At 69.4% G+C, this 56,574-nt stretch carries 53 protein-coding genes and 5 pseudogenes (2 of these 58 cut by a window edge); 27 read left to right on the forward strand and 31 right to left on the reverse strand.

Annotated elements, in window-relative coordinates:
- Positions 1-362, forward strand: partial view of an alpha/beta hydrolase gene (locus tag H1D24_RS19530; RefSeq protein WP_181658897.1) — the 3' portion only. Its footprint begins 592 nt before the window's first position; 362 of the gene's 954 nt are visible here — the last part of the coding sequence; the start codon falls outside the window, past its left edge; its stop codon occupies positions 360-362.
- 238 nt (positions 363-600) lie between these two features.
- On the opposite strand, the gene helR is transcribed toward H1D24_RS19530, so the two are convergent.
- The 8 genes and pseudogenes from helR to H1D24_RS19570 form a co-directional block, all read right to left on the reverse strand.
- Positions 601-2,763 carry an RNA polymerase recycling motor ATPase HelR gene (gene helR, locus H1D24_RS19535; RefSeq protein ID WP_181658898.1) on the reverse strand — a complete coding sequence of 721 codons (2,163 nt, stop codon included), beginning with the start codon at positions 2,761-2,763 and terminating at the stop codon, positions 601-603.
- 727 nt (positions 2,764-3,490) lie between these two features.
- Positions 3,491-3,879: pseudogene (locus H1D24_RS19540) on the reverse strand (ASCH domain-containing protein).
- Between the two features lie 230 nt (positions 3,880-4,109).
- Positions 4,110-4,379 (reverse strand): type II toxin-antitoxin system antitoxin, encoded by a 270-nt coding sequence (locus tag H1D24_RS19545; RefSeq protein ID WP_181658899.1) that lies wholly within the window; start codon positions 4,377-4,379, stop codon positions 4,110-4,112.
- Positions 4,376-5,323, reverse strand: a complete 948-nt coding sequence (locus H1D24_RS19550; protein WP_181658900.1) for an SPFH domain-containing protein — start codon at positions 5,321-5,323, stop codon at positions 4,376-4,378. The genes H1D24_RS19545 and H1D24_RS19550 overlap by 4 nt, the downstream gene beginning before the upstream one ends.
- A gap of 237 nt (positions 5,324-5,560) precedes the next feature.
- Positions 5,561-5,917, reverse strand: a complete 357-nt coding sequence (locus tag H1D24_RS19560; protein ID WP_181658902.1) for a transposase — start codon at positions 5,915-5,917, stop codon at positions 5,561-5,563.
- Positions 5,884-6,183: a transposase gene (locus tag H1D24_RS44090; RefSeq protein WP_374064263.1), complete on the reverse strand. Its 300-nt coding sequence runs from the start codon at positions 6,181-6,183 to the stop codon at positions 5,884-5,886. The genes H1D24_RS19560 and H1D24_RS44090 overlap by 34 nt, the downstream gene beginning before the upstream one ends.
- A gap of 103 nt (positions 6,184-6,286) precedes the next feature.
- A pseudogene (locus tag H1D24_RS42500) lies at positions 6,287-6,575 on the reverse strand (YciI family protein); the annotation flags it as partial.
- Between the two features lie 8 nt (positions 6,576-6,583).
- Entirely contained in the window at positions 6,584-6,946 is a 363-nt protein-coding gene (locus tag H1D24_RS19570) for a DUF4180 domain-containing protein (protein ID WP_181658904.1), read from the reverse strand.
- 98 nt (positions 6,947-7,044) lie between these two features.
- Between H1D24_RS19570 and H1D24_RS19575 the strand changes: the two genes are divergently transcribed.
- Positions 7,045-7,476, forward strand: a complete 432-nt coding sequence (locus H1D24_RS19575) for a helix-turn-helix domain-containing protein (protein WP_181658905.1) — start codon at positions 7,045-7,047, stop codon at positions 7,474-7,476.
- A 105-nt stretch (positions 7,477-7,581) separates the two neighbouring features.
- Here the strand turns inward: H1D24_RS19575 and H1D24_RS19580 are convergent, their stop codons facing one another.
- The 3 genes from H1D24_RS19580 to H1D24_RS19590 all read right to left on the reverse strand — a co-directional run bounded on the left by H1D24_RS19580 (position 7,582) and on the right by H1D24_RS19590 (position 10,155).
- Positions 7,582-8,142, reverse strand: a complete 561-nt coding sequence (locus H1D24_RS19580; protein ID WP_181658906.1) for a DM13 domain-containing protein — start codon at positions 8,140-8,142, stop codon at positions 7,582-7,584.
- A gap of 136 nt (positions 8,143-8,278) precedes the next feature.
- Positions 8,279-9,391: a sensor histidine kinase gene (locus H1D24_RS19585; RefSeq protein WP_181658907.1), complete on the reverse strand. Its 1,113-nt coding sequence runs from the start codon at positions 9,389-9,391 to the stop codon at positions 8,279-8,281.
- Between the two features lie 2 nt (positions 9,392-9,393).
- On the reverse strand, positions 9,394-10,155 hold the full coding sequence (locus H1D24_RS19590; protein WP_258564176.1) for a response regulator transcription factor: 762 nt from the start codon (positions 10,153-10,155) through the stop codon (positions 9,394-9,396).
- Between the two features lie 461 nt (positions 10,156-10,616).
- Between H1D24_RS19590 and H1D24_RS19595 the strand changes: the two are divergent.
- A pseudogene (locus H1D24_RS19595) lies at positions 10,617-10,980 on the forward strand (transposase); the annotation flags it as partial.
- On the opposite strand, the gene H1D24_RS19600 reads toward H1D24_RS19595, so the two are convergent.
- Complete coding sequence (locus H1D24_RS19600; RefSeq protein WP_181658908.1) at positions 10,939-11,313, reverse strand: GrpB family protein; 375 nt, start codon at positions 11,311-11,313, stop codon at positions 10,939-10,941. The pseudogene H1D24_RS19595 and the gene H1D24_RS19600 sit on opposite strands and share 42 nt — an antisense overlap.
- Before the next feature lie 956 nt (positions 11,314-12,269).
- Here H1D24_RS19600 and H1D24_RS19605 point away from each other — a divergent pair.
- From H1D24_RS19605 to H1D24_RS19615, 3 genes are all read left to right on the forward strand, one after another.
- Positions 12,270-12,764, forward strand: coding sequence for a MarR family winged helix-turn-helix transcriptional regulator (locus H1D24_RS19605; protein ID WP_181658909.1), 495 nt, complete (start codon positions 12,270-12,272; stop codon positions 12,762-12,764).
- A complete protein-coding gene (locus H1D24_RS19610) occupies positions 12,761-13,219 on the forward strand; it encodes a winged helix DNA-binding protein (protein WP_181658910.1) in 459 nt (152 codons plus the stop codon). The genes H1D24_RS19605 and H1D24_RS19610 overlap by 4 nt, the downstream gene beginning before the upstream one ends.
- Before the next feature lie 502 nt (positions 13,220-13,721).
- On the forward strand, positions 13,722-14,075 hold the full coding sequence (locus tag H1D24_RS19615; protein WP_181658911.1) for a hypothetical protein: 354 nt from the start codon (positions 13,722-13,724) through the stop codon (positions 14,073-14,075).
- Between the two features lie 271 nt (positions 14,076-14,346).
- Here H1D24_RS19615 and H1D24_RS19620 read toward each other — a convergent pair whose 3' ends face one another.
- The gene (locus H1D24_RS19620) at positions 14,347-15,327 is read right to left on the reverse strand and encodes a phosphotransferase family protein (RefSeq protein ID WP_181658989.1); all 981 of its coding nucleotides are present in this window, start codon (positions 15,325-15,327) and stop codon (positions 14,347-14,349) included.
- A 527-nt stretch (positions 15,328-15,854) separates the two neighbouring features.
- Entirely contained in the window at positions 15,855-17,096 is a 1,242-nt protein-coding gene (locus tag H1D24_RS19625; RefSeq protein WP_181658912.1) for a PP2C family protein-serine/threonine phosphatase, read from the reverse strand.
- A gap of 182 nt (positions 17,097-17,278) precedes the next feature.
- Here H1D24_RS19625 and H1D24_RS19630 point away from each other — a divergent pair, with 182 nt between their 5' ends.
- The 5 genes from H1D24_RS19630 (at position 17,279) to H1D24_RS19650 (ending at position 20,194) form a co-directional block, all read left to right on the forward strand.
- A complete protein-coding gene (locus tag H1D24_RS19630) occupies positions 17,279-17,458 on the forward strand; it encodes a hypothetical protein (RefSeq protein WP_258564177.1) in 180 nt (59 codons plus the stop codon).
- Positions 17,459-17,611: 153 nt separating this feature from the next.
- Positions 17,612-18,013, forward strand: coding sequence for a DUF6153 family protein (locus tag H1D24_RS19635; RefSeq protein WP_181658913.1), 402 nt, complete (start codon positions 17,612-17,614; stop codon positions 18,011-18,013).
- A 122-nt stretch (positions 18,014-18,135) separates the two neighbouring features.
- On the forward strand, positions 18,136-18,762 hold the full coding sequence (locus H1D24_RS19640) for a DUF305 domain-containing protein (RefSeq protein WP_181658914.1): 627 nt from the start codon (positions 18,136-18,138) through the stop codon (positions 18,760-18,762).
- Positions 18,763-19,288: 526 nt separating this feature from the next.
- Positions 19,289-19,822: a DUF4396 domain-containing protein gene (locus H1D24_RS19645; protein WP_181658915.1), complete on the forward strand. Its 534-nt coding sequence runs from the start codon at positions 19,289-19,291 to the stop codon at positions 19,820-19,822.
- Between the two features lie 213 nt (positions 19,823-20,035).
- A complete protein-coding gene (locus H1D24_RS19650) occupies positions 20,036-20,194 on the forward strand; it encodes a hypothetical protein (RefSeq protein ID WP_181658916.1) in 159 nt (52 codons plus the stop codon).
- A 252-nt stretch (positions 20,195-20,446) separates the two neighbouring features.
- Here H1D24_RS19650 and H1D24_RS19655 read toward each other — a convergent pair whose 3' ends face one another.
- The 3 genes from H1D24_RS19655 to H1D24_RS19665 all read right to left on the reverse strand — a co-directional run bounded on the left by H1D24_RS19655 (position 20,447) and on the right by H1D24_RS19665 (position 22,748).
- Entirely contained in the window at positions 20,447-21,925 is a 1,479-nt protein-coding gene (locus tag H1D24_RS19655; protein WP_181658917.1) for a CAP domain-containing protein, read from the reverse strand.
- Between the two features lie 40 nt (positions 21,926-21,965).
- Positions 21,966-22,256, reverse strand: a complete 291-nt coding sequence (locus tag H1D24_RS19660) for a DUF1232 domain-containing protein (protein WP_181658918.1) — start codon at positions 22,254-22,256, stop codon at positions 21,966-21,968.
- A 123-nt stretch (positions 22,257-22,379) separates the two neighbouring features.
- Positions 22,380-22,748 (reverse strand): TetR/AcrR family transcriptional regulator, encoded by a 369-nt coding sequence (locus H1D24_RS19665; protein WP_181658919.1) that lies wholly within the window; start codon positions 22,746-22,748, stop codon positions 22,380-22,382.
- Between the two features lie 100 nt (positions 22,749-22,848).
- Between H1D24_RS19665 and H1D24_RS19670 the strand changes: the two genes are divergently transcribed.
- From H1D24_RS19670 to H1D24_RS19695, 6 genes and pseudogenes are all read left to right on the forward strand, one after another.
- Positions 22,849-23,787, forward strand: coding sequence for an NADP-dependent oxidoreductase (locus H1D24_RS19670; protein WP_181658920.1), 939 nt, complete (start codon positions 22,849-22,851; stop codon positions 23,785-23,787).
- A gap of 49 nt (positions 23,788-23,836) precedes the next feature.
- Complete coding sequence (locus tag H1D24_RS19675) at positions 23,837-24,517, forward strand: SDR family NAD(P)-dependent oxidoreductase (RefSeq protein ID WP_181658921.1); 681 nt, start codon at positions 23,837-23,839, stop codon at positions 24,515-24,517.
- Positions 24,518-24,591: 74 nt separating this feature from the next.
- A pseudogene (locus H1D24_RS19680) lies at positions 24,592-24,947 on the forward strand (DUF899 family protein); the annotation flags it as partial.
- A 438-nt stretch (positions 24,948-25,385) separates the two neighbouring features.
- Positions 25,386-25,808 carry a hypothetical protein gene (locus H1D24_RS19685; RefSeq protein WP_181658922.1) on the forward strand — a complete coding sequence of 141 codons (423 nt, stop codon included), beginning with the start codon at positions 25,386-25,388 and terminating at the stop codon, positions 25,806-25,808.
- A gap of 733 nt (positions 25,809-26,541) precedes the next feature.
- Positions 26,542-27,897 carry an FAD-dependent oxidoreductase gene (locus H1D24_RS19690; RefSeq protein WP_181658990.1) on the forward strand — a complete coding sequence of 452 codons (1,356 nt, stop codon included), beginning with the start codon at positions 26,542-26,544 and terminating at the stop codon, positions 27,895-27,897.
- Positions 27,898-28,062: 165 nt separating this feature from the next.
- Positions 28,063-28,578, forward strand: a complete 516-nt coding sequence (locus H1D24_RS19695; RefSeq protein ID WP_258564178.1) for a DUF6174 domain-containing protein — start codon at positions 28,063-28,065, stop codon at positions 28,576-28,578.
- Between the two features lie 54 nt (positions 28,579-28,632).
- On the opposite strand, the gene H1D24_RS19700 is transcribed toward H1D24_RS19695, so the two are convergent.
- The 3 genes from H1D24_RS19700 to H1D24_RS19710 form a co-directional block, all read right to left on the reverse strand.
- Positions 28,633-29,820: a fumarylacetoacetate hydrolase family protein gene (locus H1D24_RS19700; RefSeq protein ID WP_309484392.1), complete on the reverse strand. Its 1,188-nt coding sequence runs from the start codon at positions 29,818-29,820 to the stop codon at positions 28,633-28,635.
- Between the two features lie 38 nt (positions 29,821-29,858).
- Entirely contained in the window at positions 29,859-31,595 is a 1,737-nt protein-coding gene (locus H1D24_RS19705) for an IlvD/Edd family dehydratase (RefSeq protein WP_181658923.1), read from the reverse strand.
- A 76-nt stretch (positions 31,596-31,671) separates the two neighbouring features.
- Complete coding sequence (locus H1D24_RS19710) at positions 31,672-33,132, reverse strand: Nramp family divalent metal transporter (RefSeq protein WP_181658924.1); 1,461 nt, start codon at positions 33,130-33,132, stop codon at positions 31,672-31,674.
- 74 nt (positions 33,133-33,206) lie between these two features.
- Between H1D24_RS19710 and H1D24_RS19715 the strand changes: the two are divergent.
- A pseudogene (locus H1D24_RS19715) lies at positions 33,207-33,945 on the forward strand (FadR/GntR family transcriptional regulator).
- Positions 33,946-34,146: 201 nt separating this feature from the next.
- Here H1D24_RS19715 and H1D24_RS19720 read toward each other — a convergent pair.
- Both H1D24_RS19720 and H1D24_RS19725 read right to left on the reverse strand, forming a co-directional pair.
- Positions 34,147-34,551 (reverse strand): RidA family protein, encoded by a 405-nt coding sequence (locus H1D24_RS19720; RefSeq protein WP_181658926.1) that lies wholly within the window; start codon positions 34,549-34,551, stop codon positions 34,147-34,149.
- A 43-nt stretch (positions 34,552-34,594) separates the two neighbouring features.
- Positions 34,595-35,269 carry a helix-turn-helix domain-containing protein gene (locus H1D24_RS19725; protein WP_181658927.1) on the reverse strand — a complete coding sequence of 225 codons (675 nt, stop codon included), beginning with the start codon at positions 35,267-35,269 and terminating at the stop codon, positions 34,595-34,597.
- A 157-nt stretch (positions 35,270-35,426) separates the two neighbouring features.
- Here H1D24_RS19725 and H1D24_RS19730 point away from each other — a divergent pair, with 157 nt between their 5' ends.
- From H1D24_RS19730 to H1D24_RS19760, 7 genes are all read left to right on the forward strand, one after another.
- The gene (locus tag H1D24_RS19730) at positions 35,427-35,939 is read left to right on the forward strand and encodes a flavin reductase family protein (RefSeq protein ID WP_181658928.1); all 513 of its coding nucleotides are present in this window, start codon (positions 35,427-35,429) and stop codon (positions 35,937-35,939) included.
- A 100-nt stretch (positions 35,940-36,039) separates the two neighbouring features.
- Positions 36,040-37,278, forward strand: a complete 1,239-nt coding sequence (locus H1D24_RS19735; protein WP_220136930.1) for an amidohydrolase family protein — start codon at positions 36,040-36,042, stop codon at positions 37,276-37,278.
- Positions 37,279-37,355: 77 nt separating this feature from the next.
- Positions 37,356-38,102: an ABC transporter ATP-binding protein gene (locus H1D24_RS19740; protein WP_181658929.1), complete on the forward strand. Its 747-nt coding sequence runs from the start codon at positions 37,356-37,358 to the stop codon at positions 38,100-38,102.
- A complete protein-coding gene (locus H1D24_RS19745) occupies positions 38,099-38,995 on the forward strand; it encodes an ABC transporter permease (RefSeq protein ID WP_181658930.1) in 897 nt (298 codons plus the stop codon). Before H1D24_RS19740 ends, H1D24_RS19745 begins: the two co-directional genes overlap by 4 nt.
- A 34-nt stretch (positions 38,996-39,029) precedes the next feature.
- The gene (locus H1D24_RS19750) at positions 39,030-40,196 is read left to right on the forward strand and encodes a substrate-binding domain-containing protein (protein WP_181658931.1); all 1,167 of its coding nucleotides are present in this window, start codon (positions 39,030-39,032) and stop codon (positions 40,194-40,196) included.
- A complete protein-coding gene (locus H1D24_RS19755) occupies positions 40,196-41,593 on the forward strand; it encodes an FAD-binding oxidoreductase (protein ID WP_181658932.1) in 1,398 nt (465 codons plus the stop codon). Before H1D24_RS19750 ends, H1D24_RS19755 begins: the two co-directional genes overlap by 1 nt.
- Positions 41,594-41,614: 21 nt before the next feature.
- On the forward strand, positions 41,615-42,415 hold the full coding sequence (locus H1D24_RS19760; protein WP_181658933.1) for a creatininase family protein: 801 nt from the start codon (positions 41,615-41,617) through the stop codon (positions 42,413-42,415).
- A gap of 56 nt (positions 42,416-42,471) precedes the next feature.
- On the opposite strand, the gene H1D24_RS19765 is transcribed toward H1D24_RS19760, so the two are convergent.
- The 9 genes from H1D24_RS19765 to H1D24_RS19805 form a co-directional block, all read right to left on the reverse strand.
- The gene (locus H1D24_RS19765) at positions 42,472-43,224 is read right to left on the reverse strand and encodes a potassium channel family protein (RefSeq protein WP_220136931.1); all 753 of its coding nucleotides are present in this window, start codon (positions 43,222-43,224) and stop codon (positions 42,472-42,474) included.
- Positions 43,217-44,302 carry a potassium transporter TrkG gene (locus tag H1D24_RS19770; RefSeq protein ID WP_181658934.1) on the reverse strand — a complete coding sequence of 362 codons (1,086 nt, stop codon included), beginning with the start codon at positions 44,300-44,302 and terminating at the stop codon, positions 43,217-43,219. The genes H1D24_RS19765 and H1D24_RS19770 overlap by 8 nt, the downstream gene beginning before the upstream one ends.
- A 249-nt stretch (positions 44,303-44,551) precedes the next feature.
- Positions 44,552-46,594: an alpha-glucuronidase gene (locus H1D24_RS19775; RefSeq protein ID WP_374064261.1), complete on the reverse strand. Its 2,043-nt coding sequence runs from the start codon at positions 46,592-46,594 to the stop codon at positions 44,552-44,554.
- 75 nt (positions 46,595-46,669) lie between these two features.
- Positions 46,670-48,706 (reverse strand): beta-galactosidase, encoded by a 2,037-nt coding sequence (locus H1D24_RS19780; protein WP_181658935.1) that lies wholly within the window; start codon positions 48,704-48,706, stop codon positions 46,670-46,672.
- The gene (locus tag H1D24_RS19785) at positions 48,703-49,395 is read right to left on the reverse strand and encodes a YesL family protein (RefSeq protein WP_181658936.1); all 693 of its coding nucleotides are present in this window, start codon (positions 49,393-49,395) and stop codon (positions 48,703-48,705) included. Before H1D24_RS19785 ends, H1D24_RS19780 begins: the two co-directional genes overlap by 4 nt.
- Positions 49,392-50,930 (reverse strand): GH39 family glycosyl hydrolase, encoded by a 1,539-nt coding sequence (locus H1D24_RS19790; RefSeq protein ID WP_258564179.1) that lies wholly within the window; start codon positions 50,928-50,930, stop codon positions 49,392-49,394. Before H1D24_RS19790 ends, H1D24_RS19785 begins: the two co-directional genes overlap by 4 nt.
- Before the next feature lie 2 nt (positions 50,931-50,932).
- Positions 50,933-52,585 (reverse strand): ABC transporter substrate-binding protein, encoded by a 1,653-nt coding sequence (locus H1D24_RS19795; RefSeq protein WP_181658937.1) that lies wholly within the window; start codon positions 52,583-52,585, stop codon positions 50,933-50,935.
- Positions 52,586-52,649: 64 nt separating this feature from the next.
- On the reverse strand, positions 52,650-53,522 hold the full coding sequence (locus H1D24_RS19800) for a carbohydrate ABC transporter permease (RefSeq protein ID WP_181658997.1): 873 nt from the start codon (positions 53,520-53,522) through the stop codon (positions 52,650-52,652).
- A gap of 47 nt (positions 53,523-53,569) precedes the next feature.
- Complete coding sequence (locus H1D24_RS19805) at positions 53,570-54,568, reverse strand: ABC transporter permease (RefSeq protein WP_181658938.1); 999 nt, start codon at positions 54,566-54,568, stop codon at positions 53,570-53,572.
- 353 nt (positions 54,569-54,921) lie between these two features.
- On the opposite strand from H1D24_RS19805, the gene H1D24_RS19810 reads away from it, so the two are divergent.
- Both H1D24_RS19810 and H1D24_RS19815 read left to right on the forward strand, forming a co-directional pair.
- Positions 54,922-55,911, forward strand: coding sequence for an acetylxylan esterase (locus H1D24_RS19810; RefSeq protein ID WP_181658939.1), 990 nt, complete (start codon positions 54,922-54,924; stop codon positions 55,909-55,911).
- Positions 55,912-56,063: 152 nt separating this feature from the next.
- Positions 56,064-56,574, forward strand: partial view of an ATP-binding protein gene (locus H1D24_RS19815; protein ID WP_181658940.1) — the 5' portion only. 2,144 nt of this gene lie beyond the right edge of the window; 511 of the gene's 2,655 nt are visible here — the first part of the coding sequence; its start codon is at positions 56,064-56,066; the stop codon falls past the right edge of the window.

The raw sequence follows: 56,574 nt of genomic DNA on the forward strand, positions 1-56,574 counted from the left end.
ATCAGGAGTTCGCCGACGGCCCGTTCCTCACAGCCAGGGCCATGGCGTGGTTCTGGGACTCCTACATCCCCGACCAGGGGCAGCGCAACGAGATCACGGCCTCGCCGCTGCGCGCCACGCTGGACGACCTTCGCGACCTGCCCCCGGCCCTCGTGATCGTCGACGAAAACGACGTCCTCCGCGACGAGGGCGAGGCCTACGCTGCCAAGCTCACCCAGGCCGGCGTCCCGACCACGAGTGTTCGTTACAACGGCATCATCCACGACTTCATGATGCTCAACCCGGTCCGCTCCACCAAGGCCACAACGGCAGCCATCGAACAAGCCATCCATGTCCTGCGAAAAGCACTCGGCACCCTCTGACCCACACCCTCGGCCAAGCACTGCCGAGAGAGCCGACACCTCCTCAGTAGGGCCTCGCGTACCGCGCCGCGACGCCCGAGAGCCTGCCCCCGCTCGGCCGGGTCGTCGACCTACCCCTCCCACACCCGGATCGTCATCGGCGCCTGACTCGGCCTGGCGCGGACCGCGAAGCCGCGACGGTCTCCTTCGATGGCGGTCCTCCTGATCGTCAGGCGGCGATCACGTTGGCTGGCCGACGTCAACCGCTCGTGAGGATGACGAGTTGCTGGGTCGCTCGGGTCATCGCCACATAGCGGTCGACCGCTCCTGCGACGCCCTCGCCGAACGACTCCGGGTCGATGAGGACGACCAGGTCGAACTCGAGTCCCTTCGACAGCTCCGGGGTCAGCGACCGGACGCGGGACGTCGCCCGGAACGTGCCCTCGCCGATGTCACCAGTGCCGATGACGCAGGCGATCCCGTCGTCATGCGCGGCGAGCCAGGTGTCGAGGATCGAGTTCAGGTCCGCGACGGACCCGTGTACGACGGGGATGCCGCTGCTGCGGATGGAGGTGGGCACATTGGCGTCCGGGAGCGCGGCCCGGATGACCGGCTCGGCTTCCGCCATGATTTCTTCCGGCGTCCGGTAGTTGATGCTCAGGGAGGCCACGTCGATCCGGTCGAGCCCGACTCGCTCGAGCCGTTCTTGCCACGACTCCGTGAACCCGTGCCTGGCCTGGGCGCGGTCCCCGACAATGGTGAGGCTCCGAGACGGGCAGCGGAACAGCAGCATCTGCCATTCTGCGTCGGTGAGTTCCTGAGCCTCGTCCACCACGACGTGCGCGAACGGGCCGGCGAGCAGGTCCGGTTCGGTCCTGGGCAGTGCGGTCTCGTCGATCAGGCTGTCCTGCAGGTCCTGTCCGCGCAGCATCGTCACCGCGCCTTCCCCGTCGTCATCGGCCTCGAGTACGTTGTCGATGACGCTGGCCATGCGCTCGCGTTCGGCCGCGACAGAGGCCTTGTGCCGACGCTTGCGCAGTGCCGCCTTCGGGTCGCCGAGCCGCTGCCGTGCCGCGTCCAGGAGCGGCAGGTCGGACACCGTCCAGGCCTGGGCGTCCTTGCGCTGCAGCTTCCGAACCTCATCGCGGCCGAACCAGGGAGCGCACATCCGCAGGTAGGCGGGTACCGACCACAGGTCTCCTACGAGGTCAGCCGCTTCGATCAGCGGCCACGCGCGGTTGAGGGTCCCGACCAGCTCTTCGTCGTGCAGCAGCGACCTCCGGAACAGGCCAGGAGGGACGTCGCCGTGGTGCTTGTCCATCAGGATCGTGACCAGCTCCTCCCAGATCTGGTCCCGCGCTTCGTTGTGCGGAGTACCTGGTTCCGGCGCTTCGAACGCCTCGGCCCAGTCGTCGGCGCTCAGCCAGACCTCGCCCCAGGGGGTCGTGACCGTCATCCCCTCGGTGGGCGGCGCTTCGTAGAACCTGACGGCCTTCTCGATCGCCTTCACCATGTCCACGGACGACTTCAGGAGGACCACGTCCGGGTCGGTCTCGATCGCTGCTCCGGCTCCCTCGGCGACGAGGTCCCGCAGGGTGCAGGTCTGCACGCCCTCCTCTCCGAGGCTGGGGAGGACGTCGGCGACGTAGGCCAGGTAGGGCCGGTGCGGACCGACGAACAGCACGCCGCCCCGACGGTGACCGAGGCGAGGGTCGGAGTAAAGGAGGTAGGCCGAGCGGTGCAGAGCGACGACGGTCTTCCCCGTACCCGGACCGCCGTCGACGACGAGAGCGCCGCGGGATCCCGCCCGGACGATGGCGTCCTGGTCGGCCTGAATGGTGGCGAGCACGTCTCGCATCCGGGTCGACCGGTTGCTGCCCAGGCTGGCGATGAAGGCGGACTGGTCGTCGAGCGCGGCGTGCCCTTCAAGCCCCTCAGCGGTGAACACTTCGTCCCAGTAGTCGTTGATCCGGCCGCGGGCCCAGCGATACCTGCGGCGGCTCGCCAGCCCCATCGGGTTGGCGTGGGTCGCCGCGAAGAAGGGCTCAGCCGCGGGGGAGCGCCAGTCGAGCAGCAGCCGACGCCCCTCGCTGTCGGTGAGGCCAAGCCGTCCGATGTAGACGGGCTCGGGGTTGTCTGCGCTGACGATGTGTCCGAGGCACAGGTCCAGACCGAAGCGACGCAAGGCGCGTAGGCGACCGGTCAGCCGGTGGATCTCCATGTCCCGGTCCATCGCCTGCCGGCCAATGCCGCCGGGTGCCTTGAGCTCGGTATCGAGGAGGTCGGACAGTTCGGCGATCGCCTGCTCGAGGCTCTCCGCGATGGCCGCGAAGTGCTGCTCGTCGCCGGCGATCAGCATCGGGTCGGCCTTGGGGGAGAGGTGGTCGGGAAGGTCAAACGCGCTGGTGGTCAGGGGAGTCATGTCATCAGCTCCGACCCGAGGTCGCGCCCGCGAAGTCCGGCGGCGCGCACACCCGCACCTCGGCACCGAGTGCCCGCAACCGCAGTGCGAGTCCCACCACCGGCTCTCACGTCACCGCACGATCCATAAACCGACAACAACACACGCACTTGGTGACTCTCCTATTTCCGCAGGTTCTGGGCTCGGCCAGCGATTCTGCGGCATGACCCGGGCCTTGCCGCAAGGCCCCCCATGCGCTATAAGTTAAGAGTGGCAAGGAGTGGGTGACCTCCTTGCCTTTGCCTTTATCGCTCCCCGTGGATGGACAAGCCCTTCACGTAGCGGCGACGCGCCATGTACGGCGGCTTCGTCGGCCCAGGAGAATCTTCCCTGGGCCCACATGCATCCGCGGAACGCGAAGTTCTCACCCTCTTCAGCAAGGCCGGCTCGAACGTCGTCGAGAGCGCCGCCACGAACCTGCCCCAAGCGGCAGGTGTTGTCCATCCCGAGTCTGCCGGCTCCCACCTGCCGAATCTCGCCAGCGCCATCTCCCTCGGGCACACGGCACGACACCCGCTCAGGTACGGCTGGCATGGATGGTGCACCGCGGGCCACACGTACTGGCGATCCCGGCCACCTTCGGCCCCGCCACCTGGGCACATCGCCGTCGGCGCGGCGGCTGTCCCAGGCCGGCCCCAACCACGTTGAGGCGTCCTGGACCACCACTCCTACACGCCCTGGCCTGGCGTTAGACGGTGAGCAGCTCGATCTCGATCGCGAGAGCACCGAGCACCTCCTTCTCGGGCGAGTAGATACTGCGGATGTTCTCGATCTGCTGCTCGCGACTCGAGGTCGGGTCGACGTTCGACGGACCCTCGCCGTCGAGCAGCGCCTCGAAGTCGTGGTACGCCGTGACGCGCTTCACGAGCACGTCGCACGTCTCGTCGGTGCCCTTGATCCGGAAGCGGATCACGTCGCCGGCGGCGAGGTCCTCGAGTGCGCGTAGCACACCCGTACCTCGATCGTCTTGCGGCCGGCGGCGACGAGGTCAACGTACCGGCGGTACAGGTTCAGCTCGCGGACGCGAGCGGCGGCTTCATGGTGCGGGAACGCTCCTGGGGTTTCGAGACAGTCCAGGTGACCCGGGGGCGGTCGGCCAGGTCACGTGGGTCGGATGGGCGCTTCACCGCCCTTGGCGCAGTTCACGAACGCGGCGCGGATCTCTTGCTCGTCAGCCCCTGTCAGCGGCTTCATAAAACGCACGCTAAGTTCCCTACAGGTTTTAGGTAACTGCATACCGATCACCGGTAGAGCAAGGCGTGTGTATACGCGAGGTACGCAGCCCAATTTCGGCCAGTCCAGCAGGTCTATCCCTCGTCCTCGCCGGACGACTTCGGCGGACGCCCCCGCCGGGGAAGAGGCCCTGCCGCGCCAGGCAGCCGCCCCGCATCGGACAACGCCCTGCGCAGCAGAAACTCGATCTGCGCGTTCGTGGACCGCAACTCGTCTCCGGCCCACCGGGCCAGCGCGTCATGGACCAGCGGATCGAGCCGCAACAGCACCTGCTTGCGCTGTGCGGCCGACCGCTTCGGGGCCGGGCCACCACCCGACTCGCCCCCGGACGAAGGGGACGTCACTGGTACAGCGACCCGGTGTTGAGCACGGGCTGCGCGGCCCGGTCCCCGCACAGCACCACCATCAGGTTCGACACCATCGCAGCCTTGCGCTCCGAGTCGAGCTCGACGATGCCCTGCTCGGCGATCCGGGAGAGCGCCGCCTCGACCATGCCGACCGCCCCGTCGACGATCTGCCGCCGGGCCGCCACGACGGCACCGGCCTGCTGCCGCTGCAGCATCGCCGAGGCGATCTCGGGTGCGTACGCGAGATGCGTGAAGCGCGACTCGATGATCTGCACACCCGCCGCCTCCACACGTGCGTGGAGCTCGATGGCGAGCTTCTCGGTGATCTCCTCCGCGTTGCCGCGCAGCGAAAGCCCTTCTTCGTCGTGCGCGTCATAGGGGTACTCGATGGCGATGTGCCGTACGGCCGCCTCGGTCTGGGTCGAGACGAACTCCAGGAAGTCGTCTACCTCGAACGACGCCTGCGCGGTGTCCTCGACCTTCCAGACCACGACCGCGGCGAGCTCGATCGGGTTGCCGTAGGCGTCGTTGACCTTGAGAACGGCGGTCTCGTGGTTGCGTACCCGCGTCGAGATCTTGACCCGGGACGTCAGTGGGTTGACCCAGCGCAGACCGTCGGTACGGATGGTGCCCCGGTAGCGCCCGAACAGCTGGACAACACGGGCTTCGCCCGGGGCCACCATGTTGAGGCCGCACATGGCGAGGAACGCGGCGATGCCTATCAAAATGCCGAGGACGATCAGCGCCGCCTTCCCACCGGACGAGGCGGTCACGGCTCCGAGCACCACGAGGCCCACGCCGGCGGCCAGGCCCACCAGGCCGAGCAGCAGCGCGAGCCCGCCCCCGATGGAGTGTGCGGCGAACTCCCGCACTCGCGGCTCGGGCATCTCGGGCAGGTCGGTTATGTCTGGAGCGTTCGCCGTGTGGTCGTGTGTGCTCATGGAGTGCTCCCCGATTCGAGTGGTTTGAGCTGTGGGCGAGGTTCATTTCCGTACTGGTGGTCGACCTCACTGTCTAGCATAGTGATATCACTTTAATGCTGGAGCAAAACCTTCACGCACCTCGGAAGCGCAGCCTCGGCGGGACAGCATGCGGACAGGCCGTCTAGGAGCCGTGCGTAGGAGGCCCGCTTCTGCGGCCGCGGTTCGCTGCGGCCTGTCTCCCAGTGGCCGACGGACTCACGCCAGGTGTTCAGCGCCTTGGCGATCTGCTCCTGGCTGAGCCGGCCGTTTCCCTCGCGCACCAGGCGACGGGTGCGCATCAGCCACGCGAAGAGGCGCTCGACGATCCACCGCTTGGGCAGAGCACCACGAACCGCTTCTGGCCGCGCTGCGTTTGACGATCGCAAGGACCAGCGCGAGTGCGGTGAGGCAGTACTCGACGAGGCTGCCGGTGAAACCGCCGTCGGCCCGGACAAGGGCCAGCAGGTGGTGCCCGTCGGCGACTTGTCGCAGCAAGACCTGTGCGGCGGTGCGGTCGCCGGTGTCCGCGGCGGTGACCATCACGCCCAGCAGCAGACCGAGCGTGTCGACCACGACATGCCGCTTGCGGCCTGATCAGCTTGCCGCCGTCGAAGCCCCGCCTGTCCGCGCCGACGACAGCGTCCGTCTTGCCGACAGCGAGTCAAATCGGCCGGCCGTCGGTGACGCGTCTCGCCCAGCCTCTCGCGGACCCGGCCATGCAGCCGGTCGTGGAACTCCCTGACCACGCTATGGTCGCGCCAGCGGCGGAAGAACGCGTATGCCCGGTCCCACGGTGGGAAGTCGGCCGGCATCGCCCGCCACTTGATGCCGTTGTCCACCAACTGGCGGATCGCGTCAAGCTTCTGCCGGTGGCAGTACGCCTCCGGCTGCCCGCCCCCCGGCCACGCAACCAGCTCGGCACCGGCAGCAGTGGCCGGACCATCATGACGGCCGCCCGCCGAACTGCCAGTTGTGCACCAATGTCGGCGTACCGGTCCGGGGTCAGGATGGCGCGTGCCGTGTCCGGGTCCGGCGCCCGGACCAACACCGCTGTGCCCAGCCAGGTGGCGCCGTTGTCGGACAGTGGCGGTCCATAGGCGATCAGCTCGTCCCGGTCGGGCGGCACCGCGAGGTCGGCGGCCTGCCCCGTTCCGAGGTAGAGCACCAGGTACCGGTTGCCGCCGGTCCGACCGCCGGGGAAGTCCCACATGGTGCGCCCCAGAGTGTTGCGGACGGTTATCAGCCCTGCAGGCGGTCTGCCAGCTGTTCCTTGTCTTGCAGGAACCAGAGCTGGCGACCGCCGTTGCTCTCCCGCACGAAGTCCTCGAGTGCCGAGCTGGTTTTCAGATGCCGGGAGATGTCACCAAGTACCACCAGGCCCATGCCGTATTGGGCGAACTTCTGGACGATGTGCCCAGCGATGCGCGTGCGTAGGTGAAAGAAGTCGTCACCCAACCGCTGGGCGGGGACGACGACCCATCGGGCGCCCTGGTAGGTGGCGTCGCCGATCAGGTCCAGAGCGTCTCGTTCGCCTTCGATGGCCGCCCCCTCGGCTGCGCACATCAGCACGGGGACGTCGTGGATTTTCTCCAAGGAGGTCATGCCCGCCAGGCTATAGCGGGTCGACGCGACAGTGAGTACGCTTTACTTCCCTATCGTTACCTGTAACGCCACCTTCTTTGATGTGTTAAGGTACGTTTATGGATCTTTCGCTCTACTCTGTGGATCAGGTTGCCGAGCGGCTTGGACTCCACGTCCGGACGGTGCGCAAGTACGTGCGCGATGGGCAGCTCAAGGCGGTCAAGATCGGCAAGCAGTACCGGATCGCGCACGAGGACATCGAGGCGTTCACCGGGCTGCCCTTGCCCGCGACTTCGCGGGAGGCAGCCATGCGCCACCGGCGCGTCGAGGTCTCCAGCATCGTCGAGATCGACGCGATCGACGCCGAGACGGCCCGCAGGGTGGCCACGCTGCTTACGGCCGCGCCCGCGAGCCGGGATTCCGGTGGCCCGCCGCTGCGGGTGGAGACCGCCTACGACGAGGAGCGGGCGCGCATGAAGGTCATCGTCCTGGGCGGCCCGGCCGACACCGCGCGACTGCTGGAGTACGTGAGCGTGGTGGTCGAGTCCTGAGCACCACGAGCAGCGCTCTCGACAAGAACGAGGCCTGGCGCGCGAGATCGAACGCCGCTACCGGCAGCGGCATCGTGCCGGAACCGGCGAGGCCGTGCACCCTCGTCAGGCGCGGTCGAGTTCGGCGGCCCCGAAGGAGACGTCGAAGCGGTCGCACCAGATGCTGATGCTGGTGTAGCGGGCGGGGTCGATGTCGTCGGGCACGGCGTAGTTCTGGCTTCCCTTGTTGCCCTTGAGCTTGCCGAGGCTGACGTACTGCCCGTCGTCGAAGACGTGCCAGCCTGCCTTGCCCTCCTTCACCGGTTGGTCGGTCAGCCACACGCGGAGGTCCGGTCCGTTGCTGGTGTCGAGGTTCTCCAGCCGGACGACGTGGGAGCCGTCGGCCAGCCGTACGAGCTTCACCGTGCCCGATGTCGCGTGCTCGTGGCTGATCAGTTCACCGCGCGCGAGCGTCTGCGGCCCGGTCGACAGGGAGGGCGTCTCCGAGGGCGCCGCCGTGGGAGGAGCGGAGGTCTCCACTGCCCTGGGCAGGGACTCTTCGACAGTCTCGTCCTGCCACAGCTTCCACGGCTGGAACCAGTACAGCCCGAAGGCGGCTGCGGCGACAGCCACCACCAGTGCTCCGATGACCAACGGCCTGGTCAGTACCTTCCACACGCGTGCCATCCCCGCCTCGCCTCCTGAGATTTTCCTGTCGCACCCCATTCAACGCAGCGGGTGGCCGTCCCGTAGCCCGCAAGAGATGACGGAACCCTTACGTCGTCGCGCCGCACCGGGCGGCCCACACCTCCTCGAGGCGGTCTCAAGCCTCGGTCGTGGGAAGCGTCACCTCGAATCGGCAGCCGCCGGGGATGTTCCGTACGGCGGCACGCCCGTGGTGGGCTTCCACGATGCCGCGGACGATGGCCAGGCCCAGACCCGCGCCCGCGGGAGGGGTGCGGGCGTGGGTGCCGCGCCACCCGGTGTCGAAGACACGCGGCAGGTCCTCCTCGGGGATCCCGCCGCAGCCGTCCGTCACGGACAGCACGACACCTTCTGGAGAACGCTCGGCGGCCACTGCGACCGTTCCGTCGGCCGGTGTCCGGCGGATCGCGTTGACCAGCAGGTTGCCCAGGACGCGGCTCATCTCCTTGCCGTCCACTTCGACCGGTACGGGTTCGACGCGGTCGCCGACCAGCCGGACCCCGTGTTCGCGGGCGAGCGGGTCCGCTCCCGCGAGGGCGTCACCGACGAGGTCGTACACCGAGATCCGGGCCGGCGAGAGCGCCAACGTGCCGGCGTGGATACGGGACAGCTCGAAGAGGTCGCCGACCATGTCGTTGAGGCGCTCGACCTCCGTGCGGATCTGCCGCAGGTAGCGGTCGGGGTCGGTGGCGACGCCGTCCTCCAGCGCCTCGGACATGGCGCGCAGGCCCGCGAGCGGGGAACGCAAGTCGTGCGAGATCCAGGCGACGAGTTCGCGGCGCGAGGACTCCAGGGCACGCTCGCGCTCACGGGAGGCGGCGAGTTTCGCGCTCGTTGCTGCCAGCTCGCGGCTGAGTGCGGCCAGTTCCGCGGTGACGGGGCCCTCGGGGGCGGCGAAGTCGCCGCCGTCGCCGAAGGAGCGGGCGGCGAGGGTGAGTTCACGGCTGCGGGCGACCACCCAGCGGCCCAGCAGAAGCGCGGTGGCCAGGGACACGACGGCCGCCATCGCGACGACCGTCGTGACGACGGACAGGTCATGCCCGGAGAGGAACATCGCTTGTGCCACCGCCAGCGTGCCCGCGAGCATCGCGGTCACCGCGACGGCGGCGATGACCGTGAGCGACGCGGTGAGCGAGCGGCGGCGGATCAGCCACAGGACGCCCGCGCCGAGCAGCCCGGCCGCGGCGGCGCCGAGGAAGGCGAACAGGGCGATCAGGAGAGTGTCGCGCACGGTCACTCCTCTGGCCGGCCGGATGTGCCGGTGGGGTCGAAGCGGTAGCCCACGCCCCACACGGTCTGGATCAGTCGGGGCCGCGCGGGGTCGTCCTCCACCTTGCCGCGCAGCCGGCGGACGTGGACGGTGACGGTGGACAGGTCGCCGAAATCCCAGCCCCAGACCTCGCGCATCAGGTCCTCGCGGCCGTACGCGCGGCCGGGGTGGCCCAGGAAGAAGGCAAGGAGGTCGAACTCGCGAAGCGTGAGGGCCAGTTCGGTACCGTTCTTGGTGGCGTGGCGGGCCGCCGGGTCGACCGTGAGGCCGGCGGCCTGCAGGGTCGTGCGCATACCGGCCCTGGCAGGCCGGGAACGGCGCAGCACCGACTCCACCCGCAAGACGAGTTCCCGGGGGCTGAAGGGCTTGGTGACGTAGTCGTCGGCTCCCACCTCCAGGCCCAGGATCCGGTCGTCCTCGTCACCGCGCGCGGTCAGCATGATGACCGGCACCGGACCGCGGGCGCGCAGTCGGCGGCACACCTCCAGGCCGTCCATCCCGGGCAGCATCAGGTCCAGCACCACCAGGTCCGGCCAGTGCGTGGCGGCACGGGTGAGCGCGGTCGGCCCGTCCCCGACCGGGTCCACCTCGTAGCCCGCGCGGTCCAGGTACCCCAAGACGACCTCAGCGACGGTGGGATCGTCCTCCACGACCAGGACCCGGGCCGCTTCGGCCGGCCGCCGCTCAGCGGGCGCTTCCCCCATCGGCTCGTACGGCTGCTTCATACGTTCAGCTTCGCACCACGCCACTGGCCAGGCCGCTTCCGGCCTGCCTCCAGCGTCTGACGTCCGTATTCCGTAAGAACCGGAGTCCGAAATGCACCGTTCGAGTTCGTGGGTGATTGCTGTGACGACCTACCCCAACGGACCCGTGGATCTCGCGGAACCGGACGTCGACGTGATCCTCCCCCAGTCGGAGACGCGCCGCTCCTTACGATGGGCGCCCCAACGGAGCACCACTGGAATCCGCGCATGGGCCGTCAGAGATACGCGGGTATTCGGGCGTGCCCGGAGTCCCCGACCGCGCCTCCGTCTCCGTCTGTGTCGATGTCCCCTCGGTCGGCGTCGACGTCCCCGTCGATGTCCATACGGACGGCCGCCGCCGGTACCGGATCGGCACCCTCGGCTTTACACGGCGCCGATCGAGGAAGCGGCCCTCCGAACGGTTCGCCGAGGTCGCCGGCGCCTGGATCAGCAAGTATCCGGCGACCGTCGAACTATGGGAGTGGGCCTGGGAGGAGTTCACGCCGTTCCTCCGGTTCGACACCGAGATCCGCCGCATCGTCTGCACCACGAATGCGATCGAGTCCGTCAACGCGCGGATCCGTCGGACGGTCAAGGCCGCGGCCACTTCCCGAACGAGCAGGCCGCCCTGAAGTACGTCTACAAGGCGGTCATGTCGCTCGACCGCACCGGCAAGGGCCAGGCCGCCGGACCAGCCGCTGGAAGACCGCGCTCAACGCCTTCGACATCACCTTCGACGGCCGCCTCTCCGCAGCTGGCACGTCTCTAGCTGTCGCTACCGGCCGCTCTCCAAGCCCGGGCTTCTGACATGAGCTGATCGACAATCTGGGACTTCTCGGCGACGTATCCGCCACGCTCGGTCGCATACTTCCCGGCAAGGTACTGCTTCGCCTGCTCGTACCGCTGGGCGGCGTCCTCGCCCGCCACCAGATAGTCACGGAACAGCAGGTAGTCATCGGATCGCGGAGCCGACGCCGCAAGGACATGCAGGTGATGCGTTCGCTTGCCGCCTGAGACCTTCCGGAAGAACAGGTGCTCGCCGTCATCGGCGAACGACCCCGGGCGGTACTCGTAGCCGAGCTGCTCCAGTGCGGCGTGGTCCTTAAGCACGTCACCGACGTCGGAGACGACCGCGAGCAACGCTGCGACTTAGCTGTCGACGGTTGTCAGCGTTGGTCGCCGTTGTGCACCGTCGCACGGCCCAGCGACGGCCCGATTCCCTACAGCTCCGGCCAGTCGTGTGACTCGAGCTTCGTCCATGGCGGGCATGCCGCCAGGCCAGCCGGTCGGCCACGTGCAGGAGGTCGGTGGAAGCCAGGACGGACATAAGCGGTTGCGGCAGCCCCGAGACGTGGCTGCTGTACAGCAGGAGAGGTCGCTGTCTGCATATCGAGGGTGAACCTCGAACGCGCAGCGCAGAAGACCGCGCAGAGGCGGATGGGCAGGCAACCGAGCTGGATTGAGATGCGCCGCCCGGTCCGGAGCGCATCAGCTCAGGCCGCCCCCAGCCGGCGCGCAGGACGCTCTTCCCGTCTCCGCGCGTCCGCACGGTCGACGGACGCCACCCCATGCGGTCGGACTGACGGATCGTTGTCGATGAAGGTCGGTGAATCCAGCCAGTACGCGTCAGTGAGCTCCGCATAGGTCGCGTGGTGATGCCTGTGGTCCGGCAGGCACCCAGTGGTGTCCGATGTGCTGTCCATGACCCCATCCAACGGCCTCCGGTACGCCGTGACCAGGCCGCGTCGGTCGTGTCACCACAAGCGGTGAAGACCGGCGATGCTAGCCCGTTCGTGTAACGCTCAGGGCTGCGCCGTCACAGAACGCGTGCCCAAACGGGAAACCCGCTGAGCGTGGACGCGCGCGGCCGCCCAGCCTGCTGACCCCGTAAGCAAAGCCCACGCCTGCGGCGTGCAACGGCGCCGCACCCATCCCTCCAGCGCAGCCTATTGATCATCCGACAGGATCAACTCGCGCCTTCGGCCGCCCAGGACGCGCCATCCCGCAACCCGGGGTCGTTGGTCTGTTCAAGGCGGGCTGTCACATCCGCCAGAAAATAGTAGCCATGGACATAATAGCCATGTACTCTATTCGGTATGAGCAAGGGCTCACCGGGCCCCACGCCCGGTTTCCTGGTATGGCGGCTCGCCAACAAGTGGCGCGTCGCGGTCGATCGCGCGGTGGCTCCGCTGGGCCTCACCCACGCGCAGTACTCACTGGTCGCGTCGCTGCACGGCATGCAGCACGCCGGCGAGCGGCCCAGTCAGCGCCAACTCGCCGACCACACCGGCCTGGAGGCGCTGTACGTCTCGAAGCTGGCGCGCGCCCTGGAGTCGGCCGGCCTGATCGAGCGCACCCGCGACCCCCGCGACCCGCGCGCCGTGCAGCTCGCCCTCACCGAGCAGGGCCAGACCGTCACGGGGCAGGCCATCACGGTGGTCCAGCAACTGCTTCAGCAGTTGCTGGAGCCGCTCGGCGGCCTCGACGCCCCGCGGACGCGCGCGTTCACCGACGAGCTGACGACCCTGCTCGACGCATCTCTCGCTCCATCCGTACCGAACGACGAGAGCACTCAGGGGACAACACCATGACCACCACTGCATCCACCACCACCGCACTCATTGCCGACTCTCGCGCCCTCGGCCTGGCCCACTACGCCGCCCGCGGCGTCCTGGAGCACGTCCTGGCCCGGCACGGCATCACGTTCCAGCAGCAGATCGCTCTGCGCGCCGCCGTCACCGCCGACACCCCGCAGACGCCGGACCATCTCGTCACCCACGTCCGGGGCTCCCTCAAGGCCGATCCGGTCGACATCCGCGCCACTCTCGACGGGCTGCTGGCCAAACAGCTGCTCGTCGCGGACGGTGCGCACCTTCGCCGCACGGATGCAGGGCGCGAGCTGATCGCCGTCGTGGGTGCGGAGATCGCCCCCATCACCGCCCGCATCTGGGGCGGGATACCCGCCGAGGATCTGGCCGCCGCCGGCCGCGTCCTCGCCCTGGTTACCGAGCGCGCCGACGCGGAGCTTGCGGCGTTGACCGCCTGACCGCCCGCTCACCGCCTGGATCGACGCGGGCATTTCCGATCCCCGAGAGGTCACGACGAAGCACATCACGGACGCCTTGAAGCCCCTCGCCGGCAGCGCGGCCCGGCGCCTGCACTCCGCGCTGCGCTCTTACTTCAGTGCCTTGATGCGCGAGCGGCTGGTGTTCCGCGACCCCGCGCGCACCGTCAGGCTCACCACCACGCGGCCTGTGCATGGGCGCCGCTGTCGAGGAGGTGATGTGCGGCGACGATGAGCTGGCCGCGCTCCTAGGGCCTGTGTCGGAAGTGGCGTCGTCCGCCCGAAGGGCGGGCCTCGCGGCGTCTGGCGCGTGCGATCGCAAGGCGCCGGAATGTCCTCGTAGCGGAGCTATTAGGGCATTTCGGCAACGCCGCGAGCGTGCGTGCCAGACGCCACTTCCGACACAGGCCCTAGCCCGCGCTGGTGAAGAGGACGCCGGCGAAAGCGGCTTGTGCGGCGGCCGATGGCGCCGGCGCTGTCCTCGATGGCGCTCGCCGCCGTCCCGCTGATCCTGCTCGGCGCCGGCGCGAGCACGTTTTTGCTGGCAGCGGCGGCGTTCGTGGCGGGCGTGGCCTCCGAGTTCTTCACCGTCGTGTGGGAGACCGTTCATAACACCCACGTCCCGGAGCGGCTGCTTTCCCGGGTCGGCGCCCACGACGAGTTCTGGTCCTTCGTGCCCGTCCCCATCGGCCAGCTGTCCACGCCAGCCCTCGCCGCAGCGTTCGGCACGGCGGCGGTCGCCGTCACCGGCGGCGGGGTGGCGGCGGTGGTGATGCTGGTGCCGTTACTGGTGCCGTCGCTTCGGAGGATCGAGATCAACCGGAACGGCGAGACATAGCCCCCGTATTCAGTCCGCCGGTCCCCGGCAGGCACTGGCCGCGCCCGGAGAGCAGGGAGGCCGTGGGCGAGTGGGTCAGCAGGCGCTGCCACTGGCAGGAGGGTCGCTGCCGTGTGATGCGCAGACCATGGCAATGCCCCGGTGATACGGAACAGCTCGCTTTCCTCATGACGGCGCGGGCGGCCCCTGCAGACGGGAAATCGTCGGATTCGATCGAAGGCGTGCGGACGGCAGGACAGCATCCTCTCTGGGGTGATCCGCAAAGCACGATCTAAACCACCGAGACCAGCGCCAGCGCCTCCTTCAAGTGGTGCTCGGCGATTCCCTGCATGATCTCCCGGTCGGGGAAGTCTCCCTCGAGCAGCCGGAGCGGACCCGCTGTCAGTGAAAGCCGCTGGGTGAGCGTGTAGAGCGCGAGCCGGTCTTCGTCGAGGCCCTCCACCGCCAACCACTCATAGTGGCTGCCGGGATGCCGGAGCTGCAGGAAGACGTGCTCCCACTCGATGTCGAAGTACAGCAGGTCCTCGATGTCGATCAGAACGGGGTTGCCGTCCCGGTCCACCAGCACGTGGTCCAGCCCCAGCTCGCCATGGACGACCGAGTACTCGGCACGCGGCCGCACCGCTGCTGCGAACTCTCGCAGTCGTTCCTCCAGCCGGTCGTGGGCGTCCGCGATCCTCCGGTCCCGTGAAGCCGCTTCGGCCAGGCAGCGCAGCGCGAAGTCGAGCGCGGCTTGCTCGCATGACGTCGCTCGCGAGGTTCCTCCTGCGTCGATCAGGGCTACTTTGCCGAAAGTTGGCGCCCGATGACTGCGCATCGCCGTCAGGGCATCGGCGAGACGTGCCATCGTCGGCTCCGCCGCACGCGGGTCGCGGTTGAGCAGGTCCAGCAGGTCCTCGCCGGGGAAGTCCTCCACGATCGCGAGGTCGGCCGGGTAGTGGCTGCGCTCGCGGTCGACCAGATGGACCTCGGGAACCCGCAGGCCCAGCGACTCCAGCCGCGCGTGGGCGGCCTCGAACAGGTCGAGCCCGACACCGGGTGAGAACGGGTCTGTGAGGTCGTCGTCGCCCTCGGCCGCCGGCCAGTAGTTCTCCGACTCCTCCCACAGGTAGGCGATCGCCGTCGTAGCGTCGTCCATCGTCAGGCGGTATACGCCCTTCCTGCTGCCGCCCGCGAGCCGCTCGAGCGCATCCAGCCGCCGACCGCCACCCAGCGCGGCCCTCGCGGCCCCCGCCAACTGGTCTCGCGTCACTTTCCGGGGTGCCACGTCCACCACCCGCCTTTCCAGCTCGACAACCGGGGCACCCTACGTGATCGACCGCTCAATGCCGAACGATTTGTCCCAGAACCTCAACGCTCAACCGTGCACGCTTCAGGAAAAGGCCCTCAGGAGCCCGAGTCGGCATTTCGACGTCCTCCAGAGGCTCCTGCCGAGGGCAGCGAGCATCGGCCGCACCGTTCACGTCCGCCGCCGACCGAACGCCTCGCGGCGGATGCACGATCCCTACGCGTAACGACCCACGACGTTCACGCTCACGTCAACACCCTCCCGCTGCGGCTGCCATGACGGGCTGCCACAGCAACCCAGTGACATCAATTCTGAGGCTCTGGGGGTGTGCTTCTCCCGGAAGGAGCCTCATGGGTGACTCGGAGTCGAAGGTCGAGCTGCACGCCGCACATCGTCGCGATCACCAGAACGGTCAGCCGCACCCTGGATGGGCAGTGGCCGCAGCCGCGGAAGGACCCCGGCGCAAGGAGTCCAGGCTCGACCCTGTCGATTCAGTCCAGCCTGGCGAGGTGGTCGGCGGCGCCCCCGCGCCACTCGATGAGGAAGAGCGTCGCGTCGTCGCTGGTCCTGCCGCCCCGTTCCTGCTTCAGCGTATGGGAGAGGGCGCGCACTACCGCGCGTATTCCTGCATCCACCTGCTCGGTGCGGTTGACACAGTCGACGAGTTGTTCCAAACCGAACTGATCCTCGCCGACTTCGTGCTCCTCGATCACCCCGTCGGTGAAGCACAGCACACGGTCGCCGCGCTGGAGCATCAGCTCGCTGATCTCGGGTGCTTCACCGCCCAAGCCGACCGGCAAGGTAGTCGGGCTGTGGAGTTGCTGGATGACCTCGCCGTTCCGGATGAGCAGCGGTGCGGGATGGCCCGCGTTGACCCATTGCAAGTGACCTGTTGCGATGTCCAGACGCATCATCTCAGCGGTGACGAAATGCTCGGGGCCGAACTGCTTGGCGATGGCCCGGTCCATGAACGCATAGATCTTGCCCAGGTCGATGTCGCCGCGTCGGGCGTGTCGGTATGCACCGATAGTGACGGTCGCCATGGTGGCGGCGTCCAGGCCGTGGCCCATCGCGTCGACCACGGCCACGTGCAGGATGTCGTCGTTGAGGGCGTAGTCGAAGCTGTCACCGGCGACGTCATAGGCGGGCTCCAGGATTCCGGCCACCGCGACCTGGGGCACGTCCATCATCAGCGGCGGCAGCAGGGACCACTGCATCTCGGCAGCCACGCTCATCGGTTCGCGTCGCCGGACCAAGAAGAACTGGTCGGTATAGCTGTTCTTGGTGACCAGCATGTCGGCGACCAAGCTGGCGAGCCTGTGCAAAAGACGCCGGTCATCGTCATCGACGGCGTCCAGGGTCAGAGCCATCACCCCCACCTGATCGCTGCCGTCCAGCAACGGCAGGAACATCCGGATGCCGTCGGCCTGAGGTACCTCGACAGGGGTTGCACGCAGGAAGGCCACACCGGCGTCGGACGTATCAATCGGCTCAGCCTCGCCGACCACCAGCCGCCTGCCCGGCAAGGGGGCCAGCACCTCTTGGCCGTAGTCCTGCAGGAGAATCGAGACCTCCCGGCCACCGATCCGGGCAACCTCTTCCGCGATCAGCGGCGCGACCAACTGCGGCGGCATCTGCTGCTCCCGGTCCAGCAGCAGCCCCAGCAGCCGCTCACCGAACCCTTCCGACCGGTCCAGGCTGACCTTGTCGAACTGCCGCTCAGCATCGGTCATGGTCCGCGTCCTTTCCGTCTCAAGCGTAGTTCAGCGGGCTGCCTGGCTCTCTCGGGCTCGGCTGCCTGGAGCCGGTACGGTGCCGGGTCTGGCCCATGGGAAAGCCGGCCGCTCCCCGCCGGCTGAGCGCCTGGCAGGTCATCCAGTCGGCGGCCTCCTGCGTAGCTATTCACGGAAATGAGATGCCCGGGCTCGCCGCACTCCGGGACGGTCATGACCGCATCGACGTGCAGTACGAGAAACGCGCGGACGGGGCCACCCTGACGTACGCGACCAGGGATACCGCGCTGGTCGATGCCCTGCACGACTGGTTCGAAGCCCAGCTCGGCGACCACGGCGCGCACGCCGAGCCGGGCCACTGAAGAACCGCCCCCTCGATCGAGAATGTCATCATGCCGCCCGGCTCTGCGGCCGTCGAAGTGGGGACCACCCGGATCTTTGCGGGACTGCCCGTGAACGCTGAACGCCGGAACCGGTCTGGCGAAGTTCCCGTGCGTGGACCATAAGATGATCTCGTGATCAGCAGCACCGCATCGAGCCGCCGCCCTGCCGGGCGGTTGTTTGTGCTGCTGGTGATGGCGGTACTGGCCGGTGTGCTGGGGATGCATGCCCTGGCCCCCGATGGGGCGCCGACTGGGCAGTCGGATGCCGGGCACGGCATGGTGATGGCCCAGACGGCGGGCGCACCGCACGTGAGCGGGGGATGCTCGCACACGGATGGCGGGTCGGATCATCTTGATCATGCCGATGGGACGTGTGCGGCGGCCGGTATCGGCTCCCCTTACGCGCCGCCCGCACTGACCAGCGCGGTGCCGGATGCACCCGCCGCTTCTGCCGCAGCGCAGAGGGCCACGGCATCGACCGAGAGCGGCCGGGCACCGCCCGACCTTTCTGAGCTGCAACTTCTACGGATATAGAGCGGCCCGCACGGCACCCCTTGCCCGGACGTTCCCGGTGACCGGTGCCGCGCCTACGCACACCCTCATGTCCGCGAAACCCGCGCGCCCTGCCGTGGCTGCGCGTAAGGAGTTGCACACCTATGAACAGCAAGCGTTCCCTCGCCCGCCGTTCCGCCGCCGTGGCTGCCGCAGCGGCGGTGGCGCTCGCCCTGGCCGCCTGCGGCGGCAGCGGCGACGGCTCGGCCGGACACAACGGCCACACCGCGACGTCCCCGTCCGCCTCGGCGCCGGCCTCCCCGGGCCGGCACAACGCTGCCGACGTCGCCTTCGCGAAAGGGATGATCCCCCACCACCGGCAGGCCGTGGAGATGGCCGACCTCGCGCCCAGCCGGGCGCAGTCGGCGGAGGTGAAGAAGCTCGCCGAGGACATCAAGAAGGCCCAGGACCCGGAGATCAAGACCATGTCCGGCTGGCTGACCTCCTGGGGCGAGGAGGTGCCCGCCGAGAGCGCCATGGACCACTCCATGCACGGCGCGGACGGAATGATGACGGCCGAGGAGATGGAGCAGCTCAAGGACTCCTCGGGTCAGGCTTTCGACACCGCCTTCATGGAGATGATGATCAAACACCACGAAGGCGCGGTACAGATGGCCAAGACCGAGCAGGCCGACGGCGCCTACGAGCCCGCCAAGAAAATGGCCGGAGCGATCATCACCTCCCAGACCGCCGAGATCACGCAGATGAACAAGCTGCTCGGCACGGACTGACCAGACCGCGGGGGCGGGGTGGCCGCCACAGCGCCCGCCCCGCCCCGGCACGCCTTTGCGATCTACCTTCCTCCGACCGCTTGGATCCCCATGTGATCACCACGGCGTCGCGGGTGCGCCGCTGGTTTTCTGGCGGCGGCCGCTGTGCTGCCGGCCGCCTGCTGAGACGGTGTCCTTAAGCCCCGACACCGGCCAGGAAGCCCCGACACCGGCCAGGACGCCACGCCCGCCGATCCAGGAACCGGCGGACCCTGCACGGCCTCGGCGTCGACCTGGCCGACAACACCGTCTATGCCGCGGGCCACACATGTCTTCCGGCTGAGCGGCGGGAAGGCGGTCCGGGTGACCGGCTCTGGGCGTGGGCGCCGGTCGCCCCTGGACGGTCCTCCAGCGGCCCTCAACAGAAAAAGCGGCCCTCAACAGAAAAGGGAAACACCCATAGAGAAATACCCCCCAGGGGTATATGGTTCGTGGGGGTGGGGGCTCGGAAGCCGGGCCACGCTGGATGGGGAAGGGGATGTCGGCCATGGACCACAACGCTCAACACACCGGCGCCGCGCACGACCACACCGCTCACGAGGGTCATCGCGGTCGCGCCACTCACCACGGCGCGCACGGGCACGGCGGGGCCTCCTGGGCGACGGCTGCGAAGGCGACGTTGCACTGTCTGACCGGGTGCGCCATCGGCGAGATTCTCGGCATGGTCATCGGTACGGCCCTGCTGTGGGGCAACGTGCCGACCATGGTCCTCGCGATCGGGCTTGCGTTCCTGTTCGGCTACTCGTTCACGCTGTTCGCGGTGCTCAGGGCCGGCCTGGACTTCAAGGCCGCGATCAAGGTGGCGCTGGCCGCCGACACCGTTTCGATCGCGGTGATGGAGCTGGTCGACAACGCCATCATCGCCCTCACCCCGGGCGCGATGGACGCCCACCTGTCGGACGGGCTGTTCTGGTCGGCCCTGCTGGGCGGTTTCGCGGTCGCCTTCCTGATCACCACGCCCGTGAACAAGTGGATGATCGGCCGCGGCAAGGGCCACGCCGTCGTCCACGCCTACCACTGACCGCCGAGAAGTCGCGCGCCCGGGACACCCCCTGATACCGACGGGGGCGTCCCTGCGCGTTTGCGTTACCGCGCCATGGCCACCGCCAAGGGCCGGTTGGGGAAGGGGTGCGGCCGCCCGCCCGCCGGCCTCCGGCAGCGATAAGGAAGCAACCAGTGATGACCACGGTCAAGGACATGCTCGCCACCTGCGGGCCGAAGCCAGTCACTGATCATGACGGTCCACCTGCCGCCCGGCCCCGCTGGAACGGGGCAGTCGAGTTCCTCCAGGGCGCACCCCGCCGTAGACGGGGAGGCCGGCGGCCAGGAGAAGATCCGGTTCTGGATCGCTTCCGTCCTGATCGCGGGTGGCAAGGCCGACGGGGAGCGCTGAGCAGACATGGAAGGCCGCCGCAGCGGAGTGGAGACCGGACGTGTCGCCGAGGTCATCGTCCGGCTGCCCGACGGCATCGGCCGCCGTGGCTCGGGCTACCTGGTGGCTCGGGCTACCTGGCAGCCGCCGGTCTCGAATCGGCGGGAAGCGTGGGTCCCGGTGCAGCGGCCCGGATCCGACAGAGCACTACTGGCACAGGGTCACCGACTCACCTCCGCCCCGGGATGTCGTGGACGGCTCGCGAACACGTACTCAACCGCCGAATAGTTGCGTCCAGTACGTGCCCGCCGCACCGCCCCCGGCGAAGCCGACGCCAATGTGCGTGAAGCCCGGCTTGAGGATGTTGGCGCGGTGGCCGGGGCTGTTCATCCAGCCGTCGACGACCTCGGCGGGGGAGCGCTGCCCGCAGGCGATGTTCTCGCCGATGGACCGCCGGGTGCAGCCGGCGGCGGCGGCCCGGTCCCAGGGTTCGCTGCCGTCGGGGGAGGTGTGGGAGTAGAACGCGCGCGCCACCATGTCGGCGCTGTGGCCCTGGGCGGCCGCGGTGAGGTGCGGGTCACCGGACAGCGGTGTCAGCCCGGCCCTGGCCCGCTCGGTGTTGGTGAGGGCGATGACCTCGGCGGCCGTCTGTGCCAGCCCGGCCGGAGTGAAGGGCCGGGCCCACAACGCCGTCCAGAACATGTCCCCGGAGCGCCGGTCCGCGACGTACGCCAACCCGGCCTCAGTGAACGCCGGTTCGCACAGAGTGCTCCGGGACCGCTCGGCCGAGAGGCAGTACTCCACGAACTCGGCCGGCGTCCGCGGCCCGGAGACCAGGTGCTCACCCACCGTCAGGTACGCGTATCCGCTCGCGGTGATCCGCTGATGGACGGAGACTCCGTCCGGCCCTTTGGAGGCCAGCTGGCCCCGCGCGGCCATCCCGGCGGCATGGTCCCGAGCCGCCGCCGTGAGCCGCGCGTCGAGGACCACCGGAGGCGAACCACTCCTGGCCCGTGCCGAGTTCACCAGCCTCAGGTAGTCGTCCGGATCGGGTGCGCCCCCCGACACCGGGGAACCGCTGGAGCCGGACGCCGGCACGCGTGGGCCATTGGCCCTGGAAAACGCGCCGGACAGGCGGAGACCACGGGGGCCGGGAAGGCGGAAGCCGAGCGAGCCGGGTGCGGTGCTCGGCATGCGGGAGCCGTCCCTCCCGGGCGGCGCGACCGGACGCGGTGACCCGCCCGCGACAGCCCCGCCCGGCGACGGCACGGCATCCTCCACGACGTCGACCCCGAAGTCCCGCGCGACACCGGCCAGCCCCTCGGCGTACCCCTGCCCCAGTGCCCTGAGCTTCCATGCCGGACCGCGGCGGTAGACCTCCGCGAGCAGGAGCACGGTTTCGTGCTGCGGGCGGGGCGGGGTGAACCGGGCGATCACGCGCCCGCCCGGGGCGCTGACGTGCAGTGTGGGTCGGGGCAGGTGCCCGAGGGGCGTACCGGGCTCGGCGGGGCTGATGACCACGGTGACGCGGCTCGCCCCGGCCCGCAGCGCGGTCGGATCGACGACGAGCTCCTCGCCGAGCAGCCGGGCCCCGGGCGCGGCGGGCTGGTTGTAGAACACGAAGTCGCCGTCACCGCGCACCTTCCCGCTGTCGTCGGTGATGATCGCGGACATGTCGAAGGCCCCCGGCACCCGGATGGTCAGGGTGCCGCCCGGCAGGGGCAGATTGCCCCCGGGAACGAGCTCGCTCATCGCTGCCGCCTGTCGAAGTGGCCGTCAGCCGGACAACGTCTCACCTGCTCAAAGGAGTTCCCGCGTCCTCGTTCCGCGGGGCCCGCATCGACTTCAGTGCCAGCAGCAGGACCCCGATGTCGTCCAGGTAGACGGGATCGGGCAACAGGTCGGCCGGCAGGACGAGGTACAGCACGGCACCCCAGAACACCCAGCGCGGCCCGGTCGGGAGCCCGGCGCGTCGTAGGTCACGGCGCGTACGGACGAGCCGCAGCAACAACACGACCGCCACGCCGAGTACCACGGCCGCGAGCATCGCGGCGGCGACGACCAACCACGTCCAGGTATCCATGAACACTGCCCATCGCTCTTGCCGACCGCGCGACCTTCGCTTCCTGTTCCTCTTCCCCGCCCTGGCCGACGGTATCGCGGCGTATGCGATGAGACGCACGACGCGGGCAGGTGTACGCGCTCCTCAGCTCAGGACGTCGGCGAAGCCGCGGTCGGCGGCCTGCATGGCGCGGACGGCGTGGATGTAGCCGGTGAAGCCGTGCCAGGGGTCGGGGTTGGCGAGGGCGTCGGTGACGGCTGCGGCGTAGGCGTCCATGCGGTCGGCGAAGACGGCGTTGACGAGGTCGTCGCGGGTGGCGAAGCGGCGGGAGAGGGTGGCTTTGCCGACGCCGGCTTCGCGGGCGACGGAGGCCATGGAGACGCCGAGCCCTTCGGTGGCGAACAGGTGGCGGGCGGCGGCGAGGATGCGGTCGCCGTTGCGTTCGGCGTCGGCGCGCAGCCCTGTCTCGGGCGTGCGGCCTGGGGTTTCGCCGGGGGCTGCGGTGCGGGTCATGCCTTCACCATAACGAAGTGGAACAGTCGGCCCAATTGTGTTGTTACTCTGGACGCCACTGGAATCGGGAAGGCCGTTCCAGTTATAGGGAGGTGTTGCCATGCGTGCTTTGGCGCTGAACGAGGTTCCCTCCGCTCCGGCCGTGGCCGAGGTTGAGACTCCGCGCCCGGAGGCCGGTGAGCTGCTGGTGAAGGTGGCTGTGTCGTCGGTGAACGGCTTTGACGCCGCGACGGCGGCCGGATACCTGCAGGGGATGATGGAGCACCGGTTCCCGCTGGTGATCGGCAAAGACTTCGCGGGCACCGTCGAGGCGCTCGGCGAGGGCGTGGAGGGCTTCGCCGTCGGCGACATGGTTTTCGGCGTGGTGATGAAGCCGTTCCTGGGCACCGGTTCGCTGGCCGAGTACGTGAGCGTGCCCGCCGGCTACGGCGTCGCCCACATTCCCGCGGGCCTTGACATCAAGGATGCGGGCGCGCTGGGCCTGGCCGGGACCGCGGCCTTCGACAGCCTGACGGCCCTGGACGTCGCCGAGGGGGAGACGGTGCTGATCTCCGGGGCCACCGGCGGGGTCGGCGCGCTGGCCGTGCAACTGGCCGCCGCGCGGGGCGCCCGCGTGATCGCCACCGCCCGCCCCGGCGCCGAGGCCGATTTCGTCACCGGCCTGACCGACGCCGACATCAAGGTCGTGGACTTCACCGGCGACCTGGAGGCGCAGGTCCGCGCGCTCGCCCCCGAGGGCGTGGACGCGGCTCTGCAGCTGGCCGGTGACGGCGGACAGCTCGCGGGCCTGCTGCGCCCGGGCGGGCGGATCGCCTCCACCCTCGGCCTGACGAAGGACGTCGTCGAGGACCGGGACGTCGCCGTCCACTCGGTCATGGCCGACGCGAACGCCCAGACCCTGGCCGTCCTGGCCGATCGGGCTGCCTCCGGCGCGCTGCGCGTGCCCGTCACCGCGACCTACCCGCTGGAGCAGGCCGAGCAGGCGTTCGCCGCGTTCGGTGCCGGCGCCCTCGGCAAGATCGCCGTCACCTGCTCCTGACACACCCCCGCTGTCCCACCCCCGCACCACGACGAAGAGGGAACTGATCGTGTCCACCATCGCCATCATCGGCGCCGGCCCCGGCATGGGGCTGGCCATCGCCCGCACCTTCGGCAGCCGCGGCTTCGACGTCGCGCTGATCGCCCGGACCAAGGACAAGCTCGACGCGCTCGTCGAGCAGCTCGGCACAGAGGGCATCACCGCTGCCGGGTTCCCCGCAGACGTGCTGGACCGGCCGTCGCTGACCGCCGCGCTGGAGGCGGCCAGGGCCCGGTTCGGGTCCGTCGACGTGCTGGAGTACTCGCCGGCCCCGCACTCCCCGGTGCCCGGCTTCACCCAGGCCGTACCGTCCGAGGCGACGGTGGAGAACCTGCAGCCGCAGATCGAGTACACCTTCTACGGCGCCGTCGAAGCCGCCCGCGCGGTCCTGCCCGCGATGCGCGAGGCCGGCGCGGGGACGCTGCTGTTCACCACCGGCGGCGGCTCGATCGACCCGATCCCGATGCTCGGCAACGTCAACGCCGCGGGTGGAGCCTTGCGCAACTGGGTGCTCAACCTGAACAAGGAACTGGCCGGCAGCGGGGTGTACGCGGGCCATGTCGCGATCAACGTGTGGATCGGTCAGGGCGGCCCCGAGGGCTTCCCCACCGCCACCCCCGAGCAGATCGCCCCCCTGTACTGGGAACTGCACGAGGCTCGCGACCGCGCCGAGGCCGTCTTCAACGCCTGACCGCCCGCCACGCCACGGGAGGGGCCGGCACCGCAGCGGCCTCTCCCTGTCGCTCCTCTCCGCTTCCGAAATCCGGCGCGCCGCACCAGGGGCAGTGCGAGGGCTGCACCACCACGGCCTGGCACCTGAAGGACGCTGTCTACCTCAACGCCCGCGGCGTCTCGTTCGCCATCCTGACCACGGGCCGTTGGGACGAGGTGGCCTCCTACCTGGAGTTCATGGGCTACACCCAGCCCTGGTACTCGGTGCGGGGAGTGGAGGCGCCGGTCGACGGAGACATGGGGCACATCGTCTGTTTCCTGCGCGACGGCGACCGCGTGTTCCTCACCTACTCCACGACGGGCCGGGGCAACGAGCCGGTCAACGGGTCCTTGGCCTGCTTGACATGACGCCCTACGGCCGCGGCGAGGCGTGGGAGGACAACCCCGAGGTGAGTCACAGCGCCAATAGGCGTCGAGGTCGCCGTTGGCGGTCGAGGTGCGCAGCTGGAGGACGGCTTCGGCGCCCTGAAGACCCCAGCGGGCTCCGGTGATGTCGAGGGGGCGGCGATCAGGTGGCGGCAGGCGCCCCCGATCGCAGCGATGTCGATCGACCACCTGCTTTCGAAGGCGGTGGGGTGGTGAACCCGCCTGCGCCGTTCGTCGTACTTTCCACGCACACGTTTCGAAGTCCAGGTTTCGACAAGCCTCACTGGGCAATTCCCCTCCAGGACCGCCCAGATGGAACCAGGGCAGGGGAGCCCTGAAGGCCGGGAAGATCCAGCTGCGCCGATGCAGGGAGGTGGAGGATGGGCCCGGATCCGTCTGCCCGTCAACGGGGGCCCAGGACGCCGCTGTGCCCGCGCTGTGGGGGCGACTGGGCGCAGTCTGTGCCCCGCATCGTCGACGAGGGCCGGATACCGCGCGAGCAGCGGCGAGAGGGCGGCCCCGCGTACTCCCCGCTCGCCGGGCGGCTCGCGCTGGCGCCAGAGCCTCCCGAGGTGCCGGGCATCATGATTGTGGCTGCCGGGACGCTGCCCTGGTTCGCCTTCTTCGCGCTCTTCGGATCTCTCATCTGGGCGGTGCTGGCTGGTGCCGATGTAGTCGTGCTTGTGCTGGTGGGCCTGCGGAGACGACAGATCCGTGCGCAGATCGATGCGGGCGCAGCCCGTGCGTATCACCTATGGAGAGACGCCTGGTACTGCTATCGCTGCGATGTGGTCTGGCGCCGCGAAGGTGGCGCGGACGTCATGTCGCCCGCCCGGTTCCAGCGGGAAGTCTGGGCTCGTGGCGGCTATAACGACCGGGTGTAGGTCCTGGCCCATCCATGATGGGTGCACTTCCTCGAGTCGGAAATCGCCGAGTTGCCGTGCGGCTGGAGGCCTGACCGGGAAGCTGTCACTGGCTTGTGTCGAGCGGTACTACGCGGCGCTCAGCGAGGCCGCCGAGCACGCGACAACCGGTGCCGAGGCGCTGCGTCTGCTGATCGATGCACTGTTCACGGAGGACACGGACCAGCACTGGCGTATGTGGTTCGACTACTGGAGAGCGGGCGAGCAGGACCCGGACCAGTCTCTGAACCGGCTGGTCGAGACCGAGATCGGACCTGGCCGCTGGACGCAATACCGGTGATTCAGGTTCTGTTCCGGCGGGCGTGTGCACCACGCTCTCCAGCAGAGTTCGCCTCCTCGTGCCGCGGGGGGTGAGAGGCAGACGCGTTCAACGTCCGCTGCGATACTCGTGGTTACTGGATCAACACGCTGATCACGAGAGGCGGAATCAGTGAACTCTGGGCAGAAGCAGGACAGTCGGGGCTTAGAGGTGCTCACAAAATGGGCGCCCGGCTCGAGGCGCCTGGCACGCACGCTCGCCGCGTTGCCGAAACACCCTAGTAGCTCCTCCCCCATTGCCTTAAGGGCATGGGAGGTGCCCCCATCGAGGGTCTTCCGGCGCCTTGCGATCGCACGCACCAGGCGCCTCGAGCTGATCGGACTCCCATTTTGTGAGCACCTCTTAGAGGGAGCGGGTCGGCGGCATGCCGTCGTCATTGGAGGCAGTCTCGCGGGCCTGCTGGCCGCGCACGTGCTCGCCGAGCACGCCGACCAGGTGACGGTCGTCGAGCGCGACCGGTTCCCGGAGGAGCCCGGACCGCGTCCCGGCGTACCGCAGAGCCGCCATCTGCATGTCCTGCTGGAGGGCGGTCAACAGGCCCTGGACTCGCTTCTGCCGGGGTTCATGGACGAGCTGCGGGCGGCGGATGCACCGCGGGTGGGGATGCCGTCGGACATGGTGCAGTGGCAGGACGGACGCTGGTTTCGGCGGCTGCCCGCGACGACGCACCTCTCTACCGGCTCGCGCGCACAGCTCGAGCAGTTGGTGCGGCGGCGGGTCCTCGCCAACCCCGTGATCACCGTGGTCGAGGCGACAAATGTCGTCGGGCTGTCGGGGGATGCCTCGCGGGTGCGGGGCGTGCTGCTACGGGAGCGTGGCGAGGGCACCGGGCAGGAAGGGCGGTCCCTCGAGGCCGACCTGGTCGTGGACGCCTCCGGACGCGGCACGAAGGCCGCGCAGTGGCTCTCGGCGGTCGGGGCGGAGGCCGTGTACGAGGAGTCCATCGACACGGGGCTCGCCTACGCCTCGCGCGTCTACCGCGACACGAGCGGGACTCTGGGCACCGAGTCGCTCGGATACTACGTCGTCCCCAACCCGTCGCAGGTCTACGGGGGCGTAGTGCTGCCCTTGGAGGACGGACGGTATCTGGCGACCTTCTCCGGGCTGCGCGGAGATGAACCGCCAACGGACGAGGAGGAGTTCGTGGCGTACGCGAAGAGGCTGCCGCATCCGTTCGTGCACCGGTGGCTGCGCACAGCCGAGCCGCAGTCGCCGGTGTTCGGCTTCCGGCAGACCGCGAACGTACGTCGCCGCTACGACCTTCCCGGCCGCCGCCCCGCGGGATTCCTCGCGATCGGCGACGCCTTGTGCACGTTCAACCCCGTCTACGGGCAGGGCATGGCCGTCGCCGCGATGAGCGCGGTCGCCCTGCGCGACGCGCTGTCCGACCCCCGTCGCACACCGACGACACGCCGCGTGCAGCAGGCCCTCCTCGCCGCCTCACGGCAGGCCTGGGACATCTCGGCCGGGGCGGACAAGGCGATGCCGGGGGCGATCGGGAACGCGGTCACCACCCGGGCCGTGGAACGGCCCGGCGGCTGGTACCTGCGACGCGTCCAGGAACGCTACGCCGGCGACCCCGTGGTGGGCCAAGCCTTCCGTTCCGTGCTGGCGCTCACCGCACCGGTCACCGCCCTGTTCGCCCCGAAGGTGGCGCGGGCGGTGCTCTTCGGTCCGGTTCCGGCGACGCCTGCCGAGCCTCCGATGACGCGGGAGGAGACAGGCATCTGATGCTGCCGGCCGCGAGGCGGCGCGTGTGACGGTGCACTCCTTCCAGTCCAGCTGATGCGCCCCGGATCACCGGCGCGGAGCTGCTCCCCGAGGGCTTCACCCGTCCCGAACGTTCTTCGGCCGTTCGGCGTCAAAGCGGTGACCGTCTTCGAAGGGACTGCCGACATGCCTGCCGTAACTGCCGACATGCCTGCCGTACGTATCCGTTCCCGCTCCGGGCTCCCTGCCGCGCTGATCGGGGTGTCGATGTGCGCGCTGGCCGCGTGCGGTACCCAGTCGGCGGCTTCCGCAGGGTCCGCTGCGGAGACCAGGGCGAAGGGCACGCAGGCCCGTAGCGCCTGGGAGGAACCGTCCTCGTACACCTACACGCTCACCTCCAGTGGCGGCGAACGGGCATTCCTCGGCACCTTCCGGGTGATGGTCCGGGACGGCAGGGTGGCGGAGGCGGTCGGGCTCGATGAGAGTGCCAAGGGGATCGTGAAGCGTTGGCCGCGTGAAGTCCCCACCATCGGCAGGCTGTTGGAGGACCTCGAACCGGCCCGGCACGACAAGGCGTACCGGGCCGAAGCAGAGTACGCGGCCGACGGCCACCCCGTGCGGATCTCGCTGGACTGGGAGGAGAACGCGATCGACGACGAGGCCGTGTACACCATCCGTGCCTACGAGCCGATCAGTCGCTAGTGCGTCCAGTGACGCGCCCGCCGTCCGTCATCGCCAAGACGAACGGCGGCGGGCTCACAGCACGCCGCGCCCCGACAGACTGCGCATCAGCGCGCGCACCCCGAACTCCCACGGCTCGGCCTGCTCGCTAGAGGTGACCGTGTTGACCAGTGCGCCGAGTCGAGGGCTGGAGATCCGCACGACGTCGCCGTGCTCGTGGGTGAAGCCCGCGCCGGGTGCGTGCCGGTCCTCGGTGGGGGCGAAGAGCGTACCGGTGAACAGCACGAAGCCGTCGGGGTACTGGTGGTGCGCACCATGCACCGCCGCGACGAGGTCCAGCACGTCGCGGCTGATCTCGCGCATCGAGCTGCTGCCGTGCAGTACGTAGCCGTCCGTGCCGTCGATCCGCAGCTCGATGTCGAGCCCGCGCACCGTGTCGAGGTCGAAGCCGTGGTCGAGCAGGCGGAGGAACGGGCCGATCGCGCACGAGGCGTTGTTGTCCTTGGCCCGGGACAGCAGCAGCGCGCTGCGCCCCTCGATGTCCCGGAGGTTGACGTCGTTGCCGAGCGTGGCGCCGCGCACCCGGCCGCGCGAGTCCACGACGAGGACGGCCTCGGGCTCGGGGTTGTTCCACACGGAGGCGGCCAGCACGCCGATGTCGGCTCCGGTGCCGACCGCCGACAGCACCGGAGCCTTGGTGAACACCTCGGGGTCCGGGCCGATCCCGACCTCCAGATACTGCGACCACAGCCCTTCGGAGACCAGCAGCTCCTTGGCCTTGTCCGCCTCCGGCGAGCCGGGGCGGATGTGGTCGACAGCGCCGCCCACCACCTGCCCGATCCGATCGCGCACCCGGGCGGCCTGCGCCGGGTCGCCGCCCGTGCGCTCTTCGATGACCCGTTCCAGCAGGCTCCGGGCGAAGGTGACGCCCGCGGCCTTGATCACCTGCAGGTCGATGGGGGCGAGCAGGTAGGGGAGATCGCGGCGGCCGGCTGCGGTCGCGTCCAGCAGCGCGTCGAGAGGCCACATGCGTCCGCCGGGCGCCTCCCGTACGATCGCCTCCGCGTCGTCGCGTTCGAGCAGGTCGGACACGGTGGGCGCGACGGCGGTCAGATCGACGACATGCTCGCCGCGCACCGCGGCCACGCATGGTCCTCCCCACTCCGGCTCGTGCACGCGGGCGATCAACGCGGCTTGGCCGGCGTCCTCAGGTAGCACGGAGTCGCGGGTGAGGGTCAGGCGGGGGCGGGCTGCCGATGCCACTGCAATTCTCCTGGAGTCGAGGGGGCGTGGGCTTGCGCTCAGTGGGAGTCCCGTGGGACCTCGTAGCCCCGGCAGCCGCGGAGGAAGCCGAAGTCGGCGCCTTGGTCGGCCTGTTCGACGTGCTGGGTGTACAGCCAGGCGTAGCCGCTCGTGTGCTGCGGAGTCGGCGGCTTCCACGCGGTCCGGCGCCGCTCGAGCTCGGCGTCGTCCACGTCCAGGCGCAGCGTGCGGCCCGGAACGTCGAGAACGATCGGATCCCCGTCGCGTACCAGCGCAAGAGGTCCGCCGACAGCTGCCTCGGGCGCCACATGCAGGACCACGGTGCCGTAGCCCGTACCGCTCATGCGGCCGTCACAGATGCGCACCATGTCGGTGACGCCCGCCTTCAGCAGCTTGGCGGGCAGAGGGACGTTGGAGACCTCGGGCATGCCGGGGTAGCCCTTGGGACCCGCGTTGCGGATGACGATCACGGTGTTCTCGTCGACGTCGAGATCCGGATCGTCGGCGACCTCGTGGTACGCCTCGGGGGAGTCGAAGACGCGGGCGGGGCCGTGGTGGGTGAGCAGGTGCGGTGACGCTGCGGACTGCTTGATCACTGCGCCGTCGGGGCACAGGTTGCCACGCAGTATGGCCGTGCCGGTGCCCGGCGGCTGGAACGGGGCGTCGAGTCCGGTGATGACGTCGGGGTCGACGCGTTCGGCGTCCGCGACGTTCTCGGCGATGCCACGGCCGGTGACGGTGATCTGCTCGCCGTGCAGCAGGCCACCGTGGAGGAGTTCGCCCATGACGGCGGGCAGCCCGCCCGCGTAACAGAAGTCCTCCATCAAGTACTTCCCGCTGGGCATCAGGTTGACCAGTGTCGGAACCGCACGCGCCAAGGTATCGAAGTCCTCGGGGGTCAGGTCGACGCCGACACGCCCGGCGAGGGCCGTGAGATGGATGATGGCGTTGGTGGAGCCACCGATGGCCGCGTTGACGCGAATGGCGTTCTCGAACGCGTTCCGGGTCAGGATCTGCGAGGGTCGCAGCTCCTCGTGCACCATCTGCACGATGCGCTGCCCCGCCGCCTGCGCGGTCTCCATACGCCGGGAGTCGACGGCGGGCCAGGTCGCGGAGCCCGGCAGCTGCATGCCGAGCGCCTCGGCCATGCAGGCCATCGTGGAGGCGGTCCCCATCGTCATGCAGTGGCCGTTGGAGCGGGCCATGCAGCCCTCGGCGAAGAAGCACTCCTCCTGGGTCATCCTGCCGGTCTTCAGGTCCTCCTCGAACTTCCATACGTGCGTGCCGGACCCGACGTCCTGGCCCCGGTACTTGCCGTTGAGCATCGGCCCGCCGGTGACCATGACAGCGGGCAGGTCGACACTGGCGGCGCCCATGAGCATGGCGGGCGTCGTCTTGTCACAGCCCGACAGCAGCACGACGCCGTCGAGAGGGTTGGCCCGGATCAGCTCCTCGACCTCCATGGCCATGAGGTTGCGGTAGAGCATGGCGGTGGGGCGCATCAGCGTCTCGCCGGTGGCCATGGTGGGGAACTGCAGCGGGAAGCCGCCGGCCTGCCACACGCCGCGCTTGACCGCTTCGGCGACGCGCGTGAGATGGGCGTTGCACGGGGCGAGTTCGGAGGCGCTCGTGGCGATGCCGATGACCGGACGCCCGTCGAACACGTCGGGGCCGAAGCCCTGGTTGCGCATCCAGGACCGGTACACCATCCCGCTGCGGCCACTCGCACCGAACCACGCCTGGCTGCGGCGGTCGGTCTGCTTCCCGTCCGTCATGTACGCACTCCTGTTTCTCGTGTGGGTCGGTTCCAGGTCGGCCGATGTCAGCCGTTGCCGGTCCATGACAGTGATGTCAGCCGAAGAGGTTCTCGATCTGCTGCCGTACGGTCAGGACGGAGAGCACGCCGAAGAGCCCGACCGCCCATACCAGGGCGGCCGCCCGGTAGCTGCGCACCTTCAGCGGTGCCGGCAGTGCCTTGCGGTTCATGTAGAGCAGCAGTCCGGAGTAGACGAACATCATCAGTCCGGCCACGCAGGCGGACACCACCAGCAGGACCAGCGGCTGGTCGAGCCCGAGCCCCAGAATGGTGACGCCGATGGCGACGAGCCCCCACACGAGCCAGAAGTACAGTCGGCTCTCGGGGAGGCGCGAGCCGCGCAGGTACGTCGACTTGAGGACGTCGGCGGCGAGCCTGCTGGTGTAGTCGACGATGCCGGTCGCCGCGCTGAACAGCGAGAAGGCCCCGATCAGCCAGAACAGCACGCCGAACCAGCCGCCCACCTGCGACTGCAGCACCTCGCCTTCCTCCCGCACGAAGCCCACGTCGTTCGAGAGACCCGGCGTGCCGAAGAGCGTGGAGTGGGCCAGCAGCGAGGAGAGAACGATGGTGACGACGGTGGCGAGGCCGAAGGTCACGGCCTGCTCGGTGTTGGCGAAGCGCCACCAGCGTTTCCACCGCAGGAGGTTCTCGCCTTCGGGGACGAAGACGTATCCGGCGGCCGAACCGGAAGCCGCGTCCTCCTTGCCGGTCACCGGGCTGACCAGCCTGGGCACGTAGTGGCCCATGCCGAAGCCCTTGTCGCGTATCCAGTTGCTCTGGCACAGGTTCTGCCCGCCGCCGGCCCCGGCGTAGGCGAGCGCTCCCATGAGTACGGCGACGCCGAGTTCACTGGGGAACTGGCCGATGTGGGTGGCGGCCTCCGGCAGTTCCTTCCAGCTTGACGCCTTGATGGCGAAGATGACCGCCAGCGCGAAGAATCCGCCGATCAGAGCGACCTTGACGAACAACAGCCGTTCCAGCGCCGTGTACACGACCGGCGCGAGGGTGAGGATTGCGCCGATGAGCAGCAGCAGGCACACGGCGATGACCGTCGGCTCGCCGCCGAAGACGTAGGAGAGCATGGTGGCGGAGCCGGTGGCCCAGCCCGGCCACAGGTTCGCCGCGTACGTCAGCGCGACGAGCACCGCGCCCCAGTGCCGCCAGTAGCGGTTGAAGCCGGTGATGGCCGTCTCTCCAGTGGCGAGCGTGTAGCGCTCGATCTCCATGTTGAGGAACCACTGGGTGACGACGCCGACGACCGCTCCCCACAGGAAGACGAGGCCGGCCTGCGATGCGATGTACGGCCAGAGGATGAACTCGCCCGAGGACAGGCCGACTCCGGCCGCGACGATGCCCGGGCCGATGATGCGCCAGAGCTTGCGGGGCGGGGCCGGCAGCGTCCGTACCTCGGGCAGGGGCAGGTGACGGCTGTTCAGGGGGAAAGGTGCGTCGGCACGGTGGGGCGTGCCGATTTCGTCGTCCGCGTGCGTCATTGGGGAACGCCTCTCTTCGTCCGGTTGGACTCGCGGGCACGTAACATGACAGCAATCATTAAATGATTCGATGAATGGCGTCCAGGGGGTGTGCAAGAGATCGTGGTGCAATACCGGACCATGCATCAGCGCGTGGTCGACGAGCTCGGCCTGCGCATCGTCGGCGGTACGTGGGAGCCGGGGCAGCCGCTGCCGGTCGAGGACGTGCTCGCCGGCGAAATCGGCGTCAGCCGAGGCGCGTTGCGGGAGGCGGTCAAGGCGCTCGTGGCCAAGGGGATGCTGGAGGTACGTCCGCGTACGGGCACGCGCGTGCTGCCGCCCGAGCACTGGAACCACCTGGACCGCGATGTGCTGCGCTGGCAACAGGCCGGAGACTCCGCGGCCTTGCTGCGCGACACCGGTGAACTGCGCCGGATCGTCGAGCCGGAGGCCGCCCGGCTCGCGGCCGGCCGGGCCACCCCCGGTGACGTACGAACCCTGTACGACGCCTTGGCCGCCATGGAAGCCGCTGCGGCGCGGCCGGGGCGCAGCGGCTACGTCGAGGCCGACACCGCCTTCCACCGCGCCCTGCTCGACGCGAGCGGCAACCGTCTCCTCGGCTCGCTGGGTCGTGCGATCGACATCGCGCTGGAACACAGCTTCGTGGTGAGCACGCAGACCCCGGGGGCGGTCGAGGCCTCACTGCCGGCCCACCGCGCCGTCGTGGAAGCCGTCGAAAGAGGCGATCCCGCTGCGGCGTCGGCGGCCGTGCTGGGCATCATCGACGCCGCCGAGCGGGAGATCGCGGAGTCGCCCGGGCTGACGCAGGGCTGAGGACTCGGCCTGATCAGCGTGGCCTCCGCGGTGGCTGAGCGACCCCCAGTTGTACGGTTGGTATCGCTCGCATTTCCCGTTGAACAGTCTCGCCGACGCCATCGAGGCCCGGCACACGGGCGGAACCACGGGCACCGTCGCCGTCACCTTGTCAGTGGCGGGCGTCGAGTTGTAGGTGGCGGCGTCGAGCCGGCTCTCGCTCTAGCCGACGTAGGCCACAGCACGGATCTCGACGCGCATCGCCGGAGTGGCGAGCCTCGGATAGATCAGCAGCGACGCGTAGGACCGCTCGTCGAGCAGCCGGGGTGCGTGTGCGGACAGCCAGGCGTCGCGAGCACCCATGTACTCCGCTCGCTCCGCGGGATCGGCCACGTACTGGTCGAGCTGGACGATGTCGTCCATGCTCGCGCCCGCGTCGGCGAGCAGCGCACGGACCCGGTCGAGGGTGACCCTGGTCTGCGCGGCGACTCCGTGCACCGGATTTCCCTGCTCGTCGGTCACACCGTCGATTCCGCTGAGGAAGACGAAACCTCCTGCCGCGGCGCCCCGGCCCCACGGTTGTACAACGTCCCCATAGGCCAGCGCCCCGAGCCCTCGCTTCGTCATGCAGCACCCCTTCTTACGTGGTCGGTCGGCCCGTTGAGGTACCTCACTCGCCTTCCCCGTGCGCCTTGGCCGGGGAACCCGTGACGTTCTGCACCATGAGGATGCGTACGCGGTCGGTCTCGCCCAGCGCACGCCACCGATGTGGGGTGCGGCCTGCATAGCAGAGACTGTCGCCGGGGCCCAGACGGTGCAGTTGCTGCCCCTGCGTGGTCCCCAGGTCGACCTCGAGCTCGCCCTCCACCACGTAGAGGAACTCGTCGCCCGCGTGGTCGTAGTACTCCTCGAAGCACTTTGAAGCCCAGGTGAACTCCACAGGGTGCACGGCGAAGCCGGAAGCGCCGAGCACGCGGGCGATACCGGACGAGCCGGCCGCCACCGGCATCCCTTCTCCGCTGCGGACGAGGTGGACCCCCTCCTCTGCCCTGCCGGTCGCGGGCGGCCCGGCGGACAGTGCCAGGAGCGCCTGCTGGCTCGTGCCCAGCGCTCTGGCGATGCGGTGCAGCGACTGCATGCTGGGGCGGGCGAGGCCCCGCTCGAGTTGGCTGAGGAATGGGTGGGACAGCTCCGACCGTTCGGCGAGTTCCACCAGTGTCAGCCCGCCTTCCTTGCGCAGCCGGCGGATGGTCGCACCCAGCTCGGTGCGCATCGCCATGTCCAGATCGGCCTGGGACGTGGAACCGGTGGTGCGGTGCTTGCGACCTGCGGACTGTGCTGACATGGCGCATCCTTGCGGTCTCGGTGAGCGCTCGGGTCCCGTTTCTACCGGCAACGTGTTACTCCCAGGAAACAGCCGACCGCTACGGTCAATGTTGATGTGACCAACATTCTATCCATGGTCGCTCGCTGATCCTGCCTCCCGACCACGAGGAGTTCGCATGCCCCCGGCCACCGCCGACCGCCCGTCGACCGCATCCACGGATGCCGGTTTCCTCGATGCCATGGCCGCCCTCGCCGGGGGTGTCTGCATCGTCACCGCCCTCGGCCCCGACGGCCGTCCGGCAGGTTTCACCAGTACCGCCGCCATGAGTCTGAGCCGTACCCCGCGATTGCTGGCGATAGGCGTGGACCGCGCCGGCCGTACGCTGCCGCTCATCCAGCGCAGCGGCCGGTTCGCGCTCAACATCCTGGGTGCCGGAGCAGAAGGCGTTGCCCGCCGGTTCGCCGGCCGCACCGCGGACCGCTTCGCCGGGCTGGAATGGACGCCGGACGAGAACGGCCTGCCCCTGCTGACCCGGTACAGCTCACACATCCTCGCCTGCCGCGTCGAGGAAGACGTACCGGCAGGCGACCATCGACTCCTGATCGCGGCCGTGGAGGAGATTACGCCCGGTCAGGACGGGTCCACAGCGCTGGTCCACCTCGGCCGTGACTACCACACGATTCAGTAGGCCGCCGACCGCCCTCTGCGGGGCTTCGGCGATTTCGCGCATCCGCCCTCCCGACCCCCGGACCTGGCCCCAGGCCCTCGGCGAAAGGCACACCGACCAGATGACGGCCATCACTCTCCGCGGCGCACTGCTGCCCGACCGCTCCCGTCGCGATCTACGCCTCGACAGCGGACGGGTGACGGCCGTCGCCCCTCCCGGCGAGCTGCCCGCCGGCAAGTCCGAACTGGACCTCTCCGGCTACCTCCTGCTGCCCGCTCCGGCCGAGCCGCACGCCCACCTGGACAAGGCCGGGACATGGGATCTGGCCGACGCGCCGCCCTGCGACCTGCCCTCGGCCGTCTCCGCCTGGCGCCGCTATGCCGAGTACGTCACCGAGGACGACGTACGTACTCGGGCCCGGCGCACACTCGACGACATGCTGGCCAACGGCGTAACCGCCGTACGCACCCACGCCGATGTGCTGCCCGGCGCCGATCCGCTGCGCGGCCTGCGGGCCCTGGTCGGACTGCGTGAGGAGCTGCGGGGCCGGCTCGATCTGCAGGTCGCCGTGCTGCACACCGACGCGCCCGATGAAGTGCTGTGTCAGGCCGCTGAACTGGGGGTCGACCTCCTGGGCGGCTGCCCCCACCTGTCCGTGGACCCCGCTGCCGCCATCGACCGTGTGCTGCGGCTCGCCGAGCGGTACGGCGTGGGTGTGGACCTTCACGCGGACGAGAACCTGTCCCCGAGTGCGACGGATCTGCGGCTCTTGGCGGATGCCGTGCGGCGACGCGGTTTCGCGGGGCCGGTGACGGCCGGCCACTGCGTCAGCCTGGGCGCGACCGATCCACAGGACGCCATGCGTGTCGCCAAGGAGACTGCGCAGGCCGGGATCGGTGTCGTCACGCTCCCGATCACCAACCTCTACCTCCAGGGGCGCGACCATCCCACGCGAACGCCCCGAGGGCTGACGGCCGTTCGCACTCTGCTCGATGCGGGAGTGACACTCGCCGCGGGCGGCGACAACATCCGCGATCCCTTCAACCCGGTCGGCCGCGCCGATCCCCTCGAGACCGCGGGCCTGCTGGTGACGGCAGGCCACCTCACCCTGGAAGAAGCGGTCCACGCGGTGACGAACGGATCCAGGGCCGTGCTGGGGATGCCCGCGGCCGGTCCGCAGGAGGGCGCCGTCGCCGACCTGTTGGCCGTACGCGCGGGCTCGCTCTCGGAGGCGCTCGGCGCCGCCTGCCCGGATCGCATCGTGTTCAAGGCGGGCCGAATCATCAGTCGCACGACGGTGGTTCGCGAGTTCTTCGAAGTCGACGACGGACACGTCGGAGACATCGCCGCGAAACAATGAATGTTCATGCTATCAACATTCGCCCAACGTAATCGTCCAACGTATTCCTCCAACGTGCCGTCGGAAATGGGGATGACATGGTGGCCACACTAGGGACTGCGCTGCGCCTCGACGGCGTCGAAAAGCGCTTCCCCAACGGGACGATCGCCCTGGAGAAGGTGGAACTCGCCATCGCACCAGGGGATTTCGTCTCCGTCGTCGGGCCCTCCGGCTGCGGCAAGTCCACCCTGCTGCGACTGGCCTCCGGGCTCGACCAGCCGACCGCCGGCACGGTGCACACCTCCGGCGACCGGGTCGGCTACGTCTTCCAGGACGCCACCCTGCTGCCCTGGCGCAGCGTCCTGGCCAATGTCGAACTCCCGGCCGAGTTGGCCGGAGCCGACAAGGCGGAACGCCGGGAGCGTGCCAGGGATGCGATCCGTCTCGTCGGGCTCGAGGGGTTCGAGAAGCAGCTGCCGGGACAGCTGTCCGGTGGCATGCGGATGCGGGTCTCGCTGGCGAGAGCGCTGATGATGCGACCGTCGCTGTTCCTCTTCGATGAACCGTTCGGCGCCCTGGACGAGATGACCCGTATGCGCATGCAGGAGGAGTTGCAGCGCATCTTCGCGGAGACGGGGTTCGCAGGTCTCTTCATCACCCACTCCGTGACGGAGGCGGTCTTCCTCTCGAGTCGCGTCCTGGTCATGTCGGCGCGCCCCGGGCGGATCGTCGCCGAGTTCGAAGTGCCGTTCCCGCATCCGAGGCCGGCGGAGCTGCGGTACGACCCGGCCTTCGCCCGCATCGCGGGCGAGGTGTCGGCCGCACTCCGAGGAGGAAGCCAGTGAGCACGGACACCACTCCGGCAACGGATGCCGTCACGAAAACCGCCGCAGGTACGGATCCGGGTGCGCCCACCCCGAACCTCCGCCCCGACACGGCGCACTCCGGCCGGCAGTGGGCGGCGCGCCTCGCTCCCGTGGCCTCCCTGGCGGTGTTCATCGGCATCTGGTATGCCGTCAGCTATCTCCTGCTCACGCCCGAACGCCGCTTCCTCGTCCCGCCGCCCCACCAGGTGCTGAGCGTGGCGTTCCTGGACTGGGCGCGGCTGGAGCCGATGCTCCTCGCGTTGTCGCTCACCGCGCAGGTGGCCCTCGCCGGTCTGGTGATCGCCGCGGTTCTGGGTATCACGGCGGCGGCGCTCATGAGCCGCGCCTCCTGGCTGGAACGGTCGTTGTACCCGTATGCCGTGGTGCTCCAGACGGTTCCGATCCTGGCGATCGTGCCGTTGATCGGCCTGTGGTTCGGTTTCGGATTCACCAGCCGCGTGGTGGTCTGCGTCCTGATCGCGCTCTTCCCGATGATCGCCAACACCCTGTTCGGGCTGCAGTCCGTGGACCGGGCCCTCCACGACCTGTTCACCCTGCAGAAGGCAAGCCGCTGGGACCGCCTGCGCAAGTTGGAGATGCCGGCCGCGCTGCCCTCCGTCTTCACCGGCCTGCGGACCTCGTCCGGGCTTTCCGTGATCGGTGCCATCGTCGGCGACATGTTCTTCAAGCAGGGCAGCCCGGGAATCGGAACGCTGCTCGACGTCTATCGCTCCCGGCTCCAGTCCGAGGAGCTGTTCGCCTCGATCATCCTCGCCTCGCTCTTCGGTATCGCTGTCTTCGCCGTGTTCACGCTGATCGGCCGTCTCGCCGTCGGCTCCTGGCACGCGTCCGCGTCCGCCGGCGAGCGCTGAACCGCCGACCCACCTCTCTTTCCTGGAGACTTCCTTGCCCCCTTCCCCCAAACGCCTTGCTCTGAGCGGCGTTTCCTCCGCATTCGTCCTGCTGTCGGCGACCGCCTGCGGTGCCGGAGCGGCCACCGGATCCACCGAAGACCTCAAGGCGGCCCCTGCCGCGCAGCGCCTCGACGGTGTGTGCCCCGACAAGGTGGTCGTCCAGATCGACTGGGAGCCGGAGGCCGAGCACGGGCCGCTCTACAACCTGGTCGGCCCCGGCTACACCGTCGACACCGACAAGAAGCGCGTCACCGGGCCGCTCGTCATCGGCGGCAAGGACACCGGCGTACAGATCGAGCTACGCGCGGGAGGCTCGGCGATCGGCTACCAGAGCGTCACCTCCCAGATGTACCTCGACAAGGACATCACCCTGGCAACCGTCACCACCGACGCGGCCATCGAGTCCGCAGCCAAGCGCCCGGTCACGGCGGTCGCCGCGCTGATGAAGAAGAGCCCGCAGATCCTGATGTGGGACCCGAAGACCCATCCCGACTGGCGCACCGTCGCCGACATCGGCAAGTCGGATGCCAAGGTCGTCTACCGCGACGGCAACGTCTTCGTGCCGATGCTGGTCGACAAGGGCCTGATCAAGAAGAGCCAGCTCGACGCGAGTTACGACGGTTCGCCGTCCCGGTTCGTAGCGAACCCGGACATCGTGCAGCAGGGCTTCGCGACGGCCGAGCCGTACATCTACGAGCACGAGGTCTCCGCCTGGAAGAAGCCGGTGAAGTACCAGCTGCTCGCCGATGTCGGCTACAACGTCTACCCGCAGGCGCTGTCCGTGCGCAGCGGCGCGGTCGACGAGCTCGCCCCCTGCCTGAAGAAGCTCGTCCCCATCGTGCAGCAGTCCGCTGCCGACTTCGCGGCCGAGCCGGATGCCGCCATCGGTGTGATCGACGACTTGGTGACGCAGTACAACACCAGTTGGGTCTACAGCAAGGGCACCGGGGAGTACGCGGCCCAGCAGATGGTGAAGCTCGGCATTCTCGCCAACGAGTCCGACGGCAGCATCGGCGGCTTCGACATGGACCGGGTCGAGAAGATCCGCGACACCGTCACGCCGCTGCTCACCAAGGACGGGGTCAAGGTTCCCGCGGACCTGACCGCCGACGACCTTGCCACCAACCGGTTCATCGACACATCGATTGGATTGAAGTAATGGCCGAGCCCCGCACTCCTGCCGCACTCTCCGAAGAGGAACTCCAACGGCTGACCGGCCTGGTCGCCGACGAGCAGCCTCTCGTCGCTGCCGCCGACGACTCGACCCCGGGGCTCGAGGAGTTCTGCGCGGCCGCCGCCGATCTGATCGGCGCCGAGGCCGTCGTACGCGATGACGCGTCCCTGGACAAGGCCTCGGTCGACTGGGCGCACATGTCGCCGATCCTGTCGGCCAAGCTGCCCGCCGGGCGCGCCGAAGTCGTACTGCGCCCCACCTCGCACGAGCAGATCCCCGGCATCCTCGCCCTGGCCCACCGCCACCGTGTGCCGGTCACCGCGCGAGGCAAGGGCACCGGCAACTACGGGCAGGCGATCCCGCTGCGCGGGGGAGTGGTGCTCGACCTCACCGGCTGCGGTCGCATCCTGGACACCGGCGACGGCTGGATCCGCGCCGAGGCCGGGGCGAAGATGTCCGACCTCGAGGCGCACGCCCGGAGCCTTGGACAGGAGCTGTGGATGTTCCCGTCCACCTTCGGTACGACGGTCGGTGGCTTCCTGGCCGGAGGGAACGGAGGTACGGGATCGCTGCTGCACCGCACCAACTCCGAAGGCTTCGTACGGGAACTGACGGTGGTGCCGTGCACCGCAAACGCGGAGCCGTTCACGAAGAAGGGCCAGGACGCGCTGCCGTACATCCATGCGTACGGGACATCCGGCGTCATCGCCACCGCGACCGTCAGCCTGCAGCGGGCCCGTGACTGGACCGGGCTGTTCGCGGCGTTCGACGACTGGGCCGCCGCGACGGCCGCACTCGCGGAGCTGGTGCGTCTCGAACCCGCCCCGCGCCTGGTGTCGCTCGACGAGGCCGGCCTGGTGGAGACGTTCCAGCCCGACCCGGCGCTCGACCCGGGGGCGCTCAGCGTCCGCGCCATCATCGAGGCCGAGGCCGAACAGGATGCCCGAGAGATCGTCACCCGCCACGGCGGTCGCGTCCTGGAGGTCAGGGCGGCCCCCGAGGGACCCGCGCTGATCAGCTCACTCTCCTTCAACCACCCCACGTACCACCTGATGAAGGCCAAGGACGGCTACTTCCACCTCGAGATCTCCGGCGACGCGCTCCTCGGGGACCCGACCGCGGTGAAGAAGGTATTCCCGGACACCCTGCTGCACCTCGAAGGCATGCGCTCCGGCACGGTCGGGATGCTCATGGCGCGCTACGAGGACGAACGGACCGTGTACGAAGGCATCGCCGCCCTGGCGGCCCTGGGCGTGGGGGTCCACGACCCGCACAACTGGTTCGTGGACCGCCGCATCGAGCTCGTCCGCCAGGCAGCACGCACAACCGACCCGCGGGGTCTGCTCAACCCCGGCAAGCTGCCCGCCGCACCCACCCCGTGACATGCAAGGGAGCTGAGCACCATGGCGTTCACGCACTTCATCGACCTCAGTGGACCGGCCGTCGGGCAGCTCGACGAGGACACCGTGGCCGTGCTGCCCGTCGGCGCGATCGAGCAGCACGGCCCTCATCTGCCGGTCGCCACCGACTACTACATCGCCCAGGCCATCGCGGAGGGAGCCGCCCGCGCCGCGGGCGAGACCTGCGACATCACGCTGCTGCCCGGACTCGCCTACACCAAGTCCGACGAACACGCCTGGTCGGGCGGCACGCTGTGGCTCACCGCGCGTACGCTGCTGGCGGTGCTCGACGACATCGGCCGCTCCCTGGCCGCGGGCCCGATCCGCCGACTCGCCTTCCTCAACGCCCACGGCGGCAACAGCGCCCTGCTCGGTGTCGCGCTGCGCGAGCTTCGTACCCACCATGGCCTGCGCACCTTCCTGCTGCACGCCAGTCTCCCGGCCGACCAGGGAGGTGTATCGGCCGCCGGAGAGCTGGGGCTCGGCGTGCACGGCGGGTTCAAGGAGACTTCCGCGATGCTCCATCTGCACCCCGATCTCGTCGACATGGAGCTCGCCCGGCACAGCGTGCCCGAGCACCTCACGGCGTACGAGCACATCGGGTTCGGCAAGTCCGTCTCGTTCGGCTGGACGAGCGACGACTTCGACACCGGCAACGGCGTCATCGGCGACCCGACCGGCGCCGACGCGGAGTCCGGGCGCAAACTCGTCGAGGCGGCCGTCGCGCAGAACGCCGCGGCCCTGCGCGAATGCGCCCGATTCCTGCCCGGTGGCACGGCGCCCGGGCCTGCGCCACAGCCTTGACGGTACGGGCAGCGCCCCGACCCTTTTCCGGCACCTCCGGACAAGCAAGCACGGCGTCAGTGGGAATGCGCCTCATCCGCTGGGCCGGCGGACACCAGCTCTGCGAAGGTTTCCACGGCACGCGTCTTGCCGGTGACGATGATGACGTCGCCCGGCTGGACGACCGTCTCCGCGGTCGCGTGGGTGAAGTCGGCGCCGGGGCGTTTGATGCCGACGACCGTCACGCCGTACTTGCTGCGCACGAGGCTCTCGCCGAGCGGCACCCCGCCGACGACCGTCGGGGCGAGCGTCTTGATCAGGGCGTAGTCGCTGTCGAATGCGATGAAGTCCATCATGCGGCCGGTGACCAGGTGGGCAACGCGCTCGCCCATCTCGTGCTCGGGCAGGACGACGTGGTGGGCGCCGATGCGTTCGAGGATCTGGCCGTGCTGGCGGGTGGTGGCCCGGGCCCAGATGTTGGGTACGCCCGCGTCGACGAGATTGGAGGTGGCCAGGATGCTGGCCTCCAGGTCGGTGCCGATGCCGACCACCGCCCGGGAGAACTGCCCGAGGCCGAGCTGTTCCAGCGCCTGGGGGTCGGTGCAGTCGGCGGCGGCGACGTGGGCGAGTTCGTCGCCCGTCTTCTGCACGATGCCGGGGTTGGAGTCGATGCCGAGCACGTCCCACCCGCGCCGCATCAGCTCCATGGCCAGGGAGTGGCCGAATCGGCCGAGGCCGAGTACGGCCACTTTGGAGTCGCCGGCCGGGCGCTCGCCGGCGGCGGGGTGCCGACGGCGGCGCAGGCGCAGGGTCTTGCGGTGGTCAGCCAATGACGGGTCGCTCCTCGGGAAGTGTGTAGCGGCGGTCACGCTCGCGGAGGGCCAGTGCGGAGGCCAGAGTGATGGGGCCCAGACGTCCGGTGAACATCAGGGCGATGAGGGTGAGTTGGCCTACAGCGGGAAGGCCGCCGGTGATGCCGGTGCTCAGGCCGACCGCGCCGAAGGCGGAGACGCTCTCGAACAGGACTGCCTCGGGAGCTTCGTCCGTGGTGGTGAGCAGGGCCAGCGTGCCCGACATGACGAGCGCCACGCCCAGGAGCGCCACGGTCAGGGCCTGGCGCAGCGCCGCCTCCGGGATTCGGCGGTGGGTGCCGACGACGAGCAGGACCGCGTAGGTGGCGAGGGTGAGCCGGGTGTGCAGGGACCAGCGGTGCCTGATCCTGCGGCTTACGCCCGCGCGGCCGACCCGCAGGAGCTCGAGCAGCACGGGGAAACCGAGGGCGCCGAGCAGGCAGCCAGCGGCAATCGGCAGGACGATCCAGCCGTCGTGCGCATAGCCGACGAGGTTGTCGTCGCGCAGGGCGAATCCAGCGTTGTTGAAGGCGGAGATCGCGTAGAACACGCCGTGGTGGAGCGCTTCCCCGGCCGACTGGCCGTAGCCGAAGCGGAAGCGGGTGGTGAGGATCGCGGCCAGTGCGAACTCGATGACGAGGGTGGTGCCTGCGATTCGCAGGACCACTCGGCGCAGGTCGGCGACGCCGAAGGACCCGGTCTCGGCCTGCGTGCTGAACTGCGTACTCAGCCGGAGCCGGCCGGCGACCAGCAGACCCAGCAGGGAGGCCAGCGTCATGATGCCGAACCCGCCGACCTGGATCAGAGCGAGGACCACGCCCTCGCCGAACGCGCTCCAGTGGCTGCCGGTGCCGACGATGGCGATACCGCCCGTGGCCGCTCCCGTGGAGGTGAACAGGGCGGTCAGGACGCTGGTGCTTCTGCCGGGCGCGGTGGCGGCCGGGAGCATCAGCAGGGCCGCGCCCAATGCGACGAACAGCGCCAGGGCCAGGACGGCGGCCCGGGTCGGTTGCGCGGCCAGCCGAGACCACCACGCCCGAGTCCTGCCCGCAGCCACCACTCACCTCCCGGTCATCCCTGAGCCTGCCTCGGCGGTGCTGCCTGTACCGCGGCCGGCCTGGCCGGTGATCGCCGCGGTGGACAGCAAGGGACAGCATCCCCGCCAAAAGGGGCATATGGAACGCGGCGCGGCGTCGAGAGGCGTCGAAAATCGCGAGAGGAACCGGGCGAGAAGAGCCGGACGAGAACAACCGGGCGGATCGACCGGGCGGATCGACCGGGCGGATCGACCGGCCGGGTCGCGCCTTCAGTGGATGCGGCGCCGCCGGGCGTCCGGCACGCCGGACTTCCGGAAGAAGTACGTGTTGATGTGGTCGCGCCACTCGCGGGCGCCGCGGAGCTGCTCCTCGTAGCGCTCCGTCGCCCGCGCGTGGCGTGCCGGGTCCACCAGGTCCGCGAGCCCGGCCCACACCCGGCGTGCGTCCTCGACCTCCTCCACGCCGTCGAAGTGCGTGTCGTAGATGTGCTGGATCACCGTCTCGCCGCTGTGGAGCACATGCCCGTACGGCACATGGTGGAAGAAGAGCAGCAGCTCGTCCGGGCAGGTCTCGGGCGATTCGTACACCTCCGCCCAGGGCTTGGCGTACTGCCCGGTGAACCCGGTGCCGGTCGCCTGACTGCGGTCGACGCCGATCCCGTCGCGGTCGGCGAAGTGGTACGTGCCCCAGGGGCTGTACTCGTAGCCGTCCACGCTCGGCCCGTAGTGGTGGCCCGGCTGCACCATGAAACCGACGCCGAGCGGCGCCGTGTACTTCTCGTACGTCCGCCATGAGCCGTCGAGGACCGCATGCAGCCCGCTCCGCAGCCGCGCGGGATCAGGGGTCTCCTCCGGTACGAACGTCAGCTCGATCCACTCGGCAAGGACGGCGCGCGGATCCGCGTCCGGCCGCCAGGCCAGCCGGCCGACGGCGTACAGGTTCGCCTGCGCCAGCGGATGCCCTGTCCAGAACGGGTCGTCGCCGGTGTTCGACACTGCCACCAGGCCGCCGCCGCGCGCCAGATCGCCGACGCTCGGCCCGTCCGCCCCTTCGGGCCGGAACCGCAGCGCCTCGCTCCACATCGGCCCGAGCCAGCACACGTGCCGCTGCTGTCCCGTGTACTCCTGGGTGGCCTGTATCTCGACCGCGATCCGGGTGTTCGGCATCGCTCCGATCACCGGGGACACGGGCTCGCGCGTCTGGAAGTCGATCGGCCCGTGCTTCACCTGGAGCACCGCGTTCGGCCCGAACTCGCCGTCCAGCGGCGCGAAGTGGTCGTACGCCGCGCGCGCCCGATCCGTCGAACGGTCCCGCCAGTCCTGCCGGTGGTCGTAGACGAAGGCCCGCCAGTGCACCGTCCCGCCGTACGGGGCAAGAGCCGCCGCGAGCACGTTGGCGCCGTTCGCGTGGCTGCGGCCATAGGTGAACGGGCCCGGCTGGCCCTCGGAGTCCGCCTTCACCAGGTACCCGCCGAAGTCGGGTATCGCCGCGTACACCCGGCCGGTCGCCTCCGCCCACCAGTCGCGCACCGCTTCGTCCAGCGGATCGGCGGTGGGCAGACCGCCGAGCACGACGGGCGCGGCGAAGGAGACGGACAGATGTGTCCGGATCCCGTACGGGCGCAGCGCGTCCGCGATCGCGGCCACTTCGCCGATCCGGGCGGTCAGCAGATGTGCTTCCGTCTCGTGCACGTTCACGTTGTTGACGGCGACCGCGTTGATCCCGCTCGCCGCCAGCAGCCTGCCGTAGCAGCGCACCCGCTCCAGTTCGGCGCGCGAGCCTCGCGCCCGCCCGTCCTGCCAGAACAGCGAGCCGCCCGAGTAGCCGCGCTCCACCTGGCCCATCACCGGATGCACGGCCACGTTGTCCCAGTGATCGAGCATCCGCAGCGACAGCGCGGGGCAGTGCACCTCGCGCGCCAACTCGCCCTGGAAGACCGCTTCGCCGAGCCGCACCACGTGGAAGAGCCCGTACAGCAGCCCGCGCTGACCGGCCGCTGTCACCCGTGTGACGCCGCCGGCTCGCTCCACCGCGAACCCTTCGGCTCCGAGCTCGTTCGGGTCGTCCTCGCCGAGCTCCAGCACCAGGTCGTACGGTGCGCCCGGTTCCTGCGCGTCTCTTACGACGCGGCCTCCGAACCGGTCGCAGGCGCCTGCCACTTCGCCGTGCACCGTGTCCACCAGCGGGCCCGTTCCCGCGATCAGCGTCCGCCGGGAGCCGAGCGGGCGGAATACGGCGGGCGGCAGCCATGCCGGGTCGACGCCGCTGGGCAGCGCGGGCACGGGTGCGGGTGAGGGTACGGGTGCAGTCACGAAAACCCCTGGTCAGTGCTTATATGAGCGGGCCGGGCCGGGCGGGCGGCCCAGCCTCGGGATGAAGCCTTGGAACTACTGAAGGCGCAGGACGGACACCCCGCACGGGTCGAGCGTCAGTGGCTCACCGCGCTCGACTTCCTTGCCGGTGAGCAGGTCCACGGCCGTCGCGTGCGCGGTGACGGACACCGCTTCGGGCGCGTGGTTCAGCAGGAAGAAGAGCGGGGTGCCGTCGGGCGCGGTGCGGCACGCGGTCTCGACGGAGGAGTACTCCGCGTACGGGCCGACCAGGCCGTGGCGGGCGAGGACGCGGCGTACCACCCAGTCGACGCCCGGCTGGTCGAGCGCGGTCGCGACGTACCAGCCCTCGCCCCCGCTTTCGCCGAAGCTGTGCCGGGTGACGGCCGGGGTGCCCGCGTAGAAGTCGGCCTGGTAGGTGCCGACGGGTTCGGCGCCCTGCGGAAGCACGATCTCGAAGACCAGACGCCCGTCGGTGCGCAGCGCCTCATCGCCCGTACCGAGCAGGACCGGGTTGATGACATCGGCCGGGCGCGAGTCCCACTCGTCGACGCGGACGCCCATGAGGTCGGCGAGCGGGCCCGGGACGTCGGTGAGGAAGGCGTTGTCGTGCTCGTCGACGCGGCCGGAGAGGAAGGTCGTCAGGACGGTGCCGCCGCGCGCGGCCACGGCCTCCAGACGGGTGGCGAGGTCGCCCTTGACCATGTGCAGGGCGGGGGCGAGGACCACGTCGTACGAGGTGAGGTCGGCGGTCACCGGGACGACGTCCACGTCCGCGCCCGACTCACGGGCGGCGCGGTAGTACGCGTGGACGACCTGCTGGTAGCGGACCAGGCGTGACGGCCCGTCGGAGATCTCCAGGGCCCACCAGCTGTCCCAGTCGAAGAGGAGGGCGGTACGGGCCGGGGTGCGGGCGCCCAGCGCGACCGAGCCCAGCTCCTCCAGCTCCCGTCCCACCTCGGCGACCTCGCGGAAAACGCGGGTGTCGTCGCGCCCGGCGTGGCCGATCACGGCCCCGTGGTACTTCTCGCAGGCCCCGCGCGAGGCGCGCATCTGGAAGTAGAGGGCGGCGTCCGCACCGTGGGCGACGGCCTGCCAGGTGGCCAGCCGCAGCTCGCCGGGGCGCCTGAGCGGGTTCACGTCGCGGCAGGCGGTGGTGGACGGGGTCTGCTCCATGAGCCAGAAGGGCGCGCCGTCCTTGAGGCCGCGCATCAGGTCGTGTCCGAGGGCGGCCATGGTGGGCGGGGCGTCGAGCGGCGGGTAGCTGTCCCAGGAGGCGAAGTCGAGGTGGGGCGCCCAGCGGTGGTAGTCCAGCGGCCGGTACATGCCCATGAAGTTGGTGGTGACCGGCGTTTCCGCGTCGTGGCGGCGGATCGCCTCCTTCTCGGCGCGGAAGCAGCCGAGGAGCGCGTCCGTCATGAAGCGGTGGTAGTCGAGGGTGATGCCCTGGAAGGCGGTGTGGTCGGGGCCGCGCCAGTGCTCGGTGAGCGCGTTGGGCGGCTCGATCTCGTACCAGTCGGTGAAGCGGTGCGACCAGAAGGTCGTGCACCAGGCGTCGTTGAGGGCGTCGAGCGTGACGTACTGCTCGCGCAGCCAGGTGCGGAACGCGGCGGCGCACAGGTCGCAGTAGCAGGCGCCGCCGTACTCGTTGTTGATGTGCCAGGCGAGCAGGGCCGGGTGGTCGGAGTAGCGCTCGGCGAGACGGCCCGCGATCGCGGTGCAGAGTCGGCGGTACGCCGGTGAGCTCGGGCAGAAGTTGTGGCGCTGTCCGTAGCCGTGGCGCCGGCCCTCGAAGTCGGTGCGGTTGACCTCGGGGTAGGCGAGGGCCAGCCAGGGCGGAAGCGCTGCGGTGCCGGTGGCGAGGCACACGCGACGGCCCTCGGCGGCCGCGCGCTCGAGGATGCGGTCGAGGACGGTGAAGTCGTAGGCGTCCTCGGCGGGTTGCGTGAGCGACCAGGAGAAAACACCGACCGTGAGGGTGTCGATGCGGGCCTGGTCGAACAGGCGGTGGTCCTCGTCCCAGACGGGCTCGGGCCACTGCTCCGGGTTGTAGTCGCCGCCATAGGGGATCTTGTCGGTCCTGGGGGTGTTCATGCGGTGAAGTCCTCCTGGGCCTCGGCAGTCACCGGGCGGGTGGTGTTGAGCAGGCAGAGCAGCAGGGGAGAGGCGAGCAGGGCCGGCAGGGCCTCGGTGAGCAGCACGGTCAGCCCGCCGGCCAGGACAAGCAGCGAGAACACGCCGAGGGTGGCCCGGCCGTGCCGGAACAGGAAGTACGCGGCGAGGCGCGCGGTATCGCGGCCGCGGAAGGCGAACAGGGAGGTGAGGACGAGCACGTGCGCGCCCCACAGGAGCGAGGCCAGGCCGATCAGCACGAGCAGCACCGCCCACCAGCCGGGCAGGCCGGTGGCATGGAAGTGGGTGAGCGATACGGCGATGACGGTGAGCCAGGCGAGCAGCGGCGTCCACAGTTTCAATACGGGCAGGGCATTGAGCCGCCAGCCACGCCAGAAGGCGCGCGCCGGGTGGAGCTCGGTGAGATCGCGGCTGCGGTGGTGCAGGGCGTAGAGAGCGGCGGACAGGGCGGGGCCGAGCGGCAGCAGACAGACGGCGGCGAGGGGGAGGTTGGATGGGTCGGCGCCGAGGAAGAGCAGCGCGGCGAGGCCGGGCGAGGCGGCGGCGAGGAGCAGCACCTCGACGGTGACCAGGGTGTGTACCAGGGCAGCCGCGCGCGAGAGAGGGCCGTCGCCGAAGCCGCGACGGCCGGCTGTCTGCGGGGCGCTCATCGGGACTCCTCCCGGCCGAGCAGGCGTCGCTCGTCCCACCATGGCGGCGTCTCGTCCTCCAGCGGGGTCACCTCGACCAGGGTGATCTCGTGGCGGGCGAGCGTGAGATCGAGCTCGGCGCGGCCGTCGTCGACGGGCAGCCGCAGGTGGGCCCGGGCGGGCTCGGCGGCCTCGTGCAGGACCTCGAGCTGGTGGGGGAGGGGCGAGCGCGGGCTGCCCATGCGCCGCCATGCCGCGTAGGCGTTGCCGTGCTCCTCGTCCACGGTGGAGCGGCGGACGAACGCCTCACTGCGCGGGCGGGCTCCGACCGGGACGGACAGGCGCAGCGTGTGCTGGTCCGGGCCGGGCGTCTCACCGGTCGGGTCGACGGGCGCCCAGGCCAGGACGGTCACCCGGCCGTCGGGGTGCCGGGTCACCAGGTGGTCGTCGCCGCGCGCCAGCAGCTCCTGCCCCATCCGCGCCATGAAGGCGTACAGGTGGTACGTCGGCTTCTTCACCTGGCGGTGCGTGAGCAGCCCGAAGCCGCCGTGGAAGAGCGCGGTGGGCGGGCCGACCTCCTCGAACATGTCGCTGAACGTCCAGTACGAGAAGGAGTCTGCGACCTCCCCGCCCGCGGCGAGCACTGGAGCGAGGTAGGCGGCGTGGAAGGCGGTGTCGTGGATCGGGTTGTCCGGTCGATATGAGGAGTTGAACTCTGTGATGTGGACGGGAACGTCCGCGAACCGGGTGCCCTTGAGCTGACGGCGTGGAGTCGCGAACTGCTCCAGCAGCCGCTCGGCCGGGGCGAGCGTCTGGTGGACGCCGAACGGCACGTGCTGGGCCGGGCCCGAGGTGTAGGCGTGCCGGGAGACGAAGTCGACGGGAACCTCCCGCTTCTCGGCGAACTCCGCGAACCGCACCATCCACTCGTCCGAACCCGGCGAGATCGCCGGGCCGCCGACCTGGAGGGAGGAGTCGACCTCCTTCACCGTGTGGGCGGTCACCTCGTAGAGCCGGTGGTACGCGGCCTCGTCCGCGTCCTGCCAGAAGTCCCGCAGATTGGGCTCGTTCCACACCTCGATGGGCCAGGTGCGGACCTCGTCGATGCCGTAACGGTCGATGAGGTGGGTGAGCGTGGCGCGGACCAGCCCCGCCCACTCCTTGTGGGAGCGGGGCGGGGTGACGTTGCCGTGCCACCAGAACACCGTCTGGTCGCCGGACGCCAACTCGTTCGGCATGAAGCCGAGTTCGATGAACGGCCGGATGCCGCGCTCCAGGTAGGCGTCCACGACCTGGTCGACGTAGGTGAAGGAGTGGTGGACGTGGCGGGCGCCCTGCCACTCGTACGGCCGGTGGACGCCCATCCCGTCGCTGAGCAGGCCATGGCCCCGGATGTACCGGAATCCGATCTCGCGCTGCAGCAGGGCGAGCGAGTCCTGGTAGTCGCGGCGCAGCGCTAGTTCGATGCGGCCGGTGCCGACGCAGAAGCGCCAGGCTTCGGAGAGCTGTCCGGCCGGCTGGTCCGGAATGCGGTGACGCATGGCCTTGCTCGTCATCGTCAGCCGTTCTCCTGCTTGAAGCGCTCGTACGCCTTGTTGTGCAGGTCGATGAACTGCTCCATGTTCTTGGCCTTCAGTTCGGCGACGTAGTTGTCCCATTCGGACAGCGGGCGCTTGCCGAGGGCGAACTTGAGGGTGTTCTGCCTGACGTGGTCCCTCAGCGGGGTCTCCCAGAGGGTGGCCTGCTCCTGCTCGGAGGCCTTGAGCGGGTGAGCAGGCTCGACGGGCAGCAGCTTGCGCTGGGCCATCGACTCCTGGAACTCCTGCTCGTCCTCAGTGAAGGAGGACGTGACCAGGGACCAGTTACCGCCGTAGGCGAAGACGCCGTTGGAGAACCCGTAGTCCTTCTGCATGTCCTTCTTCGCGTCCGGGTTGATGGCCTGGACCTTGATGCCGTCCTTGGGGGCGTACTGGCCAGGACCGGACGACGTGTACGTGACGTCCTTGACGCCCCACTTGGCGAGCTCCTGACCGGCGTCCGAGTACCACAGCCAGTCGACGAACTGCATCATCGCGACGAAGTTCTCGCTCTTGAGGGCCTCGCTGGAGATCATCATGCCGTTCTCCAGACGGCTGCCCGCCACCACGGGACCGGCAGGGCCGACCGGCACCGGGATGATCGCGATGCTCGAGCCCTTGACCTGCTTCTCCAGGTTGAGGCGGTACTCGTCCGCGAGGACCTGCGGATTGGCGCTGATCACGAAGGACTTGCCGCCGAGGAGCTTCTGCTTGGCCTGGTCGTCGGACTGAGTGAAGCTCTCCGGGTCCACCAGGCCGTCGGACACCAGCTTGTTGAGGTACTCGAGCATCTGGCGGTACTCGTCCATGGCACCGGTGAAGACGTACTTCTGCGCCTTGGAGTCGAAGTAGTAATTGTTGTAACCCCAGCCGCCCTTGGTGCCGAAGGACTGGGCGAGGAAATTGAGCAGCGCACCGCCCGGCTCGGGCTGGTTCCAGCGGTCCGAGAAGGGATACACCTTGGGGTGGGCCTCCTTGAGGCCCTTCAGCACCTCGTGGACCTCGTCCCAGGTGGTCGGCAGCTCGAGCCCCGCCTCGTCCAGCACGTCGGTGCGCAGGGCGAGGGAGTAGCCGACCTTCACCTTCTCGTGGATGCCCGGCAGGAGGTAGTACTTGCCGTCGGCCTGCCGGATGGAGTCGAGGTCTCCCTCCAGCCCCCACTTCTTGACCTTCTCCTGGAAGTTGGGCATCAGGTGCACGTATTCGCTGACCGGGAGAATGGCTCCGGAGGCGACGAACGCGGTCTCCTGACCCGGATACGTCTTGGGGATCAGGAACGGCGCGTCACCCGCGCCGATGAGCAGACCTCTCTTCTTCTCGTAGTCGCTGTACGGGACGCCGGTCGTCTTGAACGTGACGTTCGTACGCTTGGTCAGTTCCTTCCAGAAGAGCCAGCTCTTCTTGGGCGGGTAGACCGGGTTGTCCAGGTGGAGAAGGGAGAAGGTGAGCGGCTTGGTGGCCTTGAACTGGTCGCCCACGCCGTACTTCTTCATCGCCCCGACCTCTTTCTTGGAGAGGTCCTTGGGGTCATCGCTGGAGTCGTCGCCGCTGCCGCAGCCGACGAGGGTGGTGAGGCCGGCGAACGCCGCGGCGGCAAGCAGGCTGCGCCGGGACAGCTGTCCGGTGTTGTTCACGGATACTCCCTTGTTTCCGTATTCGGGGGTGTTTCTCCGTAGCCGAGGGCCGAGTTTTCTCGTGTCAGCCCTTGACCGCGCCGAGCGTGACGCCGGAGACGAAATAGCGCTGGACGAACGGGTAGACGGCGAGAATGGGCAGTGCCGTGAGCAGGATCGTGACGGACTGGATGTTCGCCCCCACCTGCGTGAGCTGCTCCGATGTCGCGCCGACGTTCCCGCCCTGTGTCGCGCCGGCGATCATGTTCCGGAGATAGACCGTGACCGGCATCAGCTCGGACCTGTCCATATAGAGGAATGCACCGAACCAGGAATTCCAGAAGGAAACCGAGTAGAACAGCACCATCGTCGCGATCACTGCTTTGGACAACGGCAGCACGATGCGGAGCAGAATCCCGTAGGTGTTCAGGCCGTCGATCTGGGCGGCTTCTTCGAGTTCGGACGGCAGGCTTTCGAAGAAGGCCTTCATCACGAGCAGGTTGAAGACGCTGATCGCGTTCGGGATCACCAGGGCCCACAGCGTGTTCTTCATGCCGAGGCTGGTGATGAGGACGTAGTTCGGGATCAGGCCACCGGTGAAGAACATGGTGAAGACGGCGATGCCGATCAGCGCGTTGCGGCCCTTCAGGTGCTGCTTGGACAGGACGTACGCGTAGCAGGTGGTCAGCACCATGGCGATGGCGGTCGCGACCACCGTATAGAGCACGGTGTTGCCGTAGTTCCGCCAGAACATCCCGTCCGAGATCACAAGGCGGTACGTGGTCAGGTTGAACCCCTCGGGCAGCAGGTTCACCTCGCCGGCCCGGATGCGGTCCTCCGCGCTGAAGGAACGGGCGATGATGTTCACGAAGGGGTAGAGGGTCACGACCACGACCCCGGTGAGGATCAGCCCGTTCACCGCCTGGAAGACGCGGTAGCCGCGGGAGGGCTGGTGCACCGAGGTGCGCGGGCGCGGAGCCCGGCGCAGAGGGCCACTGGACAGGGTCACCACAGGCTCGTCCCCACTGTGCGACGCGAGAGCTGGTTGGCGGAGAAGATCAGCACCAGGCCGATGATCGCCTCGAACAGACCGATGGCGGCGGCATAGCTGAAGCTGTTGGACTCCACACCCGTGCGGTACAGGTACGTGGAGATGACGTCCGCGGTGGGATACGTCAGCGGGTTGTAGAGCAGCAGGATCTTCTCGAAGCCCACCGCCATGAACGTGCCGATGTTGAGGATCAGCAGCGTGATCATGGTGGGCCGGATGCCCGGCAGGGTGATGTGCCAGATCTGCTGCCAGCGGTTGGCGCCGTCGATGCGCGCCGCCTCGTACAACTCATCGTCGATCGTGGTGAGAGCGGCGAGGTAGAGGATGGTGCCCCAGCCGGCGGTCTGCCAGATTTCCGAGCCTACATAGATTGTCCGGAACCACTCCGACTCCTGGAGGAACGGGATCGGCTTGTGGCCGAACGCCTCCAGCGCCTGGTTGACCGGGCCGTCCGTCGCAAGAATCTGCATCGTGATGCCCGCGATGATCACGATGGAGAGGAAATGCGGAAGGTATGACACCGACTGCACGAACCGCTTCATCGCGCGCGTACGCACCTCGTTGAGCAGGAGTGCCAGCACGATCGGTACGGGGAAGCAGAACACGAGCGTGAGGGCGCCCAGCCACAGCGTGTTGGTGAAGACCTGCCAGAAGGTCGGGTCACTGAGGAACATCTGCACATAACGCAGACCGACCCAATCCTCACCCAGGATCGACCCGCCCGGCTCAAACCGCCGGAAAGCGATCACATTCCCGATCATCGGCAGATACCGGAAGATCAGGAAGAACAGCAGCGGCAGCACCGCGAGCGAGTACAGCTGCCAGTCACGGCCCAGCGCCTGCCGCCAGGTGCGGCGGGCGGGCGGCAGCGGCCGGCGGGGCGGGGGCGGAGACCCGGGTGGCGGCGGATCCTCGGTGCCGTGCGGCGGATCCAGGGCGGTGGAGGTGCTCATGCTCAGGCCTCCGTGGCGTGTGCGGGACGGGCGGACGGGCCCGATGGGCCCTTGCGGATAAGGGGTGGTGGTGCTCGACGGGCGGGCACGTCCGGAGACACCCGACGTCACTGGAATCCGTGACCGATACGTTTCAGGGGCTTTCCGGTAACGTGGCGGCAACTTAGGGGCGGCTTGGCGGGCTTGTCAATGGTGCTCACATGCAGGGATGTTGAGCGGACCGTGCCTCAACTGCAACGTTTCAGAACGGGGTCGGATCCCGTGCGGTGCTGTTACTGTCTTCCGGAAATTTTTGATCAGTGACCGTAACGACTGGACGAGCGCCCGCCGTCCCCGATCGCCTGCGAGGTTCCGTGCCCGCCTTCGACCTCCCCCTGGACGAGTTGGAGCGACACCGCCCCGCGCTCGACGAGCCCGCCGACTTCGACGTCTTCTGGCAGAACACCTTGAAGGAGGCGGAACAGGACGAACCCCTGGTGTCGGTACAACCCGTGGACAACGGACTGCGGCTGGTCGACAGCTGGGACGTGACCTTCCGCGGCTTCGCCGGCGAACCGGTGCGCGCCTGGTACAGCCGCCCTGCCGGCGTGTCAGACGCCCTGCCCGCTGTCGTCGAGTACGCCGGTTACGGCCGCGGGCGCGGCCTTGCGCACGAAAGGCTCACCTGGGCCGCCGCCGGATACGCACACCTGCTCATGGACAACAGAGGACAGGGCGACCAGTTCGGCTGCGGCGGCGACACCCCGGACCCGCACGCCTCCGCGCCAGGCGGCCCCGGACCGGCCGCGCGCGGCCTGCTCGCACCGGGCGACTACCACTACCGGCGGCTCATCACGGACGCGGTGCGCGCGGTCGCCGCCGTGCGCGCGCTGCCGGGTGTGGACGGTGCCCGTGTGGCGGCCGTCGGCAACAGCCAGGGCGGCGGCCTCGCGCTGGCCGTCGCGGGACTCGTCCCGGACCTGGCGGCGGTGGCGGTGAGCGCCCCGTTCCTGTGCGGCATCCGTCGCGCGCTGAACCTCACCGACGCCCCTCCCCACGGTGAGATCTCCGCCTATCTCTCGGTACACCGCGAGGCCGTCGCGGCCGCCATGCGCACCCTCTCCTACATGGAGGGCGCCTCCTTCGCGCGCCGCGCCCACGCCCCGGCGCACTTCGGCGTCGGGCTGCGCGACACGGTCTGCCCGCCCAGCGGCGCGTACTCCGCCTTCAACCGCTACGGCGAACTGACCGGCAGCGCACCGCGCCGGGAGATCCACGCCTACCCGTTCAACGGGCACGAACACGGCGACGCGGTGCACGTGCGCAAGCAACTGTCCTGGGTGCGCGAGGTATTGGGCGACTGAGAGAACAGCCTCGCACCGAGGTCAGCAGCAGACCGCAGCCGCCCTTACGCCAAGTCCGCCCCCGGGCGCAACACCCCCTGTCCTCACACCGTGCTGCCGGGCTACTCTCAATGTCCCACAACGTCCGTCCGCACCGGCTCCGTTGGGACAGCATGACCGCCACTCCGCACGATCAACCGCCCACGCCACGCTTGTTGCTCGAACGCGAACTGGAGCTTGCGGCGGCCGCCCGGGCCGTCGACACGCTCCTGTGCCCCGCACGCCCCGAAGGCGGCGTCCTCGTGTACACGGGAGAGGCCGGCGTCGGCAAGACGTCGCTGCTCGGCGCGGTGCGCGCCACGGCCGAGGACCGCTGCACGGTGTGGTCGGCCCGCGGCAGCCAAGCGACGACGTCGGTGCCCTTCCACCTCGTACGACAACTGCTGCATCCCGTACTCGACGGGCTCGACCCGGACGAGGGGCTCGAACTCCTCGGTGAGGACTACGAGATCGCGGGCCCCGCCGTCGGCCTGGCCGCCGCAAGTGGTCCTCCCGCTTGCCCGCAGGGCGTATGCGACGGGCTCGGCCGGCTCGTCGGCCGCCTCGCGCGCAGCCACGGACCTCTCGTCCTCGTCGTCGACGACGCCCACTGGGCCGACACCGAATCGCTGTGCTGGCTGGCGT

Origin of the sequence: Streptomyces himalayensis subsp. himalayensis, from assembly GCF_013778455.1 — a bacterium.
GTDB classification, from domain to species: Bacteria; Actinomycetota; Actinomycetes; order Streptomycetales; family Streptomycetaceae; genus Streptomyces; species Streptomyces himalayensis.

Bases quoted from the DNA above. Each gene is read 5' to 3' on its own strand.
- H1D24_RS19785 (WP_181658936.1), bottom strand. From the start codon at position 49,395: ATGAGCGCCCCGCAGACAGCCGGCCGTCGCGGCTTCGGCGACGGCCCT.
- H1D24_RS19550 (WP_181658900.1), bottom strand. From the start codon at position 5,323: ATGAGCACACACGACCACACGGCGAACGCTCCAGACATAACCGACCTG.
- H1D24_RS19645 (WP_181658915.1), top strand. From the start codon at position 19,289: ATGGACCACAACGCTCAACACACCGGCGCCGCGCACGACCACACCGCT.
- H1D24_RS19805 (WP_181658938.1), bottom strand. From the start codon at position 54,568: ATGAGCACCTCCACCGCCCTGGATCCGCCGCACGGCACCGAGGATCCG.
- H1D24_RS19615 (WP_181658911.1), top strand. From the start codon at position 13,722: ATGGCGCTCGCCGCCGTCCCGCTGATCCTGCTCGGCGCCGGCGCGAGC.
- H1D24_RS19660 (WP_181658918.1), bottom strand. From the start codon at position 22,256: ATGGATACCTGGACGTGGTTGGTCGTCGCCGCCGCGATGCTCGCGGCC.
- H1D24_RS19740 (WP_181658929.1), top strand. From the start codon at position 37,356: ATGGTGGCCACACTAGGGACTGCGCTGCGCCTCGACGGCGTCGAAAAG.
- H1D24_RS19630 (WP_258564177.1), top strand. From the start codon at position 17,279: ATGCCCGGGCTCGCCGCACTCCGGGACGGTCATGACCGCATCGACGTG.
- H1D24_RS19725 (WP_181658927.1), bottom strand. From the start codon at position 35,269: ATGTCAGCACAGTCCGCAGGTCGCAAGCACCGCACCACCGGTTCCACG.
- H1D24_RS19705 (WP_181658923.1), bottom strand. From the start codon at position 31,595: ATGACGGACGGGAAGCAGACCGACCGCCGCAGCCAGGCGTGGTTCGGT.
- H1D24_RS19720 (WP_181658926.1), bottom strand. From the start codon at position 34,551: ATGACGAAGCGAGGGCTCGGGGCGCTGGCCTATGGGGACGTTGTACAA.
- H1D24_RS19640 (WP_181658914.1), top strand. From the start codon at position 18,136: ATGAACAGCAAGCGTTCCCTCGCCCGCCGTTCCGCCGCCGTGGCTGCC.
- H1D24_RS19730 (WP_181658928.1), top strand. From the start codon at position 35,427: ATGCCCCCGGCCACCGCCGACCGCCCGTCGACCGCATCCACGGATGCC.
- H1D24_RS19580 (WP_181658906.1), bottom strand. From the start codon at position 8,142: ATGGCACGCGTGTGGAAGGTACTGACCAGGCCGTTGGTCATCGGAGCA.
- H1D24_RS19760 (WP_181658933.1), top strand. From the start codon at position 41,615: ATGGCGTTCACGCACTTCATCGACCTCAGTGGACCGGCCGTCGGGCAG.
- H1D24_RS19790 (WP_258564179.1), bottom strand. From the start codon at position 50,930: ATGACGAGCAAGGCCATGCGTCACCGCATTCCGGACCAGCCGGCCGGA.
- H1D24_RS19670 (WP_181658920.1), top strand. From the start codon at position 22,849: ATGCGTGCTTTGGCGCTGAACGAGGTTCCCTCCGCTCCGGCCGTGGCC.
- H1D24_RS19665 (WP_181658919.1), bottom strand. From the start codon at position 22,748: ATGACCCGCACCGCAGCCCCCGGCGAAACCCCAGGCCGCACGCCCGAG.
- H1D24_RS19575 (WP_181658905.1), top strand. From the start codon at position 7,045: ATGGATCTTTCGCTCTACTCTGTGGATCAGGTTGCCGAGCGGCTTGGA.
- H1D24_RS19755 (WP_181658932.1), top strand. From the start codon at position 40,196: ATGGCCGAGCCCCGCACTCCTGCCGCACTCTCCGAAGAGGAACTCCAA.
- H1D24_RS19695 (WP_258564178.1), top strand. From the start codon at position 28,063: ATGCCTGCCGTAACTGCCGACATGCCTGCCGTACGTATCCGTTCCCGC.
- helR (WP_181658898.1), bottom strand. From the start codon at position 2,763: ATGACTCCCCTGACCACCAGCGCGTTTGACCTTCCCGACCACCTCTCC.
- H1D24_RS19570 (WP_181658904.1), bottom strand. From the start codon at position 6,946: ATGACCTCCTTGGAGAAAATCCACGACGTCCCCGTGCTGATGTGCGCA.
- H1D24_RS19735 (WP_220136930.1), top strand. From the start codon at position 36,040: ATGACGGCCATCACTCTCCGCGGCGCACTGCTGCCCGACCGCTCCCGT.
- H1D24_RS19710 (WP_181658924.1), bottom strand. From the start codon at position 33,132: ATGACGCACGCGGACGACGAAATCGGCACGCCCCACCGTGCCGACGCA.
- H1D24_RS19625 (WP_181658912.1), bottom strand. From the start codon at position 17,096: ATGACCGATGCTGAGCGGCAGTTCGACAAGGTCAGCCTGGACCGGTCG.
- H1D24_RS19655 (WP_181658917.1), bottom strand. From the start codon at position 21,925: ATGAGCGAGCTCGTTCCCGGGGGCAATCTGCCCCTGCCGGGCGGCACC.
- H1D24_RS19650 (WP_181658916.1), top strand. From the start codon at position 20,036: ATGACGGTCCACCTGCCGCCCGGCCCCGCTGGAACGGGGCAGTCGAGT.
- H1D24_RS19610 (WP_181658910.1), top strand. From the start codon at position 12,761: ATGACCACCACTGCATCCACCACCACCGCACTCATTGCCGACTCTCGC.
- H1D24_RS19780 (WP_181658935.1), bottom strand. From the start codon at position 48,706: ATGAACACCCCCAGGACCGACAAGATCCCCTATGGCGGCGACTACAAC.
- H1D24_RS19590 (WP_258564176.1), bottom strand. From the start codon at position 10,155: ATGAAGCAGCCGTACGAGCCGATGGGGGAAGCGCCCGCTGAGCGGCGG.
- H1D24_RS19605 (WP_181658909.1), top strand. From the start codon at position 12,270: ATGAGCAAGGGCTCACCGGGCCCCACGCCCGGTTTCCTGGTATGGCGG.